The 57,297-nt window shown below is 71.6% G+C and carries 52 protein-coding genes (1 of these 52 only partly in view); 17 read left to right on the top strand and 35 right to left on the bottom strand.

What is annotated here, in order from left to right; translation table 11 throughout:
* Together ABZS51_RS06515 and ABZS51_RS06510 are read right to left on the bottom strand one after the other, a co-directional pair.
* Positions 1-249: the 5' portion of an ABC transporter permease gene (locus ABZS51_RS06515; RefSeq protein ID WP_355437107.1), read on the bottom strand. Its footprint begins 861 nt before the window's first position; the window shows 249 of its 1,110 coding nt (coding positions 1-249); its start codon is at positions 247-249; its stop codon lies beyond the left edge, outside the window.
* Positions 246-1,160 carry an ATP-binding cassette domain-containing protein gene (locus ABZS51_RS06510; protein ID WP_355437105.1) on the bottom strand — a complete coding sequence of 305 codons (915 nt, stop codon included), beginning with the start codon at positions 1,158-1,160 and terminating at the stop codon, positions 246-248. Before ABZS51_RS06510 ends, ABZS51_RS06515 begins: the two co-directional genes overlap by 4 nt.
* 127 nt (positions 1,161-1,287) lie before the next feature.
* On the opposite strand from ABZS51_RS06510, the gene ABZS51_RS06505 reads away from it, so the two are divergent.
* Positions 1,288-1,878, top strand: a complete 591-nt coding sequence (locus ABZS51_RS06505) for a cob(I)yrinic acid a,c-diamide adenosyltransferase (RefSeq protein ID WP_355437103.1) — start codon at positions 1,288-1,290, stop codon at positions 1,876-1,878.
* Positions 1,879-2,032: 154 nt separating this feature from the next.
* Here the strand turns inward: ABZS51_RS06505 and ABZS51_RS06500 are convergent, their stop codons facing one another.
* The 19 genes from ABZS51_RS06500 to rpmE all read right to left on the bottom strand — a co-directional run bounded on the left by ABZS51_RS06500 (position 2,033) and on the right by rpmE (position 18,591).
* Positions 2,033-2,410 (bottom strand): DUF2550 domain-containing protein, encoded by a 378-nt coding sequence (locus tag ABZS51_RS06500; RefSeq protein ID WP_310710592.1) that lies wholly within the window; start codon positions 2,408-2,410, stop codon positions 2,033-2,035.
* Between the two features lie 27 nt (positions 2,411-2,437).
* Positions 2,438-2,836, bottom strand: coding sequence for a F0F1 ATP synthase subunit epsilon (locus ABZS51_RS06495; RefSeq protein ID WP_310710591.1), 399 nt, complete (start codon positions 2,834-2,836; stop codon positions 2,438-2,440).
* Positions 2,837-2,932: 96 nt separating this feature from the next.
* Positions 2,933-4,378, bottom strand: coding sequence for a F0F1 ATP synthase subunit beta (gene atpD / locus ABZS51_RS06490; RefSeq protein WP_355437100.1), 1,446 nt, complete (start codon positions 4,376-4,378; stop codon positions 2,933-2,935).
* 1 nt (position 4,379) lies between these two features.
* The gene (locus ABZS51_RS06485) at positions 4,380-5,282 is read right to left on the bottom strand and encodes a F0F1 ATP synthase subunit gamma (protein WP_355437098.1); all 903 of its coding nucleotides are present in this window, start codon (positions 5,280-5,282) and stop codon (positions 4,380-4,382) included.
* 3 nt (positions 5,283-5,285) lie between these two features.
* Positions 5,286-6,935 (bottom strand): F0F1 ATP synthase subunit alpha, encoded by a 1,650-nt coding sequence (gene atpA / locus ABZS51_RS06480; RefSeq protein ID WP_355437096.1) that lies wholly within the window; start codon positions 6,933-6,935, stop codon positions 5,286-5,288.
* A gap of 23 nt (positions 6,936-6,958) precedes the next feature.
* Entirely contained in the window at positions 6,959-7,768 is an 810-nt protein-coding gene (locus tag ABZS51_RS06475) for a F0F1 ATP synthase subunit delta (RefSeq protein ID WP_310710587.1), read from the bottom strand.
* Entirely contained in the window at positions 7,768-8,319 is a 552-nt protein-coding gene (locus ABZS51_RS06470; protein WP_310710586.1) for a F0F1 ATP synthase subunit B, read from the bottom strand. Before ABZS51_RS06470 ends, ABZS51_RS06475 begins: the two co-directional genes overlap by 1 nt.
* Positions 8,320-8,353: 34 nt before the next feature.
* A complete protein-coding gene (gene atpE, locus ABZS51_RS06465; RefSeq protein WP_189126107.1) occupies positions 8,354-8,584 on the bottom strand; it encodes an ATP synthase F0 subunit C in 231 nt (76 codons plus the stop codon).
* 71 nt (positions 8,585-8,655) lie between these two features.
* Positions 8,656-9,453, bottom strand: a complete 798-nt coding sequence (gene atpB, locus ABZS51_RS06460) for a F0F1 ATP synthase subunit A (RefSeq protein WP_355437093.1) — start codon at positions 9,451-9,453, stop codon at positions 8,656-8,658.
* 67 nt (positions 9,454-9,520) lie between these two features.
* Positions 9,521-9,736, bottom strand: coding sequence for an AtpZ/AtpI family protein (locus ABZS51_RS06455; protein WP_355437091.1), 216 nt, complete (start codon positions 9,734-9,736; stop codon positions 9,521-9,523).
* Positions 9,737-9,803: 67 nt separating this feature from the next.
* A complete protein-coding gene (locus ABZS51_RS06450; RefSeq protein ID WP_310710583.1) occupies positions 9,804-10,223 on the bottom strand; it encodes a hypothetical protein in 420 nt (139 codons plus the stop codon).
* A gap of 132 nt (positions 10,224-10,355) precedes the next feature.
* On the bottom strand, positions 10,356-11,693 hold the full coding sequence (locus ABZS51_RS06445) for an MraY family glycosyltransferase (RefSeq protein WP_355437089.1): 1,338 nt from the start codon (positions 11,691-11,693) through the stop codon (positions 10,356-10,358).
* Positions 11,694-11,750: 57 nt separating this feature from the next.
* Positions 11,751-13,016 (bottom strand): serine hydroxymethyltransferase, encoded by a 1,266-nt coding sequence (gene glyA / locus ABZS51_RS06440; protein WP_355437087.1) that lies wholly within the window; start codon positions 13,014-13,016, stop codon positions 11,751-11,753.
* 133 nt (positions 13,017-13,149) lie between these two features.
* A complete protein-coding gene (locus ABZS51_RS06435; protein ID WP_355437085.1) occupies positions 13,150-13,530 on the bottom strand; it encodes a hypothetical protein in 381 nt (126 codons plus the stop codon).
* On the bottom strand, positions 13,530-15,602 hold the full coding sequence (locus ABZS51_RS06430; RefSeq protein ID WP_355437083.1) for a hypothetical protein: 2,073 nt from the start codon (positions 15,600-15,602) through the stop codon (positions 13,530-13,532). Before ABZS51_RS06430 ends, ABZS51_RS06435 begins: the two co-directional genes overlap by 1 nt.
* An 89-nt stretch (positions 15,603-15,691) precedes the next feature.
* Entirely contained in the window at positions 15,692-16,339 is a 648-nt protein-coding gene (locus ABZS51_RS06425) for an L-threonylcarbamoyladenylate synthase (protein ID WP_310710578.1), read from the bottom strand.
* Positions 16,340-16,370: 31 nt separating this feature from the next.
* Positions 16,371-17,234 (bottom strand): peptide chain release factor N(5)-glutamine methyltransferase, encoded by an 864-nt coding sequence (gene prmC, locus ABZS51_RS06420; protein ID WP_310710577.1) that lies wholly within the window; start codon positions 17,232-17,234, stop codon positions 16,371-16,373.
* Positions 17,231-18,283 (bottom strand): peptide chain release factor 1, encoded by a 1,053-nt coding sequence (gene prfA / locus ABZS51_RS06415; protein WP_310710576.1) that lies wholly within the window; start codon positions 18,281-18,283, stop codon positions 17,231-17,233. The genes prmC and prfA overlap by 4 nt, the downstream gene beginning before the upstream one ends.
* A gap of 89 nt (positions 18,284-18,372) precedes the next feature.
* Positions 18,373-18,591: a 50S ribosomal protein L31 gene (gene rpmE, locus ABZS51_RS06410; RefSeq protein WP_310710575.1), complete on the bottom strand. Its 219-nt coding sequence runs from the start codon at positions 18,589-18,591 to the stop codon at positions 18,373-18,375.
* A 228-nt stretch (positions 18,592-18,819) separates the two neighbouring features.
* On the opposite strand from rpmE, the gene ABZS51_RS06405 reads away from it, so the two are divergent.
* On the top strand, positions 18,820-19,848 hold the full coding sequence (locus tag ABZS51_RS06405; RefSeq protein WP_355437079.1) for a hypothetical protein: 1,029 nt from the start codon (positions 18,820-18,822) through the stop codon (positions 19,846-19,848).
* 21 nt (positions 19,849-19,869) lie between these two features.
* Here the strand turns inward: ABZS51_RS06405 and ABZS51_RS06400 are convergent, their stop codons facing one another.
* The 5 genes from ABZS51_RS06400 to thrC all read right to left on the bottom strand — a co-directional run bounded on the left by ABZS51_RS06400 (position 19,870) and on the right by thrC (position 26,574).
* A complete protein-coding gene (locus ABZS51_RS06400) occupies positions 19,870-20,505 on the bottom strand; it encodes a response regulator transcription factor (protein ID WP_355437077.1) in 636 nt (211 codons plus the stop codon).
* A gap of 10 nt (positions 20,506-20,515) precedes the next feature.
* Entirely contained in the window at positions 20,516-21,793 is a 1,278-nt protein-coding gene (locus ABZS51_RS06395; protein ID WP_355437075.1) for a sensor domain-containing protein, read from the bottom strand.
* A 141-nt stretch (positions 21,794-21,934) separates the two neighbouring features.
* On the bottom strand, positions 21,935-24,013 hold the full coding sequence (gene rho, locus ABZS51_RS06390) for a transcription termination factor Rho (RefSeq protein WP_355437073.1): 2,079 nt from the start codon (positions 24,011-24,013) through the stop codon (positions 21,935-21,937).
* 457 nt (positions 24,014-24,470) lie between these two features.
* Positions 24,471-25,460 carry a homoserine kinase gene (locus tag ABZS51_RS06385; RefSeq protein ID WP_355437070.1) on the bottom strand — a complete coding sequence of 330 codons (990 nt, stop codon included), beginning with the start codon at positions 25,458-25,460 and terminating at the stop codon, positions 24,471-24,473.
* Between the two features lie 55 nt (positions 25,461-25,515).
* Complete coding sequence (thrC, locus tag ABZS51_RS06380) at positions 25,516-26,574, bottom strand: threonine synthase (protein WP_355437067.1); 1,059 nt, start codon at positions 26,572-26,574, stop codon at positions 25,516-25,518.
* A 157-nt stretch (positions 26,575-26,731) separates the two neighbouring features.
* On the opposite strand from thrC, the gene ABZS51_RS06375 reads away from it, so the two are divergent.
* A complete protein-coding gene (locus ABZS51_RS06375) occupies positions 26,732-28,282 on the top strand; it encodes a glycosyltransferase (RefSeq protein WP_355437064.1) in 1,551 nt (516 codons plus the stop codon).
* Positions 28,283-28,316: 34 nt separating this feature from the next.
* Here ABZS51_RS06375 and ABZS51_RS06370 read toward each other — a convergent pair whose 3' ends face one another.
* Both ABZS51_RS06370 and ABZS51_RS06365 read right to left on the bottom strand, forming a co-directional pair.
* Complete coding sequence (locus ABZS51_RS06370) at positions 28,317-29,936, bottom strand: glycosyltransferase (RefSeq protein ID WP_355437062.1); 1,620 nt, start codon at positions 29,934-29,936, stop codon at positions 28,317-28,319.
* The gene (locus tag ABZS51_RS06365) at positions 29,933-31,090 is read right to left on the bottom strand and encodes a family 2 glycosyl transferase (protein WP_355437060.1); all 1,158 of its coding nucleotides are present in this window, start codon (positions 31,088-31,090) and stop codon (positions 29,933-29,935) included. Before ABZS51_RS06365 ends, ABZS51_RS06370 begins: the two co-directional genes overlap by 4 nt.
* 260 nt (positions 31,091-31,350) lie before the next feature.
* Here ABZS51_RS06365 and ABZS51_RS06360 point away from each other — a divergent pair, with 260 nt between their 5' ends.
* The 6 genes from ABZS51_RS06360 (at position 31,351) to ABZS51_RS06335 (ending at position 38,465) form a co-directional block, all read left to right on the top strand.
* A complete protein-coding gene (locus tag ABZS51_RS06360) occupies positions 31,351-31,788 on the top strand; it encodes a hypothetical protein (RefSeq protein ID WP_355437058.1) in 438 nt (145 codons plus the stop codon).
* Positions 31,785-33,293, top strand: a complete 1,509-nt coding sequence (locus ABZS51_RS06355) for a glycosyltransferase (protein WP_355437056.1) — start codon at positions 31,785-31,787, stop codon at positions 33,291-33,293. The genes ABZS51_RS06360 and ABZS51_RS06355 overlap by 4 nt, the downstream gene beginning before the upstream one ends.
* Positions 33,290-35,260, top strand: a complete 1,971-nt coding sequence (locus ABZS51_RS06350) for a glycosyltransferase (protein ID WP_355437054.1) — start codon at positions 33,290-33,292, stop codon at positions 35,258-35,260. The genes ABZS51_RS06355 and ABZS51_RS06350 overlap by 4 nt, the downstream gene beginning before the upstream one ends.
* 31 nt (positions 35,261-35,291) lie before the next feature.
* A complete protein-coding gene (locus tag ABZS51_RS06345) occupies positions 35,292-37,109 on the top strand; it encodes a glycosyltransferase (RefSeq protein ID WP_355437052.1) in 1,818 nt (605 codons plus the stop codon).
* A 73-nt stretch (positions 37,110-37,182) separates the two neighbouring features.
* The gene (locus ABZS51_RS06340) at positions 37,183-38,022 is read left to right on the top strand and encodes a helix-turn-helix domain-containing protein (RefSeq protein ID WP_355437050.1); all 840 of its coding nucleotides are present in this window, start codon (positions 37,183-37,185) and stop codon (positions 38,020-38,022) included.
* A gap of 95 nt (positions 38,023-38,117) precedes the next feature.
* Positions 38,118-38,465, top strand: a complete 348-nt coding sequence (locus ABZS51_RS06335) for a VOC family protein (RefSeq protein WP_355437048.1) — start codon at positions 38,118-38,120, stop codon at positions 38,463-38,465.
* A gap of 67 nt (positions 38,466-38,532) precedes the next feature.
* Here the strand turns inward: ABZS51_RS06335 and ABZS51_RS06330 are convergent, their stop codons facing one another.
* From ABZS51_RS06330 to ABZS51_RS06315, 4 genes are all read right to left on the bottom strand, one after another.
* Complete coding sequence (locus ABZS51_RS06330) at positions 38,533-39,822, bottom strand: homoserine dehydrogenase (RefSeq protein WP_310710559.1); 1,290 nt, start codon at positions 39,820-39,822, stop codon at positions 38,533-38,535.
* Entirely contained in the window at positions 39,819-41,201 is a 1,383-nt protein-coding gene (gene lysA, locus ABZS51_RS06325) for a diaminopimelate decarboxylase (RefSeq protein WP_310710558.1), read from the bottom strand. Before lysA ends, ABZS51_RS06330 begins: the two co-directional genes overlap by 4 nt.
* Before the next feature lie 121 nt (positions 41,202-41,322).
* Entirely contained in the window at positions 41,323-41,955 is a 633-nt protein-coding gene (locus ABZS51_RS06320) for an anticodon-binding protein (protein WP_355437046.1), read from the bottom strand.
* A 33-nt stretch (positions 41,956-41,988) separates the two neighbouring features.
* A complete protein-coding gene (locus tag ABZS51_RS06315; RefSeq protein WP_355437044.1) occupies positions 41,989-43,836 on the bottom strand; it encodes a hypothetical protein in 1,848 nt (615 codons plus the stop codon).
* A gap of 68 nt (positions 43,837-43,904) precedes the next feature.
* Here ABZS51_RS06315 and ABZS51_RS06310 point away from each other — a divergent pair, with 68 nt between their 5' ends.
* Together ABZS51_RS06310 and treS are read left to right on the top strand one after the other, a co-directional pair.
* A complete protein-coding gene (locus tag ABZS51_RS06310; protein ID WP_355437042.1) occupies positions 43,905-45,545 on the top strand; it encodes an asparagine synthetase B family protein in 1,641 nt (546 codons plus the stop codon).
* A gap of 262 nt (positions 45,546-45,807) precedes the next feature.
* Positions 45,808-47,496 carry a maltose alpha-D-glucosyltransferase gene (gene treS, locus ABZS51_RS06305; protein WP_310710554.1) on the top strand — a complete coding sequence of 563 codons (1,689 nt, stop codon included), beginning with the start codon at positions 45,808-45,810 and terminating at the stop codon, positions 47,494-47,496.
* A gap of 66 nt (positions 47,497-47,562) precedes the next feature.
* Here the strand turns inward: treS and ABZS51_RS06300 are convergent, their stop codons facing one another.
* From ABZS51_RS06300 to ABZS51_RS06290, 3 genes are read right to left on the bottom strand one after another with little or no spacing between them, the layout of a single operon-like run.
* Entirely contained in the window at positions 47,563-49,914 is a 2,352-nt protein-coding gene (locus ABZS51_RS06300) for an FtsX-like permease family protein (protein ID WP_355437040.1), read from the bottom strand.
* On the bottom strand, positions 49,911-50,639 hold the full coding sequence (locus tag ABZS51_RS06295; protein ID WP_310710552.1) for an ABC transporter ATP-binding protein: 729 nt from the start codon (positions 50,637-50,639) through the stop codon (positions 49,911-49,913). The genes ABZS51_RS06300 and ABZS51_RS06295 overlap by 4 nt, the downstream gene beginning before the upstream one ends.
* The gene (locus ABZS51_RS06290) at positions 50,636-51,142 is read right to left on the bottom strand and encodes a PadR family transcriptional regulator (protein WP_175594099.1); all 507 of its coding nucleotides are present in this window, start codon (positions 51,140-51,142) and stop codon (positions 50,636-50,638) included. The genes ABZS51_RS06295 and ABZS51_RS06290 overlap by 4 nt, the downstream gene beginning before the upstream one ends.
* 130 nt (positions 51,143-51,272) lie before the next feature.
* Between ABZS51_RS06290 and ABZS51_RS06285 the strand changes: the two genes are divergently transcribed.
* From ABZS51_RS06285 to ABZS51_RS06260, 6 genes are all read left to right on the top strand, one after another.
* Entirely contained in the window at positions 51,273-52,520 is a 1,248-nt protein-coding gene (locus tag ABZS51_RS06285; protein ID WP_355437037.1) for an ABC transporter substrate-binding protein, read from the top strand.
* 8 nt (positions 52,521-52,528) lie between these two features.
* Positions 52,529-53,851 carry an ABC transporter substrate-binding protein gene (locus ABZS51_RS06280; protein ID WP_310710550.1) on the top strand — a complete coding sequence of 441 codons (1,323 nt, stop codon included), beginning with the start codon at positions 52,529-52,531 and terminating at the stop codon, positions 53,849-53,851.
* 12 nt (positions 53,852-53,863) lie between these two features.
* Positions 53,864-55,243, top strand: a complete 1,380-nt coding sequence (locus tag ABZS51_RS06275; RefSeq protein WP_355437035.1) for an ABC transporter permease subunit — start codon at positions 53,864-53,866, stop codon at positions 55,241-55,243.
* Positions 55,240-56,142: a carbohydrate ABC transporter permease gene (locus ABZS51_RS06270; RefSeq protein ID WP_310710548.1), complete on the top strand. Its 903-nt coding sequence runs from the start codon at positions 55,240-55,242 to the stop codon at positions 56,140-56,142. Before ABZS51_RS06275 ends, ABZS51_RS06270 begins: the two co-directional genes overlap by 4 nt.
* A 121-nt stretch (positions 56,143-56,263) precedes the next feature.
* Positions 56,264-56,941 (top strand): uracil-DNA glycosylase, encoded by a 678-nt coding sequence (locus ABZS51_RS06265; protein ID WP_310710547.1) that lies wholly within the window; start codon positions 56,264-56,266, stop codon positions 56,939-56,941.
* Between the two features lie 10 nt (positions 56,942-56,951).
* On the top strand, positions 56,952-57,275 hold the full coding sequence (locus ABZS51_RS06260; protein WP_310710546.1) for a hypothetical protein: 324 nt from the start codon (positions 56,952-56,954) through the stop codon (positions 57,273-57,275).
* Positions 57,276-57,297 lie beyond the last annotated feature (22 nt).

The raw sequence follows: 57,297 nt of genomic DNA, 5'->3' as shown, positions 1-57,297 counted from the left end.
CGCCTTCCTGGCGGCCGCCTCGTCGGGGAACGCCTTCCAGGCGAACTCCGACTCCGGCGCCGCCGCCTCCAGCGGCAGCCGCTGCGCGTTCACGGTGCCCAGCGTGTACGCGTCGGGGCCGCCCATCAGCTTGGGCGCGAACGCGGCGGCGCCCACCAGCACAGCGGTGACGAGCAGGCTGACGAGGAACGCCCTGGTCCTGATCCGGGTGGCGATCTCCCGGCGCGCCACCAGTGCCAGCCCGTTCATGCCACGGCCTCCTTGAAGATCTCGGTGAGGGTCGGCTGCTCGACCCCGAAGTGCTCGACCTGCCCGGCCTTCATGGCCCGGCGCAGGATCTCCTGGTCGTCGCCCTGGTCGCGGCCGGCGGCGGCGTTCACGAGCAGGACGTGCCGCCCGTCCACGACGCTCAGCTCGCCGGGCAGGCCGTCGGCCCACCCCGGAGCCGGGTCGCGCACCACGACGCGCAGCGTGCCGCCCTCGGCGGCCCGCAGGTCAGTGACCGTTCCGCTCGCCACCATCCGGCCGGACGACACGATGCCGACCGAGTCGCACAGCCGCTCGACCAGGTCGAGCTGGTGGCTGGAGAAGATCACCGGCACGCCGCCCCGGCAGCGCTCCTGCAGCGCCGTGGCCAGCGTGTCGACCGCCAGCGGGTCAAGCCCGGAGAACGGCTCGTCCAGGATCAGCACCTCGGGGTCGTGCACCAGCGCGACCGCGAGCTGCACGCGCTGCTGGTTGCCCAGCGACAGGCCCTCCACGGCGTCGTCGCGCCGCTCGCCCAGGCCCAGCCGCTCGATCAGCGCGGCCGTGGCCTCGGCGGCCCGCGCGCCGCTCAGGCCGTGCAGGCGGCCGAAGTACTCGATCTGCTCGGCCACGCGCATCTTCTGGTACAGCCCGCGCTCCTCCGGCATGTAACCGAACCGGCGCCGGTCCTCGTACGCCAGCGGGCGGCCCTGCCAGCTCACCGAGCCGGCGTCGGCCTGGAGCACGCCCATGACGATTCGCATCGTCGTCGTCTTGCCGGCGCCGTTCGCGCCGACGAACCCGAACATCTCGCCCGGCCGCACGGCGAAACCGATCCCGTCCAGCGCAAGCTTGCCCTCCGGCGAGCCGGGCCCGCCCGCGAAGCGCTTACGCAGCTCGCTGATCTCGAGCATCAGGTCCTCTCCTTCGTCATGAGGCAATAGTGCCGTCAGCGGCATTCGCCCTGGTAGTCGGAGAAATCATGGCTCCGACATGCGCCCCGCGTCCCTTCTCGATGACATTTGTCATTACGCTGACCCCATGACGCGCTCGGACAAGGACAAGCCGGTCGTCCTCTCCCGCATCTACACCCGCACCGGCGACGACGGCACCACGGCGCTCACCGACATGAGCCGCGTCCCCAAGACGGACTCGCGGCTGGCCGCCTACGCCGACGTCGAGGAGGCCAACGCCCACCTCGGAGTGGCGCTCTCCCACGGCACGCTCCCGGCCGAGGTGGCGGACGTGCTGTCACGCGTGCAGAACGAGCTGTTCGACCTGGGTGCCGACCTCGCCACGCCGGTCGTCGCCGAACCGGAGTTCCCGCCGCTGCGGGTCGAGCAGGCGTACGTCGACCGGCTGGAGGAGCTCTGCGACCGGTTCAACGAGCCGCTGAAGGCGCTGCGCAGCTTCATCCTGCCCGGCGGCGACCCGGCGACGGCCGCGCTGCACGTGGCCCGCGTGACGGTACGCCGCGCCGAGCGCACCACCTGGGCCGCGCTGGAGGCGCACGACGACATGAACCCGCTCGCGGCGGCCTACCTGAACCGCCTGTCGGACCTGCTGTTCATCCTCTGCCGCGTCGCCCACGGGGGCGAGGAGATCCTCTGGAAGCCGGGCGCCACCCGCTAGGCCGCCCACGTGGTCAGGGGGTGAACCGCTCGGACGGGTGCGGCGGGCCGTGACGGCGGCCGGCCCCGTGCGGGTCAGAGGCCGTCCCCCTGGAGGCCCTCGGCCCCGTACGGGGAGTGGCGGTCAGCCTGGCTGTGCCGTGACAGAGAGAGATCTAGGCAACGTCGAGATAGGCGCTGGGCGGAGCGGACTCCAGCCAGGCGAGAAAGCCGGTCAGGGCATCGGCGCTCATCGCCAGTGAGATGTTCTTCGCGGAGCCGCCGCAGTCGATCGCGTACAGCCCGTTGTCCAGCTCGCGACGGGACGAAACGACGAGGCCGCGCCTCGCGATCGCGTGGCGCGGCCTCAGTCGCAGACCTATGAGCGGGATCCAGTGGAGCTCCCCGTCGGCGTAGCGGGCTACCCCGCCGCGCCAGCCGTGGCCGGCTGCCCTCAGCCGACAGGGGACGCTGCCGCGCGAGCGGGCCAGCGTGAAGCCGCGCAGGACCACCAGGGCGGCGACCAGTAGCACGCAGATGAATACCGTTGCCACCAATGCCGCCCCCTAGCTTGTTGTTCTTCAGACCTCTTCGCCTGCGGCGCGCAGCCGGGCCTTGGCACGCTGGGCCTCGACCGCCGCGTCGGCGTCCTCCTGGTTGGCCTCGATCGAGGCCTGCGCACGCTCCAGCGCGTCACGTGCGGCCGCGACGTCGACCTCGGAACCGAGCTCGGCCACCTCGGCGAGCACGGACACCTCGTCGTCGGCCACGGAGATGAACCCGCCGTGGACGGCCGCGACCAGCTCGCCTTCCGCACGCTTGACGCGCAGCACGCCGCCCTCGACGAGAACACCGAGCACGGGTGCGTGTTGCGGCATAATACCGATCTCGCCGTCCACGGTCTTGGCAATCACCATGTCGGCCTCGCCCGACCAGATCTCACGCTCGGGTGAGACAACCCCTACGCGTAGCTTGGCCACTTGTGCAGGTTCCTTTCCGATCAGGTGGTGGCGCGGCCTCGGCCGCACCACCACCGTATCTCCGGACGGGCCGCGCCCGCCCTATGGCCGGGGCGACTAGCGCTCGAGTTCCTTCGCCTTGGCGATGGCCTGGTCGATGCCGCCGACCATGAAGAAGGCCTGCTCGGGCAGGTGGTCGTACTCGCCGGCGCACAGGCCCTTGAACGAGGCGATCGTCTCGTCCAGCGGCACGGTCTCGCCCGGCTGGCCCGTGAAGGCCTCGGCCGCGTACATCGGGTGCGACAGGAAGCGCTCGATGCGGCGGGCCCGCTGGACGGTGACCTTGTCCTCCTCGGAGAGCTCGTCGATACCGAGGATGGCGATGATGTCCTGCAGCTCGCGGTACTTCTGCAGGATCCGCTTGGTCTCCTGGGCCACCCGGTAGTGCTCCTCGCCCACGATCTGCGGGTCGAGGATCCGGGAGGAGGAGTCCAGCGGGTCCACCGCCGGGTAGATGCCCTTCTCCGAGATCGGCCGGGACAGCACGGTCTGCGCGTCGAGGTGCGCGAACGCGTTGTGCGGGGCCGGGTCGGTGATGTCGTCGGCGGGCACGTAGATCGCCTGCATGGAGGTGATCGAGTGACCGCGCGTCGAGGTGATGCGCTCCTGGAGGACACCCATCTCGTCGGCCAGCGTCGGCTGGTAACCCACGGCGGACGGCATACGGCCGAGCAGCGTGGAGACCTCGGAACCGGCCTGCGTGAAGCGGAAGATGTTGTCGATGAAGAGCAGCACGTCCTGCTTCTGGACGTCGCGGAAGTACTCGGCCATCGTCAGCGCCGTCAGGGCGACCCGCAGACGGGTGCCCGGCGGCTCGTCCATCTGGCCGAACACCAGCGCGGTGTCCTTGAGGACGTCGGCCTCCTCCATCTCCAGCCAGAGGTCGTTGCCCTCACGGGTGCGCTCGCCCACACCGGCGAAGCACGAGGTGCCACCGAAGTTACGGGCGACGCGGCGGATCATCTCCTGGATCAGAACGGTCTTGCCGACACCGGCGCCACCGAACAGACCGATCTTGCCACCCTGCACGTACGGGGTGAGCAGGTCGATGACCTTGATGCCGGTGACGAGCAGCTCGGTACGGGACTCGAGCTGGTCGAAGGCCGGCGACGGACGGTGGATGCCCCAACGCTCGGTGATCTTGAGCGAGGAGGTCGGCACGTCGAGCGTCTCGCCCAGCGCGTTCCACACGTGGCCCTTGACGACGTCGCCGACGGGCACCGAGATGGGCGCGCCGGTGTCGGTCACGGCGTGGCCGCGGACCAGACCGTCGGTGGGCTGCATGGAGATGGCCCGGACGACGTTGTCGCCCAGGTGCTGGGCGACCTCGAGGGTCAGGGTCTTGGTCTCGCCGCCGAGGGTCACCTCGACCTTGAGCGCGTTGTACATCTCGGGCATCGCGTCGACGGGGAACTCCACATCGACGACGGCGCCGGTGACACGAGCCACCCGGCCGGTGCCGCCCGCGGCACTCTCTACAGTCTCAACAGCCTCTGCAGTCATTTCACTCTTTCCCGGCTGCGGCGTCAGCCAGCGCGTTGGCGCCACCGACGATCTCGCTGATTTCCTGGGTGATCTCGGCCTGGCGAGCCTGGTTCATCTGCTGGGTCAGCACCCGCATCAGCTCGTTGGCGTTGTCGGTCGCGGACTTCATGGCGCGCCGCCGCGCGGCCTCCTCGGAGGCCGCCGACTGCAGCAGCGCCGTGAAGATACGGGACTCCACGTAGCGCGGCAGCAGCGACTCCAGCACGTCGCCCGCGGTCGGCTCGAACTCGAAGTACGGCGGGATCGTGGTGGACTCGGTCGCCTCGGTCTCCTCGACCTCCAGCGGCAGGACCCGCTTGACCACGACGTTCTGCGCCAGCATCGAGACGAACTCGGTCGACACGATGTGGATCTCGTCGATGCCGTTCTCGTCCTTGAACGAGTCGATCAGCATCGCGGCGATCTCCTTGGCGTCGGCGTAGGCCGGCTTACGGGAGAAGCCGACCCAGCTGCCGCCCATCTCCCGGTTGCGGAAGGTGTGCCAGGTGACACCCTTGCGCCCGGTGACGAACGGCGTCACGGTCAGCCCGCGGCCCTCCAACAGACCGCGCAGGGCCTCGGCCTCGCGCAGCACGTTGGCGTTGAAGCCGCCGCAGAACCCGCTGTCGCTGGTGACGATGAGGACGCCCGCCCTGGCGGGGTTCTCCTTCGCCACGGTCAGCGGATGGTCGACGCTCGCCGCGTTGCTGACGACGCCGGTGACGGCGCGAGTGATCTCACGCTCGTACGGGATCGCCGCCTGCATCCGCTGCTGCGCCCTCACGATCCGTGAAGAGGCGATGAGCTCCTGGGCGCGCGTGATCTTGGCGGTCGACTTGACCGACGTGATCCGCCGCCTCAGCAGCCTTAGCTGGGCACCCATGGCCTACTTCTTCTCCGCCGGGCGGACGACCTTCTGGATCTTCTCCTGGCCGACCTCGTGGGCGCCGAGCGGCGCCACCGGCTCATCCTTGACCAGCAGCTCACCGGAGGAGGTGGTGAAGCCCTTCTTGAACTCCGTGATGGCGTCCTTCAGAGCGGTCACCGTGTCGTCCGACAGCTCCTTGGTCTCGCGGATGGCGTCGAAGACGCCCTTGCGCGAGCTCTGGAGGTAGTCCAGGAACTCGGCCTCGAAGCGGCGCACGTCCTCGGCCGGCACCTCGTCGAGCTCACCGGTGGTGCCGGACCACACCGACACGACCTGCTTCTCCACGGGGAACGGGGAGTACTGCGGCTGCTTGAGCAGCTCGACCAGCCGCTGACCGCGGTCCAGCTGGGCGCGGGAGGCGGCGTCGAGGTCGGAGGCGAACGCGGCGAACGCCTCCAGGTCGCGGTACTGCGACAGCGACAGCTTCAGCGTGCCCGCGACCTTCCGCATGGCCTTGATCTGCGCCGAGCCACCGACTCGGGAGACCGAGATGCCGACGTTGATGGCGGGGCGGACACCGGCGTTGAACAGGTCCGTCTCAAGGAAGCACTGACCGTCGGTGATGGAGATGACGTTGGTCGGGATGAACGCCGAGACGTCGTTGCCCTTCGTCTCGATGATCGGCAGACCGGTCATCGAGCCGCCGCCCATGTCGGCGGAGAGCTTGGCGCAGCGCTCCAGCAGACGGGAGTGGAGGTAGAACACGTCGCCCGGGAAGGCCTCACGGCCCGGCGGGCGGCGCAGCAGCAGGGAGACGGCGCGGTAGGCGTCGGCCTGCTTGGTCAGGTCGTCGAAGACGATCAGGACGTGCTTGCCCTGGTACATCCAGTGCTGGCCGATGGCCGAGCCGGTGTAGGGGGCGAGGTACTTGTAACCCGCGGGGTCGGAGGCCGGGGAGGCGACGATGGTGGTGTACTCCATCGCGCCCGCCTCCTCCAGGCGGGCCTTGACCTGCGCGATCGTCGAGCCCTTCTGGCCGACCGCGACGTAGACGCAGCGGACCTGCTTCGTCGGGTCGCCGGTCGCCCAGTTCTCGCGCTGGTTGAGGATGGTGTCCACGGCGATCGCGGTCTTGCCCGTGCCGCGGTCGCCGATGATGAGCTGGCGCTGGCCGCGGCCGATCGGCGTCATGGCGTCGATCGCCTTGATGCCGGTCTGCAGCGGCTCCTTCACCGGCTGCCGCTGGACGACGGACGGGGCCTGCAGCTCAAGGGCGCGAACGCCCTCGGCCTCGATGGCGCCCTTGCCGTCGAGCGGGTTGCCCAGCGGGTCGACCACGCGGCCGAGGAAGCCGTCGCCGACCGGCACGGACAGGACCTCGCCCGTCCGGCGGACCGTCTGGCCCTCCTCGATCTTGCTGAAGTCGCCCAGGATGACGACACCGATCTCACGGGTGTCGAGGTTCAGGGCCAGACCGCGCGTGCCGTCCTCGAACTCCAGCAGTTCGTTCGCCATCGCCGAGGGAAGGCCGGAGACATGGGCGATGCCGTCGCCACAGTCGACGACGGTCCCGATCTCCTCGCGCGCGGCGCCTTCCGGTTCGTACGCCTGGACGAAGCGCTCAAGCGCGTCCCGGATCTCGTCCGGCCGGATCGTAAGCTCCGCCATCTCTACTCTGTCTCCCTCTTCGCCTAGCCGGCCAACCGGCGGCGGACTTCTTCGATTCGTCCCACAATGGTGGTGTCGATGATCTCGTCGCCGATGCGGACCGAGAAGCCACCGAGCACTCGCGGATCCACCTCGACGTTCAGGTGCACGTCGCGGCCGTAGGAGGTGCGCAACCACGTCGCCAGGCGCTGCTTCTGCTCGTCGGTCAGCTCGACGGCGCTGCGCACCACCGCGACATAGCGCTGGCGCTGCTGCGCGACGAGCTGGCCGAACTCCTCCAAGCCTGCTTCCAGGCTACGTCCTCGCGGGTGAACTGCCACCTGCGTGATGAGGCGCCGGCTCGCCATCGCCGCCTTGCCGCCGAGCAGGTCGCTCAGCAGCTGCCGCTTGCCCTCCTCCGGGGCGTCGCCGGCGGCGAGCGCGCGGCGCAGGGCGGGGTTGGCGGCGACCACGCGGCCGAAGCGGAAGAGCTCGTCCTCCACCTCGTCGAGCGTGCCCTGGCTCTCGGCCTCCGCGGCGGCGGCGACGACGCCGAGCCGTTCGAGGACGTCGGCGAGGTCACTCGCGCGCGACCACCTGGCCGACACGGCGGCCTCGGTGGTGGCGAGCGCGGCCTCGCCGACCTTGCCCGCGAGCAGGGCCCGCACGGAGCCGGCCTTGATCTCCGCCGACCTGGAGGGGTCGGACAAGGCGCGGCGCAGGCCGTGCTCGCGGTCGAGCAGATCGGCGATCGCGAACAGCTCGTCGGAGAGCGCGCCGAGGTCGGCGCTGCCGGCGACCGCGTTGAAGCGCTCCTCGACCTCTGCCAGCGAGCTTCTGCTCAGGCCTCTCATTAGCGCACCGCCTGCGCGCTGGAGCTCTCGAGCTCGTCGAGGAACCGGTCGACGGTGCGGCGCTGCCGGGCCTCGTCCTCGAGGGACTCGCCCACGATGCGGCCGGCCAGGTCGGTGGACAGGCGGCCGATCTCGGCGCGGAGCTGGGCGAACGCCTGCTGGCGGTCGGCCTCGATCTGCGCGTGCGCAGCCTCGATGAGGCGGCGGGCCTCGGCCTGCGCCTCCTCACGGAGCTCCGTCTTGATCTGGGCGGCCTGCTCGCGAGCCTCCTCGCGCAGCCGGGCCGCCTCCTGCCTGGCCTCGGCCAGCTGGTCGCGGTACTGCTGCTGCAGTGCCTGCGCCTCGGCCTGGGCCTCCTCCGCCTTCTTGATGCCGCCTTCGATCGCGTCGGTGCGCTCGGCCAGCGTCTTCTGGATACGCGGGACAAGCATCCGTCCGACGACGAAGAAGACGACGGCGAAGGAGAAGATACCGACGACGAGCTCATAGGGATGCGGGATGAGAGGGTTGCCGCCCTCCTCCGCCGCGAGGAGCGTAGCTGCGAGTGTCATGGGTGCAGCCTTTCGTCAGGGATTCTTCTGGTCTTTAGATGTTCGCGAAGATGAACGGCGCGACCAGACCGATCAGGGCGAGGGCCTCGGTGAGGACGAAGCCAAGGAGCATGTTCTGGCGGATCAGGCCGTAAGCCTCGGGCTGGCGCGCGATGGCCTGCACGCCCTGACCGAAGATGATGCCGACGCCGATGCCGGGGCCGATGGCGGCGAGACCGTAACCGATGGCGGTGACGTTGCCGGAGACCTCAGCGAGAACGCTCATTGCTGTTTTCCTTTACTGGACGGCCGGTGAAGCGGAGTCTCACCGGTCATGGATATTCCGGTTGGTGGTTCTCAGTGCTCTGCGTGCAGCGCGCCGCCGATGTACATCGCGGCCAGCATGGCGAAGAGGAACGCCTGCAGGAACTGGATGAACATCTCGAAGCCGGTGAGGATGATCGTCATGACCACGCCGACGACACCGACCGGAGCGCCCAGGGGGGTCAGCTTCTCGAACAGGAACCAGAAGCCCACCATGCTGAAGAACGCCAGCAGCATGTGACCGGCGAACATGTTGGCGAACAGTCGCACCGCGTGCGTGAAGGGCGCGATGATCATGTTCGACAGGAACTCGATCGGGGCGAGCAGCACGTAGATCGGCTTGGGCAGGCCCGGCGGGAACATCATGTTCTTGAAGTAGCCGACGCCGCCCTGGTGCTTCATGCCCAGGTAGACCTTGAGCACGTAGATCGAGATCGCGAGGACGGCCGGGAAGGCGATGTGCGAGGCGACCGGGAACTGGAGCACGGGGACGACGCCCATGAGGTTCCAGACCAGCACCAGGAAGAACACGCTGACCAGCAGGCCCATCCAGCGGTCGGCGTCCTTGCCCAGGAAGGGCCGCGCGACCTGGTCGCGGACGAACATGTAGCCGTACTCGGCGACGTTCTGGACGCCCCTCGGTACGATCTTGGGGCTGGCGAAGGCAGCCCAGCAGAAGCCGATCACAAGGATCGAGCTGAGGATGGCGAGCAGCACCGGCTTGGTGAACCAGTCGACCCCGGGAATGATGGGGGGCAGATCGAACAGCTCGCCAGGCGTAGGCGCTCCGAACTCGTCGCCCGGTGATGCCAGGACCGTCAGCGCACTCACGCGGCGTTCCCTTCAACGTCGTAATGGATCACAGGAGTTTCCTCGGCGAGTCGGTCGCCGTACAGAGTCAGCGACTGTGTCGCCGGTAGACCGCGTAGCCGGCGAGCACCAACCCAAGGACGATGCCTATGGGGAAGAACGCGGACATGTCGAGCCAGCGGTCCAGCAACCACCCGATGCCCCCGTAGATAGCCATCCCGGCGAGAAGATAGCTGGGGACCGCCCACATGGCGTCGGCGAAGTCGCGACCGTCTGACTCCGGCCGGCGTTCCTTTTCGCTCATCGCGCGCCCGACGATAGCAGGCGCAGAGAGGACTAGTCATATCGGACCCGCCCGGTCGCCGGCTCCATCAGTCGCCCTTCCCGGGGACCTTGGCCTCGGGGTCCACGTAGAGCATCTTGGTCTTCATGAAGGCGCGCACCTCGAAACCCGTCCAGACGATCGTGCAGACCACCACGGACCAGGCGAACGCCTTGGGATTCCACGCGCCGGTGTCGCCGAAGGCGGAGAGCATCGCCATGACGGCGACCACCTTGACGAGATAGCTGACCATCGCGGCGATGGCCATGATCTGGGGGGAGACCTTTGCGGCATAGCTCACGGCCACCACGCTGATACTGAAGAAAACCCCGACCAGCAGAGCGCCGACGACCGCGCCGAACATCCCTTTGCCGCCGGCGACCACGAGGGCCACGACCGCGACGATCGCTCCCGCCCCGAGGGTGGGAAGCGCGGCGCTTTTGAGGACGCGCACGTCGTTGGCCTGCATCGGTGCTCCATAAGGCAAATTGTCAAGCGAGCGTTTGCTACCTCCATAGCCTGCGCATCGGAGGTTCCCTGCTCGTGAAAGATATCACAAGCTCACGGAAGACCGCTTTTACCTGCCGTTTCTAGTTCGCGATCATGAACTGCCCGGAACGGCGTGGATGACCGTTTCGCCGACGGCCTGCGCGCGCCCGTGCGGAGGCTCCTCCATCGGCCGGACGGGCGGCTTGGCCTGGGTGTTCACCGGATTGTCGACCGGGTTGGCGGCCGGACGGCGCACCGGGCCCTTCACCGGCGGGACCGGCGGCATGGGGCCGGTGGGCGGGCCGTCGTCGTCGGAGGGCGCCCCGCCGCTGGTGCGCGCTCCGCCCCTGCCGCGCCAGCGCGGCGCCGCCATCAGCACCACCAGGAGGCCGACGGCGAGCAGGATCACGACGGGGAACATGAGGACCGGCACACCCCACTTCGACATCGCGACCAGGCCGAACGCGAACAGGAAAGCCCAGGCGTACATGATGAGGACCGAACGGCGGTGCGAGTGGCCGATGTCCATCAACCGGTGGTGCAGGTGGCCGCGGTCGGGCGCGAACGGCGACATGCCGTAGGACGTGCGGCGCACGACGGCGGTGATCAGGTCGATGAGCGGCAGGACCAGCACGGCCGCCGGCACCAGCAGCGGGAGCAGCACGCCGAACCGGTTGATGCCCTCGATGACCGACGGGTCGACCGGGGTCACGGTGACGATCGAGGAGGCGAGCACCAGGCCGATCAGCATGGCCCCGGTGTCGCCCATGAAGATCTTGGCCGGATGGAAGTTGTGCGGCAGGAAGCCGAGGCAGGTGCCGATGAGGATGGCCGCGATGCCGGCCGTGGTGGTGATGTTGTCGCCGCTGATGCTCTGCGACAGGAAGATCGAGTATGTCCAGGTGGCCATGGCGGCGATGCAGACGATGCCCGCGGCCAGGCCGTCGAGGCCGTCGACGAAGTTGACCGCGTTGATCGTGACGACCACCACCAGGATGGTGATGATGGTGCTCAAGGTGTAGTCGAGGCTGGTGGAGCCGCCCCAGTCCTTGGGCAGCGGGATGTAGACCAGGCGCAGGTCGAAGAAGACGAGGACGCCTGCGGCGGCGATCTGGCCGGCCAGCTTGATGAAGGGGTCCATCCCCCACCAGTCGTCCAGGAAGCCGGTGACCGTGATGAGGCCGCCCGCGATGATCAGGGCCATCACCGGATTGCCGTCGGCCTCGCCGAGCGCCTCGCCGGTGTGGGCGAGCTGGCTGGCCACCAGCAGCCCCGCCACCAGGCCGCCGTACATCGCCAGGCCCCCGAGCCGGGGCGTCGGCGTGGTGTGCACGTCGCGCTCGCGGATCTCCGGAGCGGCCCCTATGCGGATGGCGAAGCGGCGCACCAGCGGGACGAGGAGGTACGTCACCGCAGCCGCTATGAGCGCCATGAACAGGTATTCGCGCACGGTCCTAGTTTCGCGGATGCGCCGGGCCCCTGTGACCGGAAATCGACACAGACCGGCTTAATATTCGCTGAGATATGGACGATGGATGGTCAGGAGCGCCGTCACCCGCTCGCGGACGTCCCCGGCGTCCCCGGGATTCCGCACCGCCTCGGCCACCAGCGTGCCGACCTCCTTCAGCTCCTCCGGCCCCATGCCCTGGGTCGTGACGCACGGCGTGCCGACGCGCAGGCCCGAGGTCACGGCCGGAGGCTCCGGATCATACGGGATGGCGTTGCGGTTCAGCGTGATCCCCGCCGCGGCGCACCGCCGCTCCGCCTCGGCCCCCGACACACCGAGGCCGCGCAGGTCGATGAGCGCGAGATGCGTGTCGGTGCCGCCGGACACCGGGCGCATGTCCGCCGCGGCCAGCGCGTCGCACAGCGCCCGCGCGTTGGCGACGACGCGCCTCGCGTACGCGGCGAACTCCGGCCGCAGCGCCTCACCGAACGCCACCGCCTTGGCCGCCACGACGTGCATCAGCGGCCCGCCCTGCACGAACGGGAACACCGCCCGGTCCACGCGCGCCGCCAGCTCCTCCGTGCACAGGATGCCGCCGCCGCGCGGCCCGCGCAGCGTCTTGTGCGTGGTGAACGTCACGACGTCCGCGTACGGCACCGCGGACGGGACGACCCCGGCCGCCATCAACCCCGCCGGGTGCGCGATGTCGGCCATCAACCACGCGCCCACCTCGTCGGCGATGCCGCGGAACACGGCGAAGTCGAGCAGCCGCGGGTACGACGTCGCCCCGCACACGATGACCTTCGGCTGGTGCCGCAGCGCCAGATCCCTGACCTCGTCGTAGTCGACCAGCTCCGTGTCGCGGCGCACGCCGTACGACACCACGTCGAACCAGCGGCCCGAGAAGTTCACCTTGGACCCGTGTGTGAGGTGGCCGCCGTGCGGCAGGGCCATCGCCAGCATCGTGTCGCCCGGCTGGAGCAGCGCCGCGTACGCGGCCAGGTTGGCCGAGGCGCCGGAGTGGGGCTGGACGTTGGCGTGGTCGGCGCCGAACAGCCGCCGTGCCCGCTCGGTCGCGAGCCGCTCGGCCCGGTCCACGACCTCGCAGCCGCCGTAGTAGCGCCGGCCGGGGTAGCCCTCGGCGTACTTGTTGGTGAGGGTGGACCCGAGGGCGGCGAGGACCGCGGGCGAGGCGAAGTTCTCGCTGGCTATGAGCTGGAGGCCGCCGCGCAGCCGCTCCAGCTCGTCCAGCAGGACCTGGGCCAGCTCCGGGTCCTGTCTCCGGAGCAGGTCGAAGTCCGGGCCGTAGTAGGGCTGAGCACCCATTTTTCCACTGTACGGGCGGATGCCCGATTTTCTAAGAGGGTGCTGGTTCTGGTGTCCCGTGTCGGCGGGTGGCCGTCCGGCGGCGACCCGGCCGGCTCGTCGTCCGGGCCCGCCTGTTCGGGTGTTCGACGATTCAGGAGAACGCGTGCGGCGCGCCCGCCGAGCTGGGGATCCAGCGCGGCGTGTCGGCGGCCTCGTCGCTGATGGAGGTGAGCACCGCCTGGCGGTACAGGGCGAGCCTGGAACGCCACTCGGCGATGTCCTCGACGTACCGGGAGCCGACGGGCGCGTCCCACGTCTGCGGGCTCCTGGCGAGCGTGTAGGCCTTGTCAAGGGCCTTCGTGAGCTCCTCCAGGAGGGGCTGGACGGTCTGCCAGGCGGTCACCAGGCGCTGGTACTCGGGATTGAACTCCCAGGCCCTCGGCTGGGAGTCGAGCGGGTTGGTGCCGCCGGTCATGGGCGGGGTCTCCCCCGGGCGCATCGGCTGGGGGGCGGGCGGGTCGACGAGTGCCATCATGCGCTCCTGTATCGGGTGCCGGGGCCGCCGTCGTGGGGGTGCTCGGGGTGGTCGTGCGGGTCTTCGGGGGTGGGGGTGATGTCGTCGAGCGGGATGCCCGGCGGCTGAGCACCACCGATCCGGTCGAGGAGGGAGCGCAACTCGTCGAGGTCGAGGGGGCCGGCCGGGGCGGATACGGCGTGATGGGTGCCTTGGACGGTGGTGGCCTGGTCGGCGCTCGGTGGTGCCGCCGGCGTCACCGAGGCGGCCGCGGCCCCCGGGCCACCGGATGACGCGGGGGCCGTCGGGTCGATGACGACCGGGGCGCCCTGGCCGGGTGTGGTGTCACGGCCGGGTGTGGCGTCACGGCCGGGTGTGGTGTCACGGGCCACGCCGGTGTCGCGGCCAGACGTCGTGTCCTGGTCGGGAGGGGTGCGGTCGGGCGTCGTGTCGCGGTCGGGCGTCGGGTCGCGGTCGGGCGAGGTGCCGTCGATGTCTCGCGGCGTCGTGTCCGCGCATCCCGTGCCGGTTCCGTCCACCTGGCCGGGCGTGGTGCCGGTCGCCCGATCCGTCCCGGTGCCGTCCGCGTGACCGGGCGTGGTGTCGATCGGCTGGGCAGGATGGGCACCGGTGCCGGGCGTGGTGTCGATCGGCTGAACGGGGTGGGCGCCACCGATCGGAGTGCCGTCCGCGGGCGCCGTGCCGATCGGATGGACCGGGTGCGCGCCACCGATCGGAGTGCCGTCCGCGGGCCCGGTGCCGATGGGGATGGTCGGTGTGGCGGGCTGGGCGTCGCCTGAGGGGGTGGGCATCTCGATCGGCTGGACCCTGTCCAGGTTGTCCAGGATGTCGCTGATCTGCGCTGCCGTGGGTGGGTCGATGGGTATCTGGAGGACCTTCACGCCGTCGACGATCACCACGTGTGGCTTCTGGGGGTCGAGGTCGGCCGGGTGATTCTTGGCGGGGGTGTCCACGCGGTCGCCCGGAGAGGCGGGATCCGCAGGGGTTGCCGGGGTGGCGGGATCTGCTGGAGTTGCCGGCGTCGTGGGATCGGCCGGAGTCATGGGGTCGGCCGGAGTCGTGGGGTGGGCGCCGTCGCCTCTGGGGTCGGGGACGCCGATGGGGTCCGCGGGGGTGAGGTCGGACGCGTCCGCGCCCGACTCGGCGCCGCGGTCACGCCTGCTGCCCAGGTCGTCGTCCTTGGGCTCGTCACGCGTGCCCGAGTCGTCACCGACGCCCGTGTCGTCGCGCGTGCCGGTGTCGTCACCTGTACGCGTGTCGTCGCCTGTCCGCGTGTCGTCGCCCGTGCGGCTGTCGTCGTTGCACGACTCGCCGTCGTACCGGGACGTACTGTCGTCCCGGGACGTGCCGTCGTCGCGGGTCGTGCCGTCGTCCCGGGACGTACCGTCGTCCCGGGACGTACCGTCGTCTCGGGACGTGCCGTCGTTGCGACCTGTGTCGGCGTCGACCCTTCGGCCGTCGTCGTCCTTGGCGTCCGGCTTGGACGGCTTGGGGTCGTCGTCCTTGGCGTCCGGCTTGGACGGCTTGGGGTCGTCGTCCTTCTTGGCGTCCTCGCCCTTCTTGGGCTGGTCGTCCTTCGAGCCGTCCTCGCCCTTCTTGGGCTGGTCGTCACCCGTCTTGGCGTCGTCCTTGGCTGGTTTGTGGTGCTCGCCGGTCTTGGGCTCGTCGTCCTTGGCATCCGGTTTGGACGGCTTGGGGTCGTCCTTCTTCGGCTCGTCCTCGCCCTTCCTGGGCCGGCCGTCGTCCGCCTTCGGCTCGTCCGGCTTCTTCGGCTCGTCCGACTTCTTGGGGGTCTCGTCCTTGGTGTCGGCGCCCACCGAGGGGCTGTGGTCGCGGGGCTCGTCGGCGCGTTTCTCCAGCAGCCCGAGCCGGACCCTGACGTCCTTGGCCATGGTGTCCGCGGCGTCCGCGATCTGGGCCGGACGGTGGGCGGCGCGCGTGGGCAGGCCGGCGCGGGTCATGATCTGGGTGACCCGGCCCTCCGTCGCGCGCATCTGGGCGGCCGCGCGCTTGATCTCCGCCAGCAGGTCACGGACCACTTCGGGATCCATGCCGTCGAACTTGCCCATGGGCTGCTCCCGGACGTCGTGGCCGCTCCGGAACTCACCGTAGGCATGTCCGGACCGCGACCGCAGCCGGGATAAGCAGACGGTATACGTCAGTCGTCGGTGGCGACGTACCCGATGATGCCGCGCAGCTTCTCCACCGGGATCGCCCCGCGCCGCAGCAGCCGCGGCACCGCGGTGGTGAGGTCGAGGATGGTGGAGGGCGTGTTGTCGGTGGTCTTGCCGCCGTCGAGGTAGACGGCGACGGACTCGCCGAGCTGCTCCTCGGCCTCGCCGGCGGTGACGGCGGCGGGCGCGCCCGACCGGTTGGCGCTGGACACGGCCATCGGGCCGGTCTCCTTGAGCAGGTCGAGCGCCACCGGGTGGAGCGGCATGCGGATCGCGACCGTGCCCTTGGTGTCGCCGAGATCCCACGACAGGGCCCGGTTGGCCTTGCAGACGAGCGTGAGCGGCCCGGGCCAGAAGGCGTCGATGAGGTCCTGGCCGTACGGGCCGAGGTCCTCGACGAGCGCGCCGGCGGCGCGGACGGTGCCGACGAGGACGGGCGGCGGCATGTCGCGGCCCCTGCCCTTGGCCTCCAGCAGCGCGGTGACGGCCGCGGGTGTGAACGCGTCGGCGCCGATGCCGTAGACGGTGTCGGTCGGAAGCACCACCAGCTCGCCGCGGCGGACGGCGGCGGCGGCCTCGGTCAGGCCCTCGGCGCGTTGTTCGAGGTCCGTGCAGTCAAAGGTTCTGCCCACGCGTGCATCCTAGTCAGTCGGGCTGGTCAGGCTAGTCGGGCTCGTCTTGGCCGAGCCTCGCGGTGACGAAGCGGTCCCTGCGGGTCAGGTCCTGGTGCAGGCGCACGTCGCGCCATCCGCTGGCCTCGGGGAACGTCAGGTAGACGGCGTTGCCCTGCTCGTCGGCGTGCTCGACGGCCACCCAGCCGCCGGGGCGCAGCAGCCGCCGCGCCGTGCGCTCAACCGCGCGCACCTCGCCGAGGCCGTCGTCGCCGGTGCCGTAGAGCGCCCGCGAGGGGTCGTAGTCGCGCACCTCGGGGTCGCGCGGGATGGCGCCGGGCGGGATGTAGGGCGGGTTGGAGATGACCAGGTCGACCTTGCCGTTGAGCTCGGGCAGCGCCTCGGCGAGGTCCTCCGGGTGCAGGTGGACGCGGCCCTGGCCGTGCTCGGTGATGTTGCGCTTGGCCCAGCCGTACGCGTCGGGGTCGACCTCGACCGCGTGGACCTCGGCCAGCGCCACCTCCTGGGCGATGGACAGCGCGATGGCGCCGGAGCCGGTGCCGAGGTCGACGACCAGCGGCGCGGCGACGTCCATCGCGTGAAGGGTCTCGATGGCCCAGCCGGCCATGACCTCGGTCTCGGGCCGCGGCACGAACACCCCGGGCCCGACCTTGAGCTCCAGGTAGCGGAAATAGGCGTGCCCGGTGATGTGCTGCAGCGGCTCACGGGCCTCGCGGCGAGCGACGCCCTCCCAGAACAGGGCGTCGAAGTCGGCGTCCCCGACCGTGTGCAGCTCGCTCCTGCGCACGCCGTGAACGAATGCCGCGATCTCCTCCGCGTCGGTGCGCGGCGAGGGCACACCTGCCTCGGCCAGCCGGGCGGTGGCGAGCGCGATCTCGTCCAGCAGAAATGTCATGAGTGTTGTGCGAGCTTCTCCGCCATCTCGGCGTCGATGAGTGCCTGGGTGACGGCGTTGAGCTCGCCGTCGAGGACCTGGTCGAGGTTATACGCCTTGAAGCCGACGCGGTGGTCGGAGATGCGGTTCTCGGGGAAGTTGTAGGTGCGGACGCGCTCGGAGCGGTCGACGGTGCGGACCTGCGACTTGCGCTCGGCCTGCGCGGCCGCGTCGGCCTGCTCCTGGGCGATGGCCAGCAGCCGGGCGCGCAGGATGCGCAGCGCCGACTCCTTGTTCTGGAGCTGGCTCTTCTCGTTCTGGCAGGAGACGACCACGCCGGTGGGCAAGTGGGTTATGCGGACCGCGGAGTCGGTGGTGTTGACGCTCTGTCCGCCCGGGCCGCTGGAGCGGTAGACGTCGATGCGCAGGTCGTTGGGGTCGACGTGGACGTCGACCTCCTCGGCCTCCGGGTAGACGAGCACGCCCGCGGCACTGGTGTGGATGCGGCCCTGCGACTCGGTGACGGGCACCCGCTGCACGCGGTGGACGCCGCCCTCGTACTTGAGCCGGGACCACACGCCCTCGTCGCCCTTGGCCTTGATGCCGACCGTGACGTCCTTGTAGCCGCCGAGGTCGGAGGGCTGGGTGTCGATGATCTCGGTCTTCCAGCCGAGCCGCTCGGCGTAGCGGAGGTACATCCGCAGCAGGTCGCCGGCGAACAGCGCGGACTCCTCGCCGCCCTCGCCCGCCTTGATCTCCATGATGATGTCCTTGTCATCGTTGGGATCGCGCGGGATCAGCAGGTGCTTGAGGCGCTCCTCCAGCTGGGGGATGCGCTCCTCCAGCTCGACCGCCTCGGCCGCGAACGCCTCGTCCTCGCCGCCCAGCTCCTTGGCGGCGGTCAGGTCGTCGCGGACCGACTCCAGCTCGCGGTAGGTGGTGACGATGGGCGTGAGCTGGGAGTAACGCCTGCCGAGAGTGCGGGCCTGGTGCTGGTCGGCGTGCACGGCGGGATCGGCGAGCCGCAGCTCCAGCTCGGAATACTCCTTGAGCAACTCGTCGAGGTTCACCGTGGGTCCTTCTGCTTGGTTTTCCGGCCGTTCACCAACAACGCCGACCCGGCGCACCCATGAGTGCGTCCGGGCCGGCGTCGGTGAAGCTACTTGCCCGAGGCCTTCTTGCCGAAGCGCTTCTCGAAGCGGGCCACCCGGCCGCCGGTGTCGAGGATCTTCTGCTTGCCCGTGTAGAACGGGTGGCAGGCGGAGCACACGTCGGCGTGGATGGCGCCGTTCTTCGCGGTGCTGCGCGTCGTGAAGGTGTTGCCGCAGGTGCAGGTCACCTGGGTGACGTTGTAGTCAGGGTGGATGTCGCGCTTCATTGCTGTCCTTTCGGGGTGCGGCCGCCGGGTCGCCTGTTCACGCGCCGAGCGCGTCGGCGGGAGCCGGAGCCGCTACGGGTCAGCTACCAGTGTGCCAGATGCTTCAACCCTCCCAGGCCACGCGGCATTCCCCCGGGCCGTATGGCGATCCTTATGACGCGGTCACGCGAGTCACACTAGGCTCCCGCGCACAAACCGTTACTTACCACCCATAAGGACTGCGATCAGATGATGAAGGGAATGCGGCTGCTCATCGCGGCCGCTACGGGGGCAACGCTTCTCGTCGGAGGTGTGCACGTCTCGGCCGCGAACGCGGCCACGGCCGGTCCGGACTTCTCCGGGGCGGCCTCGTCCGACGCGTTCATCCCCCTCGACAAGGACGTCGAGGTCAGCGTGACGCTGCAGCTGAGGGACCCGGGGACCGTCAGCGCCGTCAGCGGCGACATCACGCCACCCGGAGGCGCCGGGAGGCCCGTGGGCTTCGACTTCCGGCCGTCCGGCGCGGCGGAGACCGCGCTGACCGGCCGCTTCGCCATCGGCAAGGACGACCCCGCCGGCAGTTGGCGGATGAACGTCAAGGTCACCCGCGACGGAGCCACCCGCGACAACGTCTTCGAGCTCGGCGTGGCGGCCCGGCAGGGCATCACCGACGCGGTCGTGCGGCCGAACCCGGTGCAGCTCGTCAAGGGCAAGGACGTCAAGGTCTCGGTCCGGGCGGGCGTCACCGGGGCGGCATCCGTGTCGGCCCTGCTGGTCAACGACGAGACGGCCGAGACCTTCGATGTCGGCGACCTGGAGCGCGGCTCCGACGGCTACTACCGCGGCGTCACGTACTTCAGCGACGACACCGGGCCCGGCTCATGGACCCTCGAGGTCCACGCCACCCGGGGCGGCCAGACGCTCAAGGGCGTCGCATCGTTCACCGTGAAGGCCCCGGCACGGGGCTCGTCCGGGAAGACGAGGACCAGGGTGACGATCAGCGCCCCGGCCAAGGCGGCCAAGGGACGTCCGGTCAAGGTCCAGGGCAAGGTCTTCCGCGGCTCCGCGGCGTACCCGGGCAAGAAGCTGGAGGTCTACTTCAAGGCCAAGGGCACCAAGTCGTACAAGCTGCTGGGCTTCGCGCGGAGCAACTCCTCCGGCAGGTACGTCAGGACGTACACGGCCAGGAAGGACGGCTACTTCCGCGTCAAGGCGCCGGGCACGGCCAGGTCCCGCAGCTCCCTGTCACCGCAGGAGTTCGTCGACGTCAGGCCCTGACGCGCCGGCTCCGGGGACGTTCTAACGGCCCAGGTAGGTGAGCACGGCAAGCACCCGCCGATGGTCCTCGGGCGCCGGCCCGAGGGCCAGCTTGGTGAAGATGCCGGAGATGTGCTTCTCCACCGCGCCCTCCGTGACCACCAGCCGCGAGGCGATCGCGGTGTTGGAACGGCCCTCGGCCATCAGCGCCAGCACCTCACGCTCACGCGGCGACAGCGAGTCGAGCGGGGCGCCCCGGCGCTGGCGGCTGAGGAGTTGCATGACCACCTCGGGGTCGATGACCGTGCCGCCCGCGGCCACCTGTCTCACCGCCGCCAGGAACTCGGCCACGTCGGCGACCCGCTCCTTCAGCAGGTAGCCGACCGCCGGGCCGATCAGCTCGCCGGCGTAGCGCTCCTCGACGTACTGCGACAGCACCAGGATCGGGAAGTCGGGCCGCGCCTCACGCACGCGCAGGGCGGCCCGCAGCCCCTCGTCGGTGTGCGTGGGCGGCATCCGAACGTCGACGATGGCGAGGTCGGGGTCATGCCGCTCGACCGCCTCCACCAGGGCGTCGCCCTCGGACACGCTCTCCACCGTCTCCACGCCGCCGTCGGCCAGCAGACGCGCCAGCCCCTCGCGCAGCAGCACGGAGTCCTCGGCGATCACCACGCGCATGACCTCATGACTACCACGCGCAGGGCAGCTCCGCGCGCACGATCGTCGGACCGCCGACGGGGCTGTGCAGCACCAGGACGCCGTCGATGGTGGCCGCCCGGTCGACCAGGCCGGCCAGCCCGCCGCCGGGGTGGACGACCGCTCCGCCGATGCCGTCGTCCCACACGTCCACCGTCACTCCCCCGCCGTCCCTGGCCACCCGCACGCTCGCCTCGGTGGCCGCGGAGTGCTTGGCCAGGTTCGCCAGCGCCTCGGCCACGATGAAGTACGCGATGCTCTCCACGGCCGCCGGCGGCCGCTCCTCCACCTCGACCGACACGTCCACGCGGATCGGGGCGCGGGCGGCCAGCGCCGACAGGGCCGCGTCGAGCCCCCGGTCGCTGAGGATCGCCGGGTGGATGCCGCGGGCGAGGTCGCGCAGCTCCTGGATGGCGGCCTTGGTGCCCGCGTGCGCCTGCTCGATGAGCGCCCGCGCCTCCTCCGGGTCGGTGTCGAGCTTCGTCCGGGCGCGGCCCAGGTCGACCGCGACGGACAACAGCCGCTGCTGGGCGCCGTCGTGCAGGTCGCGCTCGATGCGGCGCCGCTCGGTCTCGGCCGCGTCGACGCCCCTCGCCCTGCTGGCCCGCAGCCGCTCCTCCTCGCTCCCGCCGAGCAGGACGACGGCCAGCGTGCCGTGCAGCCACGCCATGCCGCGCACGGCGTACGCGGTGACGACGAGCATGCCCAGACCGGCGGCGGAGGCGAGCACGGCCTCCGGCCAGGAGTCGACCACGAGCCCGAGGGCGTAGGTCAGGGTCGCGTATTCCGTGAGCAGGAGCGGGGCCGCCAGCATGTACAGCGTCGCCGCCCACAGCGAGACGGAGATCACGCACTCGACCAGGCTGAGCGGGCACAGCAGCAGCAGGTACCCGAGGTCCCTCCAGGTCGCCGGGTCGCCGAGCAGCCAGCTCAGATGCGCGGCGATGCCCTTGCCGGGCCGGGACCGGTACGGCGGCACGATGCGCACGCCCAGCGCGACGCGTAACAGACGCCGCTCCAGGGTCGCCGCGCCGCGCCAGATCCAGATGGTGGCCACCAGCAGCGGGATGCCGATCCACAGGAACACCAGGCCGAGCGACAGCGGCACCGCCAGCGTCAGCACCGCGAACCAGCCCAGCCCGGCCACGGGGCTCAGCAGGCAGTACGGCACGGCCCGCCACGTCGCGGGGTCGGTCAGCACGGCCCACGGGCCCCGAGGCTCGAACGGCACCCGCGTCCGTGTCGCCACGGCGGTCATGTCGGCTCCCATGGTTACAGCGTGCCTCGCGGGAGCGCGGGAGTGAATCCGGGGAGCTTCCGTCCAGAAGGTGGGGTTATCCCCCCTCGCCGGCGGCCACGGGACGCGAAAGGGGCGGCCGGAAGATCCGGCCGCCCCTTCGCTGTGCGCGCGTCAGTCGCGGTCGTTGCTCACCGTGGTCTTCTGGACCTGCAGGAGGAACTCGGCGTTGGACTTGGTCTCCTTCATCTTCTCCAGGAGAAGCTCCAGAGCCTGCTGCATGTCCAGGGCGTGCAGGACGCGGCGGAGCTTCCACACGATCTGGAGCTCGTCCTTGCCCATGAGGATCTCTTCCTTACGGGTGCCGGACGCGTCGACGTCCACCGCGGGGAAGATGCGCTTGTCCGCCAGGGAACGGTTGAGCTTGAGCTCGGCGTTGCCCGTGCCCTTGAACTCCTCGAAGATGACCTCGTCCATCTTGGACCCGGTCTCGACCAGGGCCGTGGCGAGGATCGTCAGCGAGCCGCCGTTCTCGATGTTGCGGGCGGCGCCGAAGAAGCGCTTGGGCGGGTAGAGCGCCGTGGAGTCGACACCACCCGACAGGATGCGACCGGACGCCGGGGCCGCCAGGTTGTAGGCGCGGCCGAGACGGGTGATCGAGTCGAGCAGGACGACCACGTCGTGGCCCAGCTCCACCAGGCGCTTGGCCCGCTCGATGGCGAGCTCGGCGACCGTGGTGTGGTCCTCGGCGGGACGGTCGAAGGTCGAGTGGATGACCTCGCCCTTGACCGACCGCTGCATGTCGGTGACCTCTTCGGGCCGCTCGTCCACGAGCACGACCATGAGGTGGCACTCGGGGTTGTTGCGGGTGATCGCGTTGGCGATCGACTGCAGGACCATCGTCTTGCCGGCCTTGGGCGGCGAGACGATGAGGCCACGCTGGCCCTTGCCGATGGGCGCGACGAGGTCGATGATCCTCGTGGTGAGGATGTTCGGCTCGGTCTCCAGGCGCAGGCGCTCCTGCGGGTAGAGCGGTGTCAGCTTGTTGAAGTCGGGCCGGTTGCGGGCCTGGTCCGGGTCCATGCCGTTGACGGTGTCGAGGCGGACCAGGGCGTTGAACTTCTCGCGGCGCTCGCCGTCGCGCGGCTGCCGGACGGCGCCGGTGATGACGTCGCCCTTGCGCAGGCCGTTGCGGCGGATCTGCGCGATCGAGACGTAGACGTCGTTGCTGCCCGGCAGGTAGCCGCTGGTGCGCACGAACGCGTAGTTGTCCAGGATGTCGAGGATGCCGGCGATCGGGATGAGGACGTCGTCCTCGCCGATCACGGGCTCGCTGCCCTCGAAGCGGTCACGGCCACGGCCGCGGTTGCGCTCCCTGAACCGGCCGCGGCGACCGCGTCCGCCGCGGTCGTCGTCGTCGCCGCCACCGCGCTGGTCGTTGCGGTCGCCGCGCTGGTCACGACCGGCGTCGGCGACGCGCTGGTCGCGGCCGTCCCGGCCGCCGTCACGGCCGCCGTCGCGACCGCTGTCACGGCCACCGTCACGACCGCCGTCGCGGATGCTGTCACGGCCGCCGTCACGGCCGCCGTCGCGGATGCTGTCGCGACCGCTGTCACGGCCGCCGTCGCGGATGCTGTCACGGCCGCTGTCGCGACCGCCCTCACCGCGGTCGCCGGACAGGCGGTCGTTGCCCCGGTCGTTGCCGGCACGCTCGCCACGCTCGCGGCGCTCGCCGCGGCTGCGCCGCTCGCGGCGGCTCTCGCCGCGCTCGCCACGCGGGTCGCCCTGCGTCACGTCACCGGGCTGCGCGGGCTGCTCGACGGCCGGCTCGGCCACGACGGCCGGGGCGGCAGCGGCGGCCACGGGCTCGGCGACGGGCTCGGCCTGAGGCGCGGGCTCGTCGGCGGGCTTGGCGCGGGAACGTTCCCTGCGGGCCCGGGTGGGGCGCTCCGCCACGGGAGCCGCGTCAGCCACGGCGGGTGCCTCGGCCACGGGAGCCGGCGCGCTCGCGCCGTCCGCGGAGCCGCCCTGCTTCTCCTGGATGGCCGCGATGAGCTGGCTCTTCCGCATGCGCCCGGTGCCGCTGATGCCCAGCTCGGCGGCCATCTTCTGCAGCTCGGGCAGCACCTTCGCGGACAGGCCGGTGCCGGAGCGACGCGCGCGAGGCTTCGCCGCACGGGAGGGGGTGTCGCCGGACGCGGGCTGCGCAGGCGAGCCCGTTGCGTCGGAGAGGAGTTCGGTGGTGTCGCTCAACTAAAAGGTCCTTCCCAGGGGTCGGGCGCCGGTTTCGTTCTGCCGGGCGTCCCGGAGGTGCTTGCGATCCGGCGCAACAGACCGGGTCGGGGTGCACTTTGCGATCTTCGGCCGCCGCTGGGGACGGTCGCCACTCATCGGGAGAGGCTCGTCCAGGCCGCCACAGGCCGGTGGCGCGTGGAAGACACCCCCCAGATTGCTGTCGCCAGCCAGATGTCGAGGTGATTCGAACGCGCGGACCCCCGTCAACGCCGCCTCGCGTCGGGCCAACCGGGTGTGGGCCAACCGGAGGCGACAGGTTCCGGGGAGACAGCCGCGCTGCTCACGCCTCGCGACGTGAAGCATGATGCAGCGATGTGTGGCTGACAAGCACGCACCCAACAAGGGGGCATCTGGTGCGGCTACCAGCCTAACATCACCAGCGCACACGGCTATTCCCTGGAGGTCTAAAGAGGCATCAGCGTGTCTCGGGAAACTGAACGTTCGCCCCGACGTGGTCGACGTCCATTTGCTGGATGTGCCAGTCAGTACCCACTTCGGGCGCGATCAAATCCTGCGAATCCGGTGTCGAAAACGCGAGGACCGTGGGACCCGCGCCCGACACGATCGCGGGCACGCCCACTGCACGCAGACGTTGTACCAGATCCGCGCTCCGCGGCATCGCAGGCGCGCGGTAGTGCTGGTGGAGCCGGTCTTCGGTCGCCGCCATGAGCAACCCCCGATCAGGCCGCTGGGTCAGCGCGGCGATCAGCAGCGCGGCCCGGCCGGCGTTGAAGGAGGCGTCCTTGTGGGGCACGTCCTTCGGCAGCAGCCCCCGTGCCCTCTCCGTGGCCAGTCGTGTCGCCGGAACGAACACGACGGGACGCACACGTGCGTCGGGGACCAGTTTCACCATACGCGGTGCGCCGGACTGCTCCATCCAGGCCACGGTCAGGCCCCCGGCCAGGCACGGAGCGACGTTGTCGGGGTGGCCCTCCATCTCGGTGGCCAGCGCGAACACCTCGTCGTCGCCGAACCCGCCGCCGTCGGCCGAACCGCCGTCGGCCGAACCGCCGTCGGCCGAATCCACCTCGGACGAACCGCCCTCGGACAAGCCGCCGTCGGACCCGTTCGGGAAGGCGAGCGCGCGGGCGGCGAGGATGCCCGCGCAGATGGCCGCCGACGACGAGCCGAGGCCGCGGGCGTGCGGGATGCGGTTGAGGCAGCTCACCCGGATGCCGGCCGGCTGCGCGACGCCCATGCGGTCGAACGCCCGGCGCATCGCCTTGACGACCAGATGGCCCTCGCCGAGGTCCAGCTCCCCCTCGCCCTCGCCGCGGACCGTCACCTGGACGCCGGGCTCGGCGGTCAGCTCCGCCTCCACCTCGTCGTACAGGCCGAGCGCCAGGCCGAGCGCGTCGAAGCCGGGGCCCAGGTTGGCCGACGTGGCGGGCACGCGGATCAGCACGGTGCCCCTCCGATCAGGGCTCATCCGATCAGGTCTTCCTCTCCGCGCGGCGGGGTCAGGCCAGGCCGAGGGCGGCGGCGGCCGCGTGGACGTCGATGGGCACCGTGACCGGCGCCGGGGCGCCCGAGATGGCCCAGTCGGGGTCCTTCAGCCCGTTGCCGGTGACCGTGCAGACGATCCGCTGCCCGGGCTCGATCAGCCCCTCCGCGTGCGCCTGGAGCAGGCCGGCGACGCTGGCCGCCGAGGCCAACTCGACGAACACGCCCTCCTCCTGCGCCAGCAGCTTGTACGCGGCGGCGATCTGCCGGTCGGTGACCGACTGGATGGCGCCGCCGGACTCGTCGCGCGCGGCGGTGGCGAGCTGCCACGAGGCGGGGTTGCCGATGCGGATGGCGGTGGCGATCGTGTGCGGGTGCGCCACGGGCGCGCCGGTCACGATCGGGGCCGCGCCGCTCGCCTGGAAGCCGAACATCCGCGGCGCCTTCGACGACACCTTGTCGGACAGGTACTCCTGGTAGCCCATCCAGTACGCGGAGATGTTGCCGGCGTTGCCCACGGGGATGCAGTGGATGTCGGGCGCGTCACCGAGCGTGTCGACGATCTCGAACGCGGCCGTCTTCTGACCCTGGAGCCGGAACGGGTTGACCGAGTTGACCAGCGCGATGGGATAGCTGGAGGACAGCTTGCGGGTCATCTCCAGGCAGTCGTCGAACGACCCCTCGACCTGGAGCAGCGTGGCGCCGTGGACGAGCGCCTGGGCCAGCTTGCCCATGGCGATCTTGCCGCGGGGCACGAGCACGGCGCAGGTGAGGCCGGCGCGCACGGCGTAGGCGGCGGCCGAGGCCGAGGTGTTGCCGGTGGAGGCGCAGATGACCGCCTTGGCGCCCTCCTCGACGGCCTTGCTGATGGCCATGGTCATGCCACGGTCCTTGAAGCTGCCCGTCGGGTTGGCGCCCTCGACCTTGAGATAGACGTCGCAGCCGGTGAGGGCCGAGACGCGGTGCGCGGGCACCAGGGGCGTGCCGCCCTCCAGAAGCGTGACGACCGGCGTCCTCGTGGTGACCGGAAGGCGCTCTCGGTACTCCTCGATGAGGCCACGCCACGACCTGCTCATGATGACTCCCTGCCTGCGATGTTGCGCCCGAGTGTACGGGGTGCCGGGGCGAGCCGTGGACGCCGTCCAAGGGTCGGGAGACTTCCCATCGGGTGTGCCGCATTACAGGAAATTCTCAGCATCTCCCGATAAAGTTTCGGCCAGGGGGGTCACCGACATGAACGCGCGTCCTGCCATGACGCAGAACGACTTTTCTCCTTTGCAGCCACCGGAGCTCGGCGCCTGGACGCCCGCCCGGTCCGTGAGCGTGGTGATTCCCGCGCACGGCGGGCCGCACCTGGATCTGACGCTCGCCGCGCTCGCCGCGCAGACGTACCCCGGCCACCTCCTGGAGGTCCTGGTCGTGGACGACGGCAGCGAGCCGCCGATCCGGCTGCCGGAGATCCGCCCGGACAACACCCGCCTGGTGCCCGTGCGGACCGGCTGGGGCATCTCCAACGCGGTCAACACCGGGGCCAACGCCGCCGACGGCGAGATCATCCAGCGGCTCGACGCCGACATGGTGCCCTGCCGCGAGCACATCGAGGCGCTCGCCCGCTGGCACCACGTGACCGACTACCTGGTCACGATCGGGATGAAGCGGTTCGTGGAGGCGCCGCCGCTCACCGCGGGCGAGGTCTTCCGCGCCGGGGACCTGGGAGAGCTGTTCGACCTGGACAAGGCGGTGGCCAGCTCGACGGAGGCGACGATCGCCAAGACCGACGGGCTGCGCAAGAGCCGCAACCCGTACCACGTGTGCACGGGGCCCACGGTGGCCCTGCCGCGCGAGGTCTTCCACGCCGTGGGCGGGCTCGACCCCACCGTGCTGCGCGGGGAGGACACCGAGTTCGCCTACCGGCTGGCCATGCACGGCGTGGTGTTCGTCCCGGACCTGGAGGCGCGGGCCGTCCATCTCGGGCTGCCCGCGCAGCACCTCGACCGCGAGCGCGCGGTGCGCGCCGTCGAGCCGTACCTGGCGCACCGCGTCCCGCTCCGCCGCGACCTGCGCAAGGACCGCGGGCGGCGGTGGCTGGTGCCTTACGTCGAGATCGTGCTGGACGTCACGGACGCCTCCGAGGCCGTCGTACGGCGGGCGGTGGCCGCCGCGCTGGACGGCAAGCTGCAGGACGTGGCGGTGACCCTGGTCGGGCCGTGGTCGCCGCTGCACGACGGGCGGCGCTCGGTGCTCGGCGACCCGTGCTTCGAGCTGCGGCTGATGCGCGACCTGTTCGCCCACGACGAGCGGATCAGGCTGATCGACGAGGCCGCGCCCACCCCCGCCCCGGCCCCGTTCCGCTACCGGGGGCCGGTCGACGTGCCGCTGCACCGCGCCACGCTGGAGCGCATGGTGGAGGACGCGCAGAAGGACCTCACCGGCGTGCTGGTCGTGGACCTGCCCGACGGGCGCGCGGCCCGGCTCGAACGCACCTCCGCCCTCGGCCGCGCGCTCCTGCTGGCGGAGCCGGGCGAGGACCTGGACGAGATCATCGCGACCACCCACGGCGTACGGCACGTGGCGCCGGACCGCTACTGGCCCCCGGCGCCCGCCGGCACGGCCGCGTCGGCCGCTCCGGCCGCCTCCTCCGCAGGGCAGGCGCGGCCCACCATGGCCGCCCCGACGGCCGCGAAGGCCGCGAAGGCCGCGCCGGTCACGGTGCCGGACACGGTCGGCCCGGAGGCCGAGCGGTCGCTGCTCGGCCGCCTGAAGTCGGCCCTGCGCTCCAACTGACGCCCCTGCCCCGTGGCCTTGCCGGGGGCGGGCGTCAGGCTCGCGGGCGCTTGCCCAGGGCGCGCTTGACCGTGGTGGACAGCAGCGCCCGCATGCTCTGCTGGGCGCGGTTGGCGGCGGCGAGCTGCCTGCGCAGGGCGCTGACGTCGCGGCGCAGCTCGACCGTGCTCTTGCGCCACTTGCCCGCCTCCTCGCGCCACTTGCCGACCTGGCCGCGCAGCCGCTCGACCTCCTTGGCCAGCCGTGCCGCCTCCGCCTGGGCCTCGTCGCGGGCGCGCAGGACGCTGCGGCGGCCGGTGACGGCGGCGGGCTCGGTGGTGAAGGCGTACGTCTCCCCCTCGACCCAGGTGACGCCCGCCACCTCGTCCACGACGTCGTCGAGGTCCTCGCCGGGCCGCGCCAGGAGGCGGGCGCGGGCGAAGGCCGAGGTGCGTTCGAGCCGGGCGGCCACCACGCCGTGCGGTGACTCGTCCAGGAGCACGTTGACCAGCCCCAGCCCCTCGTCGCGGCACAGGTCGAGGAGCCGGGCGAGACTGTCCTCGCCGGGCGCCCACCCGCGCGGAAGGCGCAGCACGTACGGCACGGCGGGATCCACCACGGGGGTGTCGCAGAGCCGGACGCGCCCCTCGTGCAGGTAGTGGCCGTGGACGAGGACGAGGTCGAGGCCGGGGTCGGCCAACGGGGCGCGGCGCTCGCGCTCCAGCGACTCCCACGGGCCGGTGACGACGACGCTCAGGTCGGCCAGGGTGCCGGCGAGCAGCGCGTCGACGGTCCCGCGCACGCTCTCGTAGCCCGCGGTGCCGTCGACCACGGCGGTGACGTACGGCACCTTCCACTGGCGGCCCGGATGGGAGCGCAGCCACCGGTAGGAAGGGATGCGGTCGGCCACGAACGCGTGGCTGACCCGGTCGATGCGCTCCTTGTCGCGCATGCGCATGGTGGGCCCGAGGTGGTAGGCGCGGGCCCGCGGCTCGGGCACGAACACCGCCCCGGCCTGGGCCAGCCGGTAGCCCATCTCGGTGTCCTGGCCCAGGACGAGGTCCTCGTCCATCGGGCCGGCCGCCTCGATCAGCCGGGCCGACACCGAGGTGGCGCCGCCGACGTGCAGGCTGAAGGGGCGCTGCGGGTTGTCCGTGAGGCCGTCGGTGCGCTCGACCAGCTCCACGATCCAGCCGTGGGGCTCGGCCGGCTCGAACGCCTGCTCCAGGTCGTCGGGCAACTCCGCCGGCACCGGCACGTCGGTGAACCTGATGTAGCCGGTCACGACGAGGTACGGCGCGACGTGGTGCCAGCGCATGTGGGCCTCGACGGCGCCGGGGGCCGGCAGCACGTCGGAGTCGAGCCAGTGGACGACGTCCCCGCCGGCCTCGGCCAGCCCGGCGTTGCGCGCGGCGGCCCGGCCCGGGCGGTCGCAGACGATCAGGCGGGTGCCGGGCGGCCGCGTGTCGGGCAGTCGCAGCGGGGGCGTGCTGCCGTTGTCGACGACCACGACCTCGGTCAGCTCCGCCGGGTAGGTCTGGCGTGCCAGCGCGGCCAGCGCGAGATCCAGCTTGTCCTGGCCGCCGTACGCGGGCACGATCACGCTGACGGTCAGCCGGGGCGTGAAGTCCTCGGCCGGTCGCAGGACCCGATAGTCGTTGCCCCGGACTCTCATGCCGCCTCCGCCCGCGAGCCGCCGTCCTCCATCAGCAGGCTCGGCCGGAAGCCGCGCCACTGGCTGGAGGCGAGCTTGAGGAAGTGGGCGAGCGGGAGCTGCCAGGTGTGGTCGCCGCTGAGCCCGCGCCTCAGGACGTAACCGAGGCCGTGTGTGCGGTAGATACCGGCGCCCGACTCGGCGGCGGCTTTCAGGAAGTCACGATCGACCGCACGAGGCTGGGCGGGAAATCCCCCGATCTCCTGAAATTTCGTACGGGGAACCAGGATCGTGCCGCCGGCCACATGATCGGACCAGACCTCGCTCCGGTACGCCGCGCCGCTGGCGAACATGCTGCGCCGGATCGTCGCGCGCAGCGGCTCCAGGTAGAAGAACTCCCCCGAGGTGCCGGTCACGTCGGCGCCGGAGTAGGTCAGGGCCATGACGAGGTCGGCGAGGTGGTCCGGGCCGTACCAGTCGTCGTCGTCCCACTTGGCGAGGTACTCGCCGCCGGCCGGCGCCGCGGCCTCGTTGAGCACCGTGCCGAACGGCACCTCGGCGGGCACCTCGGTCCAGGCCACGGGCAGCGGCAGCTCCTCGACGGCCCGGCGCACGCTCTCGTACGGCACTCCGTGCAGGCCCAGCAGCACCTCGACCTCTGCGCCGCGCTGGCGGGCGATCTGGGCGAGCGCGCCGGGGACCAGCTCCGGGCGCTTGGTGGCCATGACGACGCTGACGGACGGCGTGCCGGCCGGGCGGTGGGCGAGGCGGCGCAGCCGTACGCTGTGCTCCTCGCGTCGCAGGTCGGAGAGGCATCGGACGGTGCCGTCGGGCTCGTGGGCGAGCCAGGCGCGGTCGGTGATCACGGCGGCGAGGCCGGCGGGCACCCAGGCGGGCGCGTGCGTCGCGGTGAGCGGCACGCCGGCGGCGGCCAGCCGTACGAGACCGTCGAGCGGCACCGGCGCGGCCGGCCAGTCCACCTCCAGGCCGCGCAGCGGGCGCAGGGCGGCGATGTCGGCCGGCTGCGTGCGGGTCGAGGCCGGGGGCGGTGAGGAGGGCCGGGTGTCCTCGGGGGCCTCGGTGCCGTCGACCGTCCATCCGGCCTCGCTCCAGTGGAGGCGGGCCAGCCCCTGGTCCGGCGTGCGCGTGAAGCCACAGGGGGTGACGGCGGACATGCGTGCGGCGCTCCTCGACCGGCGTGGGACTCAGATCGGCGCCTACCTTACGCCGGTTTTACTGGCCCGTAGCCCAGTGCGTCATAGGTTGTCGCGCGATGCCGCAGGCCACAAGCGATCTTTCCCAGTTTGTCTCCAGGAACTTATGGCAACGTAGTGGCGAATGTTGATTAAGGTGTCAATAAATCCTTGACGCCGGATAAGTCCATGTCTACGCAGTTCAAGACCACGAAGTCCATGTCTACGAAAGGTAAGCGCGGATGCTCTCGCCCCGCCGAACGGCAGCGGCCGCCGCGATCCTCGGAGTCCTGGCCGTCGCCGCCCTCGCGCTGCTCGTCCTGGGTGGCCTCGTGACCGTGGGCGCGGCGGCGGCGACGGGGGCGTTCCTGATCGCTCTGTCCGCCCTGGCCCTGCTCGTGCTCGTCGTACGCCGACTCGACGGCAAGGCGCTGCGCATCGACCTGCGTGTGAAGAAGCACGAGGGCGAGCTGGCCAAGACCCTGACCGCGCTGCGGCGGATCGAGACGCGCCTCGACAAGCTGACGGCGGCCGTGGAGCAGTCCTCCGGCCGGCGCGACGAGGACCTCTCCGCGATCCTGGCCTCCCTCGGCGAGGACCGCGTGAACGCCATGGTCCGCGCCCGAGAGGTGGAGGAGCTGCGCGCGGAGGTCCGCGCGCTGGCCGAGGGACCGGTATGAGCGGGACGGCACGCGTACCGCGCGTCAGGCACAACGACTACGGCTCGCTGGAGCCCCCGGAGCTGGGAGCGTGGCGACCGGAGCTGACCGTCTCCGTGGTGATCCCCGCCCGCGGCCGGCCGGCGGACCTGGAGCGGACCATGGCGTCGCTGGCCGCGCAGACCTACCCCGCCGAGCTGGTCGAGGTGGTCGTGGCGGACGACGGCAGCGAGCCGCCCCTCGACGTGCCCGGCGCGCGCGTGGTGCGGGTGACGGAGGGCTGGGGCCGCGGCGCCGCCCGGGAGGCCGGCCGGCTCGCCGCCACCGGCGACGTCGTCCACTGGCTCGACTCGGACATGATCCTGGCCGACGACCACGTCGAGGCGCACATGCGCTGGCACCACCTCATCGACCACGCCGTGGTGATCGGCGAGACCCGGTTCGTGGACGCGCCGGGCGAGGAGGGCGCCCCGTCGGCGTACACCACCAAGACCCTGGAGTCGACGCGGATGCTGAAGGACGCCGGCTCCAGCGCGTACCTGCTGCACACCGGCGCCTCCAGCTCGGTGCGCGCGGACCTGCTGCGCGCGGCGGGCGGCGTGGACACCCGTCTGAACATGGCGGAGGACACCGAGCTCGGCTACCGGCTCGCGCAGGCGGGCGCGGTGTTCATCCCGGAGCCGGCCGCCCGCGGCTGGCACGTCGGCCCGTCCACGGTCATGCGGCGCGAGCAGGACGTCCACCGGCACAACTGGTCCTACCTGGGCGACCTCGTGCCCGACCTGCGCTGGCTGCGCGGCCATCCGCGCCGCCACTGGCTCGTGCCGTACGTGCGGGTGGTCGTGCCCGCGACCACGTACGAGGAGACGCGCGGCGCGGTGGACGCGATCCTGGCGAGCACGCTGACCGACGCGGCCGTCACGATCGTCGGCCCGTGGGGCGAGCTCACGGACGGGCGGCGCGCCTGCCTGGACGAGCCGCTGCTGGACGCCCGCCTCCTCACCCACCTCTACCGGCACGAGCCGCGCGTCTCCTTCGCCGGGGAGGAGCCGCTCTCCGCGGCTCCGGCGCCGTTCCTGCTGCGGCTGCCGGCCGGCTGGGCGCCGGGCGCCGACACGCTGTCCCGGCTCGTACGGCAGGCCGACGCGGACCTGCTCGGCCTGGTCTGCGTGGCCCTCGCCGAGTCGCCGGAGGGCGTGGTCGCGGCCCGCCTGGAGCGCACCGCCGCGTTCTCCCGGGCGGCCCGGCTGAACGGCGTGGCCGACGACCTGGTGGACGAGATGTTCGGGTCGCTGTGGGTGAGCGGGGGCGAGTACGGACTGGTGCCGGTCGCCGAGGCGGAGTCACCGGCCGGTGACGCGGCCAGATGGCGGGCGCTGGCGGGCGATCGGCTGGCGGAGGTGAAGAGGCTGCGGGGCGAGCTGGAGAGGCTTTCGGCCGAGGTCGAGCGGCTGTCGGCCGGGCCCGCCGCCGAGGAGGAGGGGCGGCTGACCTCGCTCATCAGGCATCTGAGGAGCGCCGGATGATCGGGGAGCTGCTGGCGGAGATGCCGGGGGCCCGGGTCTTCCTCGCCGGGATCGACGTCTGCGACCTCCCGGGTCCCGCCTCGCCGGTCGCCGCCCCCACGAGGGATTCGCGGGACGCGGGGGACGCGGGGGACATCGTGGATCTCGACCGGGACCTGCTGGAGCCGCCGCCCGCCGCCGAGCAGGTGGCCGAGGTGCTGGTGATCGCCGGCACGCCCGCCGACCTGCGCCGGGCCGCCACCCTGCACAAACTGCTGCCGGAGACGCGCCGCGTGGTCGTGGCCGTCCTGGACACCCCGCCCGCGCACCCCGCGCCGGTGCCCACGCCGACGCCCGCGCACCGCTGGCGCTCGCTGTCCGACCTGCGCGTCCACCGGCCCAAGGACCGGGTGTGGGTGGTGGACGCCCGCTTCTCCGCGCCGACGCCCGCCGGCCGTACCGTGACCGCGACCTCGCGCGCGTTCGCCGGGCACCGGCTCGACGTCATCGCCGCGCCCGCCGCCGCCCTCGCCGGGGTCGGCGCGGCCGACTGGCGGCCGGGCGACCCCAACGCCACACCCGCCGAGGTCACCGGCCCGGTCCCCGATCGCGTCGGGGCGCCGGGCGGCGACATGGTCCTGCGCACCTCCGACTCCGGGCCCGCGGCGCCGCCCGAGGAGGGCCCCGGCGGCTGGACCGGCGACGATCGGCCCATCGAGCGGCCCATGGCGCGCGCCGCCACCTGGGAGCGGCTCGGCCGGCCCGGCGGGGCCGCGCTGCCGCTCGCCGACCCCGACGTGCTCGCCGAGCCGTCCATGATCCCGCCCGTGGACGAGCGGCTGGTCAACCCGCAGGGCTTCGTCACCACCCCGTCGCGCGGCATGGCGTCGCTGGAGGAGCGCGACGGCCGCTGGGCGGTCGTGCTCGACGGCAGGACGGTGACGACGTTCGCCGAGTCGGGCGGCGTCACGGACGCCGACGTGGCCCGCCTCCGGCAGATCCGCGGCGTCGAGGTGGACTGGCGGCACGCCCACAGCGGCCCCCTCGCCGCCGTGCGGGTGCTGGCCGGGCTCGCCGCGGCCGGTGTCCCGCTGGTCGCGGAGTCGGTGCCGCGCTGGGCGGGCGGGCTCGGCGACGACCTCGTCGAGCTGCTGACCGGCCGCCCCGACCTCACCGACGACCTGCGGCGCGAGGAGCACAGCGTCAGGCTGCGCCGCCGGGCCCTGCGCACCCACGGCGTCGCCGCCCGCTGGGAGCAGCTCGGCGCGCCCGCGCCCGCGCCGCCCCTCACGTCCGTCCTGCTCGCCACCCGCCGCGCCGACATGGTCGGCTTCGCGCTGCGGCAGGCGGCCCGGCAGCGCGGCGCGCAGCTTGAGGTCGTCCTCGCCCTGCACGGTGTGCCCGCCGGCCACCCCGACGTGGCCGCGGCGATCGCCGCCCACGACGGCCCCCTCACCGTGTACGAGGCCGACGGGCGGCAGATCTTCGGCGAGGTGCTCAACGAAGCCGCCTCCCGGGCGTCCGGCTCGTTCCTGCTCAAGATGGACGACGACGACTGGTACGGCCCGGACTTCCTGTCGGACCTGCTGCTCGCCCACTCCTACTCGGGGGCGCAGGTGGTGGGGACCGTGCCGGAGTTCGTCTACCTGTCCTCGATCGACGTGACCGTGCACCGCAGCCAGGTCACCGAGCAGATCACCAGCTTCGTGGCGGGCGGGACGATCCTGGTGGAGCGGTCGGCGTTCCAGGCGGTGGGCGGGTTCCGGCCGCTGCGCCGCTCGGTTGACACGCAGTTCCAGGAGGCGCTGCAGGCGGCGGGCGGGCAGATCTACCGCACCCACGGCCTGGGCTACGTCCTGCGCCGCGGCCCCGCCGCCAACCACACCTGGCAGGAGCCGATCGGCACGTTCCTGCAACGCAACAAGAAGCAGTGGCGGGGATTCCGCCCCAGCGTCCTCATGGAGCTCGACCGGAGCAGCGCGTCATGACCCTCATGGAGCTCGACCGGAGCAGCGCATCATGACCCTCATCCCCCGGATCCGGCGGCAGGACTTCGGCGTGCTCACCCCGCCGCCCCTCGGCGGCTGGACCCCCACGCTGACCGTGACGGTCGTCATCCCCGCCCACGACCGCCAGGCGACCCTCGACCTCACGCTCGCGGCGCTCTCGGCCCAGACGTACCCGGCCGAGCTGATGGACGTGGTCGTGGTGGACGACGGCAGCGCGGTCCCGCTGCGCCTGCCCGAGGTCGTGCCGGACGGCACCAAGCTCATCTCCAGCCCGTACGGTGGCTGGGGACGCGCCTGGGCGCTCCAGGCGGGCCTCGACGCCGCCGCCGGCGAGGTCGTCCTCGTGCTCGACGCGGACATGGTGCCCCACCGGACCCACGTCGAGGCCCAGCTCCGCTGGCACCACCTCGCCCCGTACCTGGTGGTGCTGGGCTGGATCGACTTCACCTCCGCCGACCGGCTGCCCGGGCCCGAGGACGTCGTCGCGGCCCTGCGGGCGGGCACGGAGCGCGAGCTGTTCCCGCTCTCGCCGGAGCGCCACGACTGGGCCGAGAGGATCATCGAGGACCACGACGGGCTGCGCACCGCGCCCAGCTCGCTGGCCACGAGGATCCACGTGGGCGCGACGGCCTCGTACCCGGCCTGGCTGCTGCGCTCGATCGGCGGGCTCGACACCTCGCTGGTGCTGGCGGAGGACACCGAGCTGGGGTACCGGCTCACCCAGGCGGGCGCGGTCTTCGTCCCGGACGCCGAGGCGCGGGCCTGGCACGTCGGCCTGCCCACGGCCATGCGGGACTTCGCCGCCCTCAAGCGGTACAACGACCCGTACGTCGCCGACCGGGTGCCCTACCGTCGCTACCTGCGCACGGATCCGGGCCGCCAGTGGCTCGTGCCGTACGTGGACGCGTACGTCCCGGCCGGAGCCTACGAGGACGTACGGGCCAGTGTGGACGCGTTGCTGGGCGCGAGCCTGCCGGACGTCCGGGTCACCGTCGAGGGCCCGTGGACGTCCCTCGGCTCCGGCCGCCGCTCCCCGCTCCGCGACCCCGACCTGGACCTGCGTCTGATCCAGGCCACGTTCGCGCACGACCCGCGGGTCCGCCTCGCCCCGCACCCCGCCTGGCCCGCACCGGCCGGCCCTCCCGCGGACGCCGGAGAGCCGGACAGCGACGACCGTCCGGCCGGCGCGGGAGTCGCCGTCACCGGAGGCGCCGGTGTTCCCGCGGGTGCCGGTCAGGAGCCGCCGCCGGTCGTGCCGCCGTTCCGGTTGCTCGTGCCGCCCGGCTGGGTGCCGGCCCCCGACGCCGTCGAGCGTCTCGTCCAGCGGCTGGAGGAGGCCGACGGCGGCGCCCTGTGCCTGGCGCTGGAGGAGACCGGGGACGGCGTGGTGACCGCCCGCCTGGAGCGGACGGCGGCCCTGTCGCGCGCCGCCCTGGTCGCCCGGCCCGGGGAGCATCTGGACGACGTCCTGGACGAGGTGTTCGGCGTGGAGTGGCTGGACGGCGCGTCGTGGGGCTTCGCCCGGCGCCCGGAGGTCTACCCGCCCCGCAGGCGCCCCGTCCCGGAGCACGTCGCCCGGCTGGCCGAGCGTGACAAGGAGATCCTCCTCCTGCGCAGGCGCACGGACGCGCTCCGCACCGAGCTGGCGGAGCAGCGCAGGCAGGCCGGCAAGGCGGCCAGGGACGCGGCGCGCTGGCGTGAGAAGGCCGAGGAGTGGCGCCGCAAGGCCGTGTCCCTCTCCCGGACCCGCGACCGCACCGTCCTCAACCGCGCGGTCCTGAGGCGGGCCGTGCGCCGGGTCCGCGGTCTCACCTCTCCGGAAGCCTGAGCCCGACGAGCCTCCGGGCCGGCTCCAGCGTGGGCCGGGGCGGCGGCGATCCGCGCTGTCCTAGTCTGGGCACATGCCGGAGTATGTGCGCAGGCGGGCGGCGCCGCGACTGCGCGGGCTGGTGTCCGGCTACTCCGGGTATCGCTGGTCCGGTGCGCCGGGGCTGCATCATGGGCTGCCGTCCACGCATCTGACGCTCGTCGTCTGCCTGTCCGGCACGCTCGACTTCGTGGGACGTCGGCCAGTGTCCTTCGTGTCCGTGGCCGGCGGGTTGCACGACGGTCCGGTCGTGATGTCGCACCATGGCCTGCAGTACGGCCTGCAACTGGATGTGCCCTGGCGAGGCGCACGGGCCTTGCTGGGGGTGCCGGCCGGCGAGTTGGCCGGTGACGTGGTCGGCCTGCCGGACCTGCTCGGCGATCGGGCCGATGAGCTGGCCGAACGGCTGGCCGCCGCGCCGACGTGGCGGCACCGGTTCCGGCTGCTGGACACCACGCTGTCCGGGCTGGCCGACGCCGGCCGCGGCGAGCCGCCGGCCGAGGTGGCGCAGGCGTGGCGGCGGCTGACCGAGACCGCCGGGAGGCTGCGCATCGGCGCGCTCGCCCGGGAGGTGGGCTGGAGCCGCCGGCACCTCACCAGCCGGTTCCAGCGTGAGATCGGCCTGCCGCCGAAGGCTGCGGCCCGGGTGATCCGGTTCGAGCGTGCCCGGCGTCTGCTGCGCTCCCGGTACCGGCCGTCCCTGGCCGAGACCGCGGTCGAGTGCGGCTACGCCGATCAGGCCCATCTGGCGCGGGACTTCCGCGCCCTGGGTGGCCTCACCGCGACGCGATGGCTCGCGGAGTTCCCATCCGTACAAGACCTGGACGCGGCCCTGGGCGACGATGGGCCGCATGCCGCGGAACGACAACGCTGACCGTCCCTCGGTGTGGCCGGGGCCGGCCGAGTCATGATCGCCGCGGCCGCGGACAGGGAGTCCGGAGACATGTTCATACTCGCTTGGAGTCGTCGATGATCGTTAACCGTGTCGTGCCCAACATCCGGTCGGAGGCTGTGCGGGAGAGCCGGGAGTTCTATGGGCTGCTGGGGTTCGAGGAGGCCATGAACCTCGGCTGGATCACGACGCTCGCCTCACCGTCCAGCCCGGCAGCGCAGATCAGCTTCATGACCGGCGACAGGACCGCACCGGTCATCCCCGACCTGAGCGTCGAGGTGGACGATGTGGACGCGGCCTATGCGGTCATGCGGAAGAGCGGTGCGGAGATCGTGCATCCCTTGCAGGACGAGGAGTGGGGCGTCCGCCGGTTCTTCGTCCGCGACCCCAACGGCCGCGTGGTCAACGTACTGAGCCACCGCTGAATGATCGTGGGGGAGCCCGGCTCCCCCGCTGTCACAGCCCGCCTGAAGCCCGTGCCCACCGACCGGGCTACTCGTCGCCCTCCACGCGCATCACGCTGGCCACCGCGCGGACGATGTCCAGGTCGCGCAGCCCCTCCATGGTCGCCGTCAGCGCGGCGTCCGTGGCGCGGTGGGTGACGATGACAAGCTGGGCGTCGTCGCCGTGGCCCTCCTGGCGTACGGTCTGGATCGAGACGTCGTGCGCCGAGAACAGCTCCGCGACGCGCGCCAGCACGCCCGGCTTGTCGGCGACGTCCAGTGCCACGTGGCAGCGCGTGACCGTCTCGCCCATCGGGTGGACGCTCAGCGAGGCGTACGTGGACTCCTCGGGGCCCCGGGTGCCGGCCAGGCGGTTGCGGGCCACGGCGACCAGGTCGCCGAGCACGGCCGAGGCCGTCGGCGCGCCGCCCGCGCCCTTGCCGTAGAACATGAGCTGTCCCGCCGACTCGGCCTCCACGAACACCGCGTTGTACGCCTCACGCACCCCGGCCAGCGGGTGGGACCTCGGGATCATGGCCGGGTGGACCCGCACGCCGACGGAGCGGCCGTCGTCGGAGCGGGCGCAGATGGCCAGCAGCTTGATGACGTACCCCATGGCCTTGGCCGAGGCCACGTCCGTGGCGGTGATCTCGGTGATGCCCTCGCGGTGGACGTCGGCGGCCGTCACCCGGCTGTGGAAGGCGAGCCCGGCGAGGATGGCGGCCTTGGCGGCGGCGTCGAAGCCCTCGACGTCGGCCGTGGGGTCGGCCTCGGCGTAGCCGAGCGTCTGGGCCTCCTCCAGGGCGTCGGTGAAGGACGCGCCGGTGGAGTCCATCTTGTCGAGGATGTAGTTGGTCGTGCCGTTGACGATGCCGAGCACGCGCCGCACCCGGTCGCCGGCCAGCGACTCGCGCAGCGGGCGCAGCAGCGGGATGGCCCCGGCGACGCTGGCCTCGAAGTACAGGTCGCCGTTGCCGGCGCGGGCGGCCTCGTGCAGGGTGGCGCCGTCCTCGGCGAGCAGCGCCTTGTTGGCGGTGACGACGGACTTGCCCCGGCTCAGCGCCGCCACGATGAGCGAGCGGGCCGGCTCGATGCCGCCGATGACCTCGACCACGATGTCGATGTCGTCGCGGGTGACGAGCGCCTCGGCGTCGGTGGTGAGCAGCTCCGGGGCGACCTCGACGTCGCGCTTGCGGCCCAGGCGGCGCACGGCCACCCCGGCCAGCTCCAGCGGGGCGCCGACGCGGGCGGTCAGGTCGCCGTCCTGCTCGTGCAGGAGCCGGATGACCTGCGAGCCGACGACGCCGCAGCCCAGCAACGCGACCTTCAGCGGTTTCACAGCTGCCCCCTCAACAGGTCGTCCTCGGTCTCGCCCCGCACGATCACGCGGGCCTCGCCGTCGGCGACGGCGACCACGGCGGGCCTGGGCAGGTAGTTGTAGTTGCTCGCCAGCGAGCGGCAGTAGGCGCCGGTCGCGCCGACGGCCAGCAGGTCGCCGGGGGCGAGGTCGGACGGCAGGAAGCAGTCGCGGACGATGATGTCGCCGCTCTCGCAGTGCTTGCCGACGACGCGGCTGAGCATGGGCTCGGCCGTGCTGTCCCGGCTGGCGAGCGTGACCGCGTAGTCGGCGCCGTACAGGGCGGTGCGGATGTTGTCGCTCATGCCGCCGTCGATGCTCACGTACGTGCGCAGGCCCTCGACGTCCTTGACGGTGCCGACCTCGTAGAGGGTGACGCCGCCGGGGCCGACGATCGCGCGGCCGGGCTCCACGGTGAGGCGGGGCACCGGCAGGCCGGCGCCCGTGCACTCCTTGGCGACGATCTCGCGCAGGCCGTCGGCGATCTCCTTGACGTCGGGGGCCTCGTCCTCGTCGACGTACGCGATGCCGTAGCCGCCGCCGAGGTCGAGCTCGGGCAGGACCACGCCGTGCTCGTCCTTGATCTGCACGAGCAGCCCGGCCAGGCGACGGGCGGCCACCTCGAAGCCGGCCGTGTCGACGATCTGCGAGCCGATGTGCGAGTGGAGGCCGACGAGCTCCAGGGACGGCAGCGCGAGGATGCGGCGCACGGCCTCGGCGGCGGCGCCGGCGCTGAGCGACAGGCCGAACTTCTGGTCGTCGTGGGCCGTGGCGATGAACTCGTGGGTGTGCGCCTCGACGCCGGTGGTGACGCGGATCATCACCTTGGGCCGCTTGCCGTGCTCGGCGGCGAGGTGGCCGAGCCTGGCGATCTCCTCGAAGGAGTCGACCACGATGCGGCCGACGCCGACCTCCAGGGCGCGGGTCAGCTCGGCGACGGACTTGTTGTTGCCGTGCATGGTGATGCGCTCGGGCGGGAAGCCGACGCTGAGCGCCACGGCCAGCTCGCCGCCGCTGGCGACGTCGAGGCCGAGGCCCTCGTCGTCGAGCCAGCGGACGATCTCCTTGCAGAGGAACGCCTTGCCGGCGTAGTGGACGTCGGAGCCGGCGAAGGCGGTGACGTAGTCGCGCATGCGCGAGCGGACGTCGTGCTCATCGAGGACGAACAGCGGCGTGCCGTGCTCGCGGGCGAGGTCGCGGACGTCGACGTGACCGATCGTGAGCGCGCCATCGGTCCGGCCCGACGTTCGGGGCCAGATCGCGGGGTTGATCCGGTTGAGGTCGGCGGGCGGGAGCGGCGGGCGCTCGTGCGGCAGCATCTCGGCGTGCCGGTCCCCTGCGGGATGGGCGAATCGACTCACCCGATCGAGGCTATCGGAACAGTCCAACCACCAGGACCCGTTGACCACGTATCGAGACGCGATCAACCCTCAGAAGGGATATTTTTACGACTTTTCGCCTTTTGGCCGGATATTTTCTGGATCATAGGCGGTCGGGTCCCGGCAGGACGTCCTCCACGGCCCGCGCCAGCCGCACCCGGGCCGTGTGCAGCGGCGACGGCGCCTCGTCCCCCACCGGAACGGCCGGGGCCAGCTCGTGCGCGTCGTGGTACGCCGTCGCCAGCCGCACCGCGTAGGACGCCCAGAAGGACGCGCCCCGCGCGGGCCTGGCCAGCCGGCCCGGCAGCTCTGCGAGCACCCGCAGCACCGCCCGGTCGCGCGGGCCGTCCAGCAGCTCCGGCCGGAACCCCTCCTCCGGTACGCCGAGGTCACGTGCCCAGCGCCGCACCGCCGCGGCCCGCGCGTGGGCGTAGCGCACAGCGAAGCCGGGGTTGTCCCAGGTACGCGGGAAGTCGGGCCACGGGTCGGGCAGGGACAACGGCCGCACGGTCTCGACCAGCGCCCCGGGGACCTCGACGGTGATCCGCAGGAACCCGTTCGGGCGCTCTTCCACCGCGGCCACCCCGGCGACGGCCCGCACCCGCGCGGCCAGCCCGGCGGCGGGCACACCGAGCCGCCGGGCGGCGGCCGACAGGTAGGCGGCCTCGCGCTCCCACGTCCCCTCGGGGGCCGGCGCCTCCCCCAGCACCTCGGCGACCCGCTGCTCGGGCGTCATGCCACCGACCCTACGACCCCCGAAGGACACCGCTCAGATGAGCGCGTGCGGCTCGGCGGAGCCGTACTCCACCAGGTGGGCCGCGCCCAGCAGCCAGCGGTCCTCGTCGCGCACGCGGACGTAACCGAACCGGTCGGCGGAGAACACCTTGACCCCGTCGGCCCGGCACTGGCGCATGAGGACGTCGTCCCAGCCTTCCGTGAGGTCGGCGAAGCCGAGCTGGCGCAGGGTGTTGCGGCGGGCCAGCAGTGTGGCCCCGGCCACCTCCGGCAGGTAGGAGTACTCGGCCTCGGGCCGCTTGAGCAGCGTGGCCTGGGGCTTGCGCAGGTGGGCGTAGTAGGCGGCCTTGCCGACGATGTCGGCGGTGCTGAACAGGAAGGCGCGGCGCAGGTCGGCCAGGTAGTGGATGCCGTAGACGTCGCGCGGGTCCATGACGCCCACCAGGTCGGCCTCGCACAGGTCGAGGCCGCGGCCGAGCATGGCCCCGGCGGACAGCGACGGGTCGAGGTGGCGGAAGAGCACCTCGGTGCCGGGCATGACGTCGCGGGCCCGCTGCTCGGCCTCGGGCGGCCCGAACACGATGAGCTGGGCGGGCCGTACCGACTGCCGGGCGACCTGGGCGAGCGCGTGCTCCAGCAGGAAGCGGTCGAGGACCGGCAGCAGCAGCGACACCTCCAGCGTCGCGCGGGCGCTGGGCAGGCCGATCGCCTCCAGCAGGTCGTCGATCCGCTCGGTCATCGTGCCGCCGTCGTAGGCGCGGCGCAGGGCGGCGTGCGCGCGCCGCGAGTCGGGCTCGTCGCCGATCGGCGTGCCGCAGGCGGCGAGCTCCGCGAGCCGCCACGGCGGGGTGCCGGGCGGGCAGTCGACGGCCGCGGGCCAGCGGTAGGAGGTGAGCACGTCGGGGTAGGTGAGGTGGCCCGGAAGGAGCTGGTCCAGGGTGAGCACCCGGTCGATGCGCCCGCCGGAGAGCGGGACGGGGTTGTGCACGCGCGGCTGGACGCCGAAGGACAGGCGCGGCCACCCGGTGGCGGGGTCGGTGCTGAAGCGGTGCTCGAACAGTCCGGCCGCGGCGCGGTAGGGGGCCACGTCGCCGCCCGTGTGCCAGAACACCGTGCGGATGCCCCGCTCGGCGCACCAGGCGAGCAGCGCGCGCAGCCCGTCGCCGGGCTCACCGGTGATCTCCTCGGCCCACGGCCCGCTCCTGACGGACTCCACGACGAGCAGGTGCGGGACCTCCTGCGGCAGGACCCTGGCGAAGTCGCGCGGGGTGAAGCCGGTCGTCTGCCGCCACTCGTAGCGCAGCAGCGCCTCGGCGTGCGGGTCGGCGACGACCGCCGCCGTGAGGTGGGGCCGCGTGTTGGGGCCGGTGGGGATCCGGTACGGCTTGAGCTTGAAGGAGTGGCCGCCGAGCGTCCGCGTGGAGGTGGTGGCCTGATAGGCGGCGCCCGGCCGCTCGTCCTTGGCCCGCTGGACGGCGACGGGCCGGCGCTTGGGCGCGCTGGGCCGCTTGACCGGCTTGGCGGCGCCCTTGAGTCCCTTGGCCAGCAGCACGGGGTTGCTCTTGCCGCTCCGGATGGCGTCACCGAGGCGGTTCCAGCGGGCGACCTTGATGGAGGACAGCTTCCAGTTGGCGACCTCGGCCTGGTAGCGCTGCTCGGCCAGGTCCTTGCGGAGCTTCTCGGCGGCGGCGCGCTCGTCCTCCAGCAGCTCCTCGGCCTCGGCCAGCCGCTCGGCGAGCGCCTTGGCCTCCTCGGTGCTCCGCTCGGCCTCGGCCAGGCGCGCCTGGGCGGCGTCGAGCAGCCGGGCCAGCTCGGCCGCGTGCTCCGCCTGCGCGATCGCGTCACGCAGCGCGCGCCTCGTGCTCTCCAGCTCCGTGCTCACCAGACCTCCGTTCGCCAGCCCGGCAAAGGATACTCTTCTGCGGAAGCGTCTCGAAGGGATGAGATCCGGTGCAGTTCAACGTGCGGCCCTACGTCTGCGGCGCTCTCGGCCGGATCGACCCCGTCGTGCTGGGCAAGCTCACGGGCGCCGGGCCACGGGTGCGCCCCGCCCTGCAGACGCCCGGCGCCGCGCTGTTCAGCTCGGCCCCGCTGCCGCCGTACCACCGGGCGGAGGGCTCGTTCGCGTTCGCCTGGGGCGAGCGCAGGCCGTCCGGCTCGCTGGAGGGCGGCTGGATGACGGTGGCGGAGACGTACGAGACGCCGGGGCTGATCGGCGAGGGCGAGCGGGTCACCCTGCACGCCGGCGCGCTGGGCCTGGTCGACGTCTACTACGTGCGGCTGGGCGAGGCCGTCTACTTCTCGTCGCTGATCCAGCCGCTGCTGGCGCTGGTGCCGGTGGAGATCGACTGGGCGGCGTGGGCGTCGATCCTCCAGGTGACGTTCCCCCTGGGCGAGGCGACGCCGTTCGCCGGGGTCAGGCGGCTGCCGGGCTCGGGCGCGCTGGTCCACGACCAGGACCGGCTGGCCACCGAGCGGCGGCTGCCGCGCTGGCTGCGCGGCGAGCCGTACGAGACGTGGATCAGCGCCGGCGAGCTGCTGGAGATCCTGCACGAGGTCTACAAGGACTACGAGGGGCGCAGGCTGCTCGTGCCGGTCAGCGGCGGCTACGACTCGCGGCTGCTGTGCGCGGTGGCCGTGGCCCGGGGCGCCGACGTGGAGTCGTGGACGACGAGCCCCGACGACGGCACCGACACCGACATCGCGTTCGCGCGGGCCATCACGCGGGAGCTGCGCGTCCCGCACCGGGTGATCACGCAGGACGCCGCCGCGTACCCGGGCGACGCCCGTGAGGTGGCGCGCCGGCTGGAGTACCTGACGCCGCACCACGCCTGGTACGCGCCGTTCGCCAAGGAGGTCCACGGAGCCGGCCGGGTGCTGGTCGACGGCCTGGCGGGCGGCCCGCTGCTGAAGAACTTCATGGTCAGCGGCGCCGCGCTGGAGGCCACGTCGCAGGCCGAGCGGTCGGCGGCGGTGCTGCGGTCGCTGAGCCTGGGCGAGCCGTCGCAGCCGTTCCTGTCGCCGGGGGCGCGCGAGTGGATCGAGGAGGCGGTCGGGGAGCAGTTCGCCGCGGCCACCTCGATGTTCCACGGGCACCGGGCGGAGCTGCCCCTGTCGGTGCTGCACACGCGGACCGTGCGGGGCATCGCGCGTTCCGCGGTCAACCTGGTGGGGCCGGAGGCGTCGTTCGCGGCCCCGTTCGTCCACCCGGACTTCTTCGACGCGGCGCTGTCGGTCGGCGTGGCCCGCAAGGACAAGGGCCGCTTCTACCGCGAGCTGCTGCACGCGGCCGACCCGCGCGTGGCCGCGCTGCCGTCCACGAACGTGGTCAAGCAGCCGCTGCGGCGGGTTCCGCTGCGCTCCACCGCCGCGCCCGCGCGCGCGTACGCGCACGGCATGCTGCAGACGGTCGCCGAGCGGGTTCCGGCCCTGTTGTCGGAGCAGATGCACGAGGTCGTGTGGGGCGGCCCGGACGCGCTCACGCGCTTCGGCGGCTGGAACGACAGGTTCTGGGTGCGCGGGCTGGTGCTGCTCGGCCTGTGGTTGAACGACTTCGAGAACGATCTCGGCGAGCTCGCCCCGCCCTTCTAGATGAACTCACGGTAACAGGACGATTACATATGGATCTCCTGGGTACGACGAGATCACGGCACAACCGGGGTTCCGGAAAGCCCTCGGGCTGGTAGTGTTCGGCCCGTAAGCGCCGCATCAAGCGGGCACCGGATCACAAATCCGGTCCCGTCAAGGGCATGAGGTTCGCAGGGATGACGACCTCAGGCGGCGCGGTCACCAGATAACAACGCCGGGGAACCGGTGACTCCGTCCTGCCCACATCTCCTTCTGTGAGCGACACATGATCAACGCATCCCCATCGCCGGAGCCAGTTTCCGAGACCTTCGTCTCGGAGGATCCCTCCTGGTACAAGCGGGCGGTGTTCTACGAGGTTCTCGTCCGGGGGTTCAAGGACTCCAACGGCGACGGCACCGGAGACCTTCGCGGTCTCATCGAGAAGCTGGAATATCTCGAATGGCTCGGCGTCGACTGCCTGTGGCTGTTGCCGCTGTACGAGTCACCGCTGCGTGACGGCGGGTACGACATCTCCGACTACATGAAGATCCTGCCCGACTTCGGGGATCTCGGGGACTTCGTCCAGCTCATCGAGTCGGCCCACGAGCGTGGCCTGCGCATCATCACCGACCTCGTGATGAACCACACGAGCGATCGGCATCCGTGGTTCCAGGCATCCCGGCACGACCCCGAAGGCCCCTACGGCGACTTCTACGTCTGGGCCGACGAGCCGACCGGCTACCCGGACGCGCCGATCATCTTCATCGGGGCCGAGGAGTCCAACTGGACCTACGACCCCGTGCGCAAGCAGTACTACTGGCACCGCTTCTTCCACCACCAGCCGGACCTCAACTACGACAACCCGGCCGTGCAGGAAGCCATGATCGAGGTCCTGAGGTTCTGGCTTGACCTCGGCATCGACGGCTTCCGCCTGGACGCCGTGCCGTACCTGTTCGAGCGGGAGGGCACCGCGTGCTCCGGCCTGCCGGAGACGCACGCGTACCTGAAGAAGATCCGCGCCGAGGTGGACCGCCTCTACCCCGACCGGGTGCTGCTGGCCGAGGCCAACGGCTGGCCCGAGGACGTCGTCGAGTACTTCGGCGACCCCACCACGGGCGGCGACGAGTGCCACATGGCCTTCCACTTCCCGCTGATGCCGCGCATCTACATGTCGGTCAAGAAGGAGACGCGCGAGCCGATCTCCGAGATCATGTCGCGCACGCCGAAGCTGCCGGACAAGGCGCAGTGGGGCATCTTCCTCCGCAACCACGACGAGCTGACGCTCGAGACGGTGTCGGAGGAGGAGCGTGACTACATGCACGCGGAGTACGCCAAGGACCCGCGCATGCGGGCCTACCTCGGCATCCGCCGCCGGCTCGCGCCGCTGCTCGACAACGACCGCGACCGCATCGAGCTGTTCACGGCGCTGCTGCTGAGCCTGCCCGGCTCGCCCGTCATGTACTACGGGGACGAGATCGGCATGGGCGACAACATCTGGCTGGAGGACCGTGACGCGGTCCGCACGCCGATGCAGTGGAGTCCCGACCGCAACGCCGGGTTCTCCTCGGCCGACCCCGGGCGCCTCTACCTGCCGGCCGTCATGGACCCGATCTACGGCTACCAGGCGGTCAACGTCGAGGCGCAGCTGCGCAACCCCGGCTCGCTGCTCCACTTCACGCAGCGCATGCTGGAGATCCGGCGCGAGCACCCCGTGTTCGGCACCGGCGCGTACACCGAGATGTGGTCCTCCAACACGTGCGTCCTGACGTTCGTGCGTGAGGAGGGCGACGACGTGATGCTGTGCGTGAACAACCTGTCGAAGTTCCCGCAGCCGGTGGAGCTGGACCTGCGCCGCTTCGCCGGGAAGACGCCGGTCGAGGCGCGGGGCGGGGTGTCGTTCCCGCTGATCGGCGAGTCGTCGTACACCCTGACCCTGCCGGGTCACGGTTTCTACTGGTTCGCTCTGAAGGGCTGACCTACCCGTTTCGCCCTGAAAGGCCGCCAGCGGCGCTCAGGGACGCGAGGAGGGGACAGGTGCCGGTCACCGTGTGGCGACCGGCACCTGCGCGCGTGCGGCCCGCCTGGCCGGGATGAGCGCCACCGCGAGCGACGCCCCCACGGCCATGAGCACGGCCAGCGTCATCGTCAGCGGCGACGGCGAGCGGCCGATGCCGGCCCCCACCCCGCTCGTGTGCCCCTGCAGATCGATCAGGCCCGTCACCACCGACATCCCGGCCGCCGCGCCGACCGCCACGCCCACCACGACGAGCAGGCCCGTGCCGGTGACGAGCGTGGCCATCACCTGCCGTGGCGTCAGCCCCATGGCCTTGAGCACGGCCAGGTCGAAGGCGTGGTCGCGCAGGCCGAGCGCGCTGGCTGTGAGCAGGTTGGCCAGGCCGATCAGCGCCAGGACGGCGATCAGAGCCACGATCACCACCCGGATGACCGACAGCCGGTCGGCCGGGTTGACCACCCGCTGCACGTCCAGGCTCTCCCCCGACTCGGCCAGCAGCCTGGCCCGCACCTCGGCCGGGTCGGCGCCGGGACGCAGCGCCAGCGCGTAGTACTCCGGCGGCACCGAGTCCTTGGCCGCCAGGGTGTCGATCCCCACGGACAGCACCTCGCCGTCGAGGTCCGGCTCCAGGGCGCGGCCCACGATGCGCACGATGAGCGGCGAGCCGCCCACGGTCAGCCGCACGCGGTCGCCGATCCGGACGCCCAGCAGGTCGAGCAGCCCCTGCCCGGCCACGGCCTCGCCCGGCTGGGTGAACGTGCGGCCCTCGACCACCGGGAACGGGTACGGCTCGGCGGTGGTGCCCAGGGCCCGCACCCGCACGGAGCGGGCCTCGCCGGGGGCCAGGGCGTTGACGTCGGTGCCCGGGTAGAGGGCGCTCACGCCGGGGTCGCCGGCCGCGATGCGCTGCGCCTCGGCCGCCTCCAGCTTGCCGGGGCGCACGTACAGGGAGGCGTGCTGGCCGACCTGCTCGGGATGGCTGAGGAAGTTGTCGAGGGTGGACCAGACGCCCAGCCCGATCGTGATCATCATCATCGGCACGGCCAGCCCGAACGCGGTCAGGAACGCGGGCAGCCGCCGGGTGAAGGCGTCGCGGGTGCCGAGGATCAGGGCGGGCGGCAGCCGTACGAGCAGGGCCAGGCGGGCCAGGCGCGACAGGTGGCCGCGCGGCGGGGCCGCCGGGACGTCGGGGATGGGCGGGGTGCGTCCGCCGCGCCAGGCGGGCAGCCCGACGGCGGCCAGCACCCCGAGCGCGGTGCAGCCGACGATGGTGAGCACCGGCACAGGCGCGACGGAGGTGGTGCCCAGCGCGGCCACGGTGCCCGCCCAGCCGGTCAGGGCGCCGACCCCGATGCCCAGCAGGCCGAGCGCTCCGTGCTCGGCCAGCAGCAGCAGCGTCACCTGGCCGCCGGTGAACCCCATCGACTTGAGCGTGGCCAGGTCGCGGAGCTGGCCGAGCACCCGGCCGCCGGCCGCGTTGGCCAGGGCGAGCGCGGCGGCGACCATGCCGACCACCCCGAACAGCGCGAGCAGCGTGCCGAGCAGCCGGTTGTCGAGCTCCATGGCCGCCCGCACCTCGCGCCAGGTGTAGACGCGCTGGAGCTGGTCCTCCAGCATGACGACGACGCGCTGCGAGACGATCTGGGCGGCCTCCGGGTCGGACAGGCGCAGCCCGGTCACCCACTCGCTGCGGCCCAGCATCGGCTCGATCCGGTCCAGCATGGACGGCAGCACCCAGGCCAGGCCGGGGGTCCATTCGGGGTAGAAGCCCTGCTCGGCCGAGTCGGCGATGCCGCGCACGTACAGGGTGTGGCGCTCGCCGCTGAGCGCGATGACCGTGAGCGGCGAGCCGGTCTTCAGGCGCAGCGCGGTGGCGAAGGACCGCTCGACCACGACGCCGTCGACCTGCGACTGGTCGAGCCACCGGCCCTCGGTGACGACGGGATGGGCGACCTGCGCGACGGCCGAGGGCAGCGCGCGCAGTGCCGCCGGCTCCTTCTTGCCGTTGCCGGCGACGGTGACGGGCGCCGACCGGTACGGCCCGGCGACGCGGGTGACGCCGTCGATGGCCCCGATTCCGTCCGGCGGGCTGTCCTTGGTGTAGAGCCACACGTGGGCGCCGTTGGTCTGGGCGAACAGGCTGCGCCACGGGTTGGTGCCGTCCTCCAGCAGGGTGACGGCGGCGATGAGGGCCGCCACGATGCCGGCCACGAGGAGCACGGTCAGCGCCGCCTGGCCCTTCCTGGCCCGCAGGTCGGCGGCGATCCACCGGCTCCCGGCCCGCACGGTGCTCATCCCGCTGCTCATCCCGCTGCTCATCCCGCTGGTCATCCCGCTGGCCGTCTCGCTGCTCATCCCGCTGGTCATCTCGGTGCTCATCGCAGGTCGATGACCTCGCGGGCCGTTCCGGTGCGCCGGCGCGCGATGCGGCCGTCGTCGACGATCTGCCCGTCGAACAGCGACACCAGGCGGTCGGCCAGGCTCGCCACGCGGGCGTCGTGGGTGACCATGACGATGGTCTGACCCTGCTTGTGGACCTCGCCGAGCAGGCGGAGCACGTCACGGGTGTTGCGGCTGTCGAGGTTGCCCGTGGGCTCGTCGGCCAGCAGCACGCTGGGCTTGTTGGCCAGCGCGCGGGCGAGCGCCACCCGCTGCTGCTCCCCGCCGGAGAGCTGCGCGGGCGCGGCGTCGGCCCGGTCGCCGAGGTTGAGCGCGTCGAGCAGGCTCTCGCGGCGCTCGCGGGCCTCCTTGGGGGAGACGCCGGCCAGCAGGGCGGGCAGCTCGACGTTGTCGGCCACGGTCATGTTGGCCACGAGGTTGAAGAACTGGAAGACGAAGCCGACCTTCTTGCGGCGCAGCATCGCCCAGGCGCTCTCCGAGAGGGTGTCCACCCGCCGGCCGTCGAGCCAGATCTCGCCGCTGGTACGGGTGTCGAGGCCGCCGAGCATGTGGACGAGCGTCGACTTGCCGGAGCCGGACGGCCCCATGATCGCGACGAACTCGCCCGGCTCGACCTCCAGATCCACGCCCCGCACGGCCGGCACCGGCACCGCGCCACCGGAGTAGATCTTGACCAGGTTGACCGACTTCAGCACGGGGCTCATGCCAGATCCTCCTGGCAGCGCTCCAGCCAGTCGAGGTCGGCCTGGAGGTGCAGCATGGCGCCCTCGATGAGCAGTCCGGCCACCCGGTCCCGGGGGTCGGTGCGCGAGAGCAGGTCGTTGAGATCCGCCATGAGGGAAAGATAGTGCCGCCGCTGACGACTGATGAGCGCCATGCGGTCGGCGATGCCGGTGAGCGGGGCGAGGACGAGCTTCATGAAGAACTCGTCGCGGACCCGCGGACCCTCGGTGGGCTCCTCGACCCAGGCGGTGAGGGATTCGCGGCCCTTGGCTGTCAGATAGTAAACCTTCTTGTTCGGCCGGTTGGACTGCTCGACGTCCACCGCCCTGACCAGGCCGTCCTTCTCCAGCCTGCCGAGCGTCACGTATATCTGGCCGATGTTGGGGGAGGGGTAGGCGGACCCGAAGGTCTGCTCCAGAGCCTGCTTCAGCTCGTATCCGTGCGCCGGCTCCTTGGCCAGCAGGGCGAGCAGATGAGGCCGCACGCCTCACCCCCTTCCCTTGCGTTACGTGAGCGTTACTAGGCCATCCGTTGACCGACACATTACCTGTGTGCATAACATGAATGCATCTACCTAACACGTATGTAATCCCGAGAAACGTGGAGGTAACAGGGTGCTTCGCTCTGTTCCGCTTGTCCTGGCCGTCCTACTGGCGGCCGGATGTGCCGGGACGGGCGACGAGGGCGGTGGCGAGACCGGGACCGGCGGTACAGGCCCCATCACGTTCGCCACCGGACGCGACACCACGGCGTACCTGCAACCCCTGCTGGATCGCTGGAACGAGGCCCACCCGGCCGAGAAGGTGACGCTCCTCGAACTGCCCGAGGCCGCCGACGAGCAGCGCGCGCAGATGGTGGCCAACCTCCAGGCCCGCAGCAGCCGGTACGACGTGCTCGGACTGGATGTTGTGTGGACCGCGGAGTTCGCGGACAACGGCTGGATCATCCCCCTGGAGCGCGGGCTCTTCCCGCTCGACAGGTTCCTGCCGACGGCCGTGGAGACCGCGGTCTACAAGGACAAGCTCTGGGCCGTGCCGTACACGACCAACGCGGGGCTGCTCTACTACCGCACCGACCTCGTGAAGAAGCCGCCGAGAACCTGGGCGGAGCTTCGCGAGCACGCACAAGAGGTCAGAAAAAAGCTCGACATAGAGGGTTATGCCGGCCAGTTCCTCGCCTATGAGGGGCTGACCGTCAACTTCATCGAGGCCCTCCAGTCGGCCGGCGGGCAGATCGTCAGCCCGGACGGCACGAAGGTGGCCCTGGACCCGGCCAAGGCGAGCACCACGCTGAAGTTCCTTCAGCGGGGGCTGCGCGAGGGCTGGATCCCCAAGGAGTCACTGACCTACAAGGAGGAGGAGACGCGGCTGGCCTTCCAGGACGGCCGGCTCGCCTTCGCCCGCAACTGGCCGCACGCCTACGGGCCGGCCAGGGCGAAGCTCGGCTCCAAGGTCGGCGTCACGCGCCTGCCTGGTCTGGACGGGCCGGGCTCCAGCACGCTCGGCGGCACCAACCTGGCCGTCAGCGCCTCGTCCAAGCACCAGCAGACCGCACAGGAGTTCATCCGCTACTTCACGGGCCTGGACAACGAGCGCCGGGTCCTCACCGAGGGATCCTTCCCGCCGGTGTGGACCGAGCTGTACGACGATCCGGAGCTGATCAGGCGCTACCCGTACCTGCCCGTGCTCAAGGAGAGCATCCTCGCCGCCAAGCTCCGGCCGGCGAGCGCCACCTACAACCAGCTGAGCCTGGTGATCGCCAGTTCGGTCGCCAAAGCGCTCAGCCCTCCTTACGACGAGTCCGCCGACGACGTCGCGGACTCCATGAGATCCGAACTCGAAGAGATCATCAGAACCCAGTGAGGGAAGTCATGGCAAAAGCCAGAGCAGCAGTCATCCTGGCAGGGCTCGCCGTAGCCGTCGCCGCCTGCGGCAACGCGCCGACGGCGTCGGAGCCCACGGCGTCGAGTTCGGCGAGCGCCGCCGGCGGCGCGAAGACCCTCGAAGGGGTCAAGCTGGAGGTCGCCGCCAAGTGGACCGGTGACGAGCAGAAGAACTTCGAGCAGGTGCTCAAGGCCTTCTCCGCCAAGACCGGCGCCAAGGTGACCTACGCCTCCACCGGCGAGGACACCGGCGCCTACCTCGGCCCGCGCATCCAGGGCGGCAGCCCGCCCGACGTGGCCATCCTGCCGCAGCCCGGCCTGGTGCAGCAGTACGCCAAGCAGGGCGCGCTCAAGCCGCTGACGGACGCGGTCTCCAAGGAGATCGACGCCAACTACACGCCGTACTGGAAGGAGCTGGGCTCCGCCGACGGCAAGGTGTACGGCGTGCTGATCAAGGCGGCTCACAAGTCGCTGGTGTGGTACCGCACGCAGGCGTTCGACGACGCCGGCGTCCAGCCGCCCACCACCTGGGACGAGCTGATGAAGGCCGCTCAGACGATCGCCGACTCCGGCACCGCGCCGTTCTCCCTCTGCGGCGCGTCGGCCTGGACCCTGACCGACCTGTTCGAGAACGTCTACCTGTCGACGGCCGGCCCCGAGAAGTACGACCAGCTCTCCAAGCACGAGATCCCGTGGACCGACCCGAGCGTGGCCACCGCGCTGGAGAAGATCGCGCAGATCGCCGGCAAGCAGGAGTACATGGTCGACGGAACGTCCGGCACCCTGCAGACGGACTTCCCGACCTGCGCCAACAAGGTCTTCGCCACCAAGAAGTCCGCCATGGTGATCGAGGCCGACTTCGTGGCCACCTCCGTCGTCCAGGCCAAGGCCAAGGTGGGCGAGGACGCCAAGGCCATCCCGTTCCCGAAGGTCGGTGACACCGCCCCCGTCATTCTCGGCGGCGACGTCGCGGTCGCGATGAAGGACTCCCCCGGCGCCATGGCGCTGCTCGAGTTCCTCGCCTCCAAGGAGGGCGGCGAGATCTGGGCCAAGCTGCCCGGCTACCTGTCGCCGAACAAGAACGTCTCCCCCGACAACTACCCCGACCCGCTGACCAAGCAGCTCGGCCAGACGATCGTCTCGGCCGGCGACACCGTCCGCTACGACATGTCGGACCTCGCGCCGAGCGCCTTCGGCGGCACCGACGGCAAGGGCGAGTGGAAGATCCTTCAGGACTTCCTGCGCAAGCCCACCGACGTGAAGGGCGCGCAGAGCGCCCTCGAGGCTGAGGCCAAGAAGGCCTGGAAGTAAAGAGGTATGGCCGTGACCGAACGGTTGGACGGCCCGGCAGCACCGCGCGAGGAGAAGTCCTCGCGCGGCAGCGCACCCGGACCGGCTGATACCCCCCGCACCTCACTACGCCTCGGCCCCTCGCCGGCGGTCGCCATCGCCTTCCTTCTCCCGGCAGCGGTGCTGCTGGGCGTCTGGGTGGTCTATCCCATCGTCTACTCGCTGTTCCGCAGCCTCTTCGACGCCTCGGGCACGGGGTTCGTGGGCCTGGGGAACTACGCCACCATCTTCAGCGACCAGGGGATGCTCACGACGATCAGGAACAACCTGATCTGGGTCGTCGTGGCGCCGATCGTCGTCACCACCCTGGGCCTGATCTTCGCGGTGCTCACCGAGCGGATCAGATGGTCGACGGCGTTCAAGCTGATCGTGTTCATGCCGATGGCCGTCTCGCTGATGGCCGCCGGCGTGATCTTCCGCCTCGTGTACGACGAGGACCCGGGCAAGGGCGTGGCCAACGCCATCCTCACCACCGTGCACGACACGTTCTCCTCCTCGCAGGGCTACCCGGAGGCGCGGGCCCGCGAGGGCGGCGAGTCGCCGGTGGCCACGAAGGACGGCGCGGTCGTCACCACGCAGCCCGTTCAGGCGGGACAGCCGGTGCTGATCCCGATCGTGGGCGTCAAGCCGGCGGTCATGCCGGAGAACGCCCTGGCCGCCAAGGCGCCCACGGGTGGCAGCGGCCTGACCGGCACCGTGTGGTTCGACTTCACCCCAGGAGGGGGCGGTGCCCCCAACCAGGTGGACTCGGGCGAGAAGGGCCTGCCCGGCATGACCGTGGAGGCGGTCAAGGACGGCCAGGTGGCCGGAACCGCCACGACGGCCGAGGACGGCTCGTTCCGCTTCGACGGCCTGCCCGCCGGCTCCTACGTCGTACGGCTGCCACAGGACAACTTCAAGGCCGCCTACAACGGCCTGACCTGGCTCGGCCCGACGCTCATCACGCCGGCGATCATCGGCGCGTTCGTCTGGGTGTGGGCCGGGTTCGCGATGGTGCTGATCGCGGCGGGCCTGGCGGCCATCCCGCGTGACGCGCTGGAGGCGGCCCGCATCGACGGGGCGACGGAGTGGCAGGTGTTCCGCCGGATCACGGTGCCGCTGCTCTCGCCGGTGCTGCTCGTCGTCTTCGTCACCATGATCATCAATACCCTGAAGGTCTTCGACCTCGTCTTCATCATCGCGCCGTCCTCGGTACAGCCACAGGCGAACGTGGTCGCACTGGAGATGTGGCGGGTGGCCTTCGGCGGCGGCAACAACCAGGGGCTCGGCAGCGCGCTGGCGATCTTCCTGCTCATTCTGGTCCTGCCGTTCATGATCATGAATGTCCGCAGGTTCAAGAGGGAGAACGCATGACGACCGCGACAGCCACGGCCGCTCCCGCCGGACTGGAGGCCGGCGCTCCCCGCAGGGGCCTCGCCAGCCGCATCGTCGACCGCCTCGGCAGCGGCGCGGTGCAGGTCATCATGGTGCTGCTCGGCCTGTTCTGGCTGGTACCCACGCTCGGCCTGTTCGTCGTCTCGCTGCGCACGGTGGACGTCAACAACGCCGAGGGCTGGTGGACGATCTTCACCAAGCCCGCCGAGCTGACCTTCAAGAGCTACAGCAGCCTGCTGGCCAGCGGCTTCACCACCTCGTTCTGGAACACCGTGGCGATCACGGTGCCGACCACGATCCTCGTGATCGGCATCGCCGCCATGGCCGCCTACGCCTTCGCGTGGATGGAGTTCAAGGGCCGCGACACGCTGTTCCTCGTCGTGGTGGGCCTGCTCATCGTGCCGATCCAGATCGCGCTGATCCCGGTCGCCGCCATGTACGGCGGCATGGGGATCTTCGGCACGATCCCCGGCGTGGTCCTGTTCCACACGGCGTTCGGCCTGCCGTTCGCCATCTTCCTGCTGCGCAACTTCTTCGTCGGCATCCCGGCCTCGCTGCTGGAGGCCGCGCGGATGGACGGCGCGCCGGAGTGGAAGATCTTCGTCTCGGTGGTGTTCCCGCTGGGCAAGCCGGCGATCGCCTCGCTGGGCATCTTCCAGTTCCTGTGGGTGTGGAACGACATGCTCATCGCGCTGGTCTTCGCCAACACCGAAAGCCAGCCGATGACCAAGGCACTCCAGTCGCAGATGCGGCAGTTCGGGTCGAACGTGGACATCCTCTCCTCGGGCGCGTTCCTCTCGCTGATCATCCCGCTGGTGCTGTTCTTCTCCTTCCAGCGGTACTTCGTCCAGGGCATGATGGCCGGCTCCGTCAAGTAGCCGCCACCGGGCGCCCGCTCCCCCACGCCGGGGGCGGGCGCCGCTCTGTGATCATTCCGGTACGGCCGGAACACCCGAATCGGGCACGGGGCCGTCCCGCACCTCGATAGGCTGATCGGCCATGGCCGGTCGTCCCCTGAACGAAGTCGTCGAAGCCGGATGGGCCCAGGCACTGGAGCCCGTTTCCGAGCGGATCGCCCACATGGGCGAGTTCCTGCGCAACGAGATCGCCGAAGGCAGGCAGTACCTCCCCGCCGGGGCCCACGTACTGCGCGCCTTCAGCCAGCCCTTCGACGAGGTCAAGGTGCTGATCGTCGGGCAGGACCCCTACCCCACGCCCGGGCACCCCATCGGGCTGTCCTTCTCCGTCGCCGCCGACGTGCGGCCCATCCCCGGCAGTCTCCTCAACATCTACAAGGAGATGGAGTCCGACCTCGGGCTCCCGCGCCCCGCCAACGGCGACCTGACCCCGTGGGCGGACCAGGGCGTGCTGCTGCTCAACAGGGTGCTCACCGTGATGCCGGGCAAGCCCGCCTCCCACCGCGGCAAGGGCTGGGAGGAGGTCACCGAGCAGGCCATCCGCGCGCTCGTGGCCCGCGACAAGCCGCTCGTCGCCATCCTGTGGGGCCGCGACGCCCGCAACCTCGCGCCCATGCTCGGCGGGGTGCCGCGCATCGAGTCCGCCCACCCCTCGCCGCTGTCGGCGCGCAACGGCTTCTTCGGGTCGCGGCCGTTCAGCCGGGCCAATGAGCTGCTCATCCAGCAAGGCGCGACCCCGGTCGAGTGGAAGCTGCCCTAGCATCGTCGCCATGAGCGATAACGAGAAATTCCTGCGCCTGACGGTCGAGCTGACCGTCGAGGTGCTCGACGTCAACGCATTGCAGGCCGCCGCGCTTGCCGAGATCAGGCATCCCGACGCCGACCTGTCCGACGAGGAGCGGGCCGAGCAGGCCGAGCTGGTCTCCTCCGACGAGACCGGCGCCTCGGCGTTGCAGTGGCTCATCGAGCCCGACCACGTGCTCCAGCTCGTGGACCACATCGACGAGATCGAGCCGCGCGAGGCCATGCTGGGCGTCGAGCCGTCGGAGGCGCCCGATGACGAAGAGGGCGACGAGGAGCATGCGCACGCCTGACGTGCGGCGGGGGCCACGGCGC

The sequence above is a fragment of the Nonomuraea sp. NPDC005501 genome (genome assembly GCF_040605905.1).
In the GTDB taxonomy this organism is placed as follows: Bacteria; Actinomycetota; Actinomycetes; order Streptosporangiales; family Streptosporangiaceae; genus Nonomuraea.
Note: the sequence above shows the minus strand (reverse complement) of the source record. Positions and strands in the feature narration are given on the sequence as shown.

Coding starts and splice junctions, on each gene's coding strand:
- ABZS51_RS06510 (WP_355437105.1), bottom strand. CDS start 1,160: ATGCTCGAGATCAGCGAGCTGCGTAAGCGCTTCGCGGGCGGGCCCGGC.
- ABZS51_RS06505 (WP_355437103.1), top strand. CDS start 1,288: ATGACGCGCTCGGACAAGGACAAGCCGGTCGTCCTCTCCCGCATCTAC.
- atpD (WP_355437100.1), bottom strand. CDS start 4,378: ATGACTGCAGAGGCTGTTGAGACTGTAGAGAGTGCCGCGGGCGGCACC.
- ABZS51_RS06485 (WP_355437098.1), bottom strand. CDS start 5,282: ATGGGTGCCCAGCTAAGGCTGCTGAGGCGGCGGATCACGTCGGTCAAG.
- atpA (WP_355437096.1), bottom strand. CDS start 6,935: ATGGCGGAGCTTACGATCCGGCCGGACGAGATCCGGGACGCGCTTGAG.
- ABZS51_RS06475 (WP_310710587.1), bottom strand. CDS start 7,768: ATGAGAGGCCTGAGCAGAAGCTCGCTGGCAGAGGTCGAGGAGCGCTTC.
- ABZS51_RS06470 (WP_310710586.1), bottom strand. CDS start 8,319: ATGACACTCGCAGCTACGCTCCTCGCGGCGGAGGAGGGCGGCAACCCT.
- atpE (WP_189126107.1), bottom strand. CDS start 8,584: ATGAGCGTTCTCGCTGAGGTCTCCGGCAACGTCACCGCCATCGGTTAC.
- ABZS51_RS06455 (WP_355437091.1), bottom strand. CDS start 9,736: ATGAGCGAAAAGGAACGCCGGCCGGAGTCAGACGGTCGCGACTTCGCC.
- ABZS51_RS06450 (WP_310710583.1), bottom strand. CDS start 10,223: ATGCAGGCCAACGACGTGCGCGTCCTCAAAAGCGCCGCGCTTCCCACC.
- glyA (WP_355437087.1), bottom strand. CDS start 13,016: ATGGGTGCTCAGCCCTACTACGGCCCGGACTTCGACCTGCTCCGGAGA.
- ABZS51_RS06435 (WP_355437085.1), bottom strand. CDS start 13,530: ATGGCACTCGTCGACCCGCCCGCCCCCCAGCCGATGCGCCCGGGGGAG.
- ABZS51_RS06430 (WP_355437083.1), bottom strand. CDS start 15,602: ATGGGCAAGTTCGACGGCATGGATCCCGAAGTGGTCCGTGACCTGCTG.
- prmC (WP_310710577.1), bottom strand. CDS start 17,234: ATGACATTTCTGCTGGACGAGATCGCGCTCGCCACCGCCCGGCTGGCC.
- rpmE (WP_310710575.1), bottom strand. CDS start 18,591: ATGAAGCGCGACATCCACCCTGACTACAACGTCACCCAGGTGACCTGC.
- ABZS51_RS06405 (WP_355437079.1), top strand. CDS start 18,820: ATGATGAAGGGAATGCGGCTGCTCATCGCGGCCGCTACGGGGGCAACG.
- ABZS51_RS06400 (WP_355437077.1), bottom strand. CDS start 20,505: ATGCGCGTGGTGATCGCCGAGGACTCCGTGCTGCTGCGCGAGGGGCTG.
- ABZS51_RS06395 (WP_355437075.1), bottom strand. CDS start 21,793: ATGGGAGCCGACATGACCGCCGTGGCGACACGGACGCGGGTGCCGTTC.
- thrC (WP_355437067.1), bottom strand. CDS start 26,574: ATGAGCAGGTCGTGGCGTGGCCTCATCGAGGAGTACCGAGAGCGCCTT.
- ABZS51_RS06375 (WP_355437064.1), top strand. CDS start 26,732: ATGAACGCGCGTCCTGCCATGACGCAGAACGACTTTTCTCCTTTGCAG.
- ABZS51_RS06370 (WP_355437062.1), bottom strand. CDS start 29,936: ATGAGAGTCCGGGGCAACGACTATCGGGTCCTGCGACCGGCCGAGGAC.
- ABZS51_RS06365 (WP_355437060.1), bottom strand. CDS start 31,090: ATGTCCGCCGTCACCCCCTGTGGCTTCACGCGCACGCCGGACCAGGGG.
- ABZS51_RS06360 (WP_355437058.1), top strand. CDS start 31,351: ATGCTCTCGCCCCGCCGAACGGCAGCGGCCGCCGCGATCCTCGGAGTC.
- ABZS51_RS06355 (WP_355437056.1), top strand. CDS start 31,785: ATGAGCGGGACGGCACGCGTACCGCGCGTCAGGCACAACGACTACGGC.
- ABZS51_RS06350 (WP_355437054.1), top strand. CDS start 33,290: ATGATCGGGGAGCTGCTGGCGGAGATGCCGGGGGCCCGGGTCTTCCTC.
- ABZS51_RS06345 (WP_355437052.1), top strand. CDS start 35,292: ATGACCCTCATCCCCCGGATCCGGCGGCAGGACTTCGGCGTGCTCACC.
- ABZS51_RS06340 (WP_355437050.1), top strand. CDS start 37,183: ATGCCGGAGTATGTGCGCAGGCGGGCGGCGCCGCGACTGCGCGGGCTG.
- ABZS51_RS06335 (WP_355437048.1), top strand. CDS start 38,118: ATGATCGTTAACCGTGTCGTGCCCAACATCCGGTCGGAGGCTGTGCGG.
- ABZS51_RS06320 (WP_355437046.1), bottom strand. CDS start 41,955: ATGACGCCCGAGCAGCGGGTCGCCGAGGTGCTGGGGGAGGCGCCGGCC.
- treS (WP_310710554.1), top strand. CDS start 45,808: ATGATCAACGCATCCCCATCGCCGGAGCCAGTTTCCGAGACCTTCGTC.
- ABZS51_RS06300 (WP_355437040.1), bottom strand. CDS start 49,914: ATGAGCACCGAGATGACCAGCGGGATGAGCAGCGAGACGGCCAGCGGG.
- ABZS51_RS06295 (WP_310710552.1), bottom strand. CDS start 50,639: ATGAGCCCCGTGCTGAAGTCGGTCAACCTGGTCAAGATCTACTCCGGT.
- ABZS51_RS06280 (WP_310710550.1), top strand. CDS start 52,529: ATGGCAAAAGCCAGAGCAGCAGTCATCCTGGCAGGGCTCGCCGTAGCC.
- ABZS51_RS06270 (WP_310710548.1), top strand. CDS start 55,240: ATGACGACCGCGACAGCCACGGCCGCTCCCGCCGGACTGGAGGCCGGC.
- ABZS51_RS06265 (WP_310710547.1), top strand. CDS start 56,264: ATGGCCGGTCGTCCCCTGAACGAAGTCGTCGAAGCCGGATGGGCCCAG.
- ABZS51_RS06260 (WP_310710546.1), top strand. CDS start 56,952: ATGAGCGATAACGAGAAATTCCTGCGCCTGACGGTCGAGCTGACCGTC.